Source organism: Clostridium sp. SHJSY1 (genome assembly GCF_031626875.1).
GTDB lineage: Bacteria > Bacillota > Clostridia > Clostridiales > Clostridiaceae > Clostridium.
Genome location: NZ_JANDMF010000004.1, coordinates 115,344 through 172,809 on the forward strand (window position 1 = coordinate 115,344; position 57,466 = coordinate 172,809).

Below are 57,466 nucleotides of genomic sequence, written 5' to 3' on the forward strand. Positions count from 1 at the left end.
CAAAATATCCCTTACTTATTCCTGAAATAGATAATCTACATTCTATTCTTTCAGCGAATAAATCCTTTAGTATAAGTGATTATAATTACTTAACTTATTTATGCGAAATGATGCTAATTCAAAATGATTCCATCAATGGTGCATATTTATATGACTTAAAAGGAAGAGGTGTCTTTTCAACAAGAAATAGTGCCAATGATAAACTTAAAAATCCTACAACTGAGAAATGGTTTTTAGATGCATTAACTTCTTCTGAAACAACCACACTTATTTCTAACATAAATTCAAATAATATTTTTGAAATTACATCCACTAATGATGAACATTCAATAGCTATAGCAAGAAAGATTATAGATATAAAAACACAAAAACTTAATGGTTTAGTACTAGTTACTTTGCCTTTAAAAGACCTTGAGAATTTGCTAAAGAAAGATTTACCATTTACTAATCAAGGAACAAGTATTTTTGATTCTAATGGTAATTGTATTCTAAATACAGCTGAAAACAAGTTTATTCCTTCTGCTAATGAAATAAAGTATTATTTATATTTACCAACTTTAAAGTATACTAATACCAATCCAGATTACATTATATCCTATAATAAAATTCCTACTACCAATTGGGCTTTGGTTACATCCATTCCAAAAAGTGATGCTTATCATATAGATACTTTATATATCATATTTTTTATAACTAATATAGTTTTTTACTTGATTTTATTTATTGTTTTGTTTTTTTTCTTTTTAAAAAGGATATTTAATCCTATAAAATCCTTAATTCAAAATATGGAAGGCAATATTGAATTAAACCTTGGCTTCGAATTTAACTATAATAGCAATGATGAAATTGGAATATTAGTAAAATCTTATAATGAAATGAAAAACAGAATTAATCATCTAATAACAATTAACTATAAAAATAAGATAGAACAAAAAGAACTTGACCTTAGACAACTACAAAATCAGATTAATCCTCACTTTATATACAATACACTAGAATCTATTCACATGATGGCCGAGATTAATGATGATTTAGAGACTTCTACAATGGCTGAATATTTTGGTTCAATCATTAGATATAGCATGAACAGGAAAGTTAATACAGTTTTATTAAAAGATGAAATCAGAATTATTGACAACTATATATATCTTCAAAGGATACGATTTGACCAATTATTTAATATAGAAAATTTAATTGAACCAGAGGTTTTGAATTGTGAAATAATAAAAATGATAATTCAACCTTTAATTGAAAATTCTATATATCATGGATTAAGTGAATGTAATGGAGATGGAAAAATCATAATTCAAGGACAACATATTAATGATAACCTACTCTTGACTGTATCAGATAATGGTACAGGCATTGATGATATTATCCTAAAGGATTTAAATGATTATATAAATGACAAAAATAGCAAATTTAAAGGAATCGCTCTTAGAAATATCAATAAAAGACTTAAACTAAATTATGGAGATGAATATGGTCTTGAAATATTTAGCGTGCTTGGTAAAGGAACTTCTATGACTTTAACACTTCCATATATAGTTGAATTTTAGTATCACTACTAATTTAAAATCATATATTATATTACCAAATATAAATACAGTAAAATTTTGAGGTGATCTAAATGCTTTTAGCAAAGGATTATTTTCCAATTGTTTTGAATTCTAAGTATATTTATGAAGGAACAGGTGATAAGTTAGTTAATTTTACAAGATTTACTGATTATACTAATAATAAAAAACAGCAATTTCGAATAGACACTGGTAAAAATGAAATTATAAATATCTATAAATCAACTATTCTAGGTGTCAAACTAATTTTCACTGAAGATGAAATTCACTATCGTGAAAATTTTTTAGGTAAAACTCCAAATAAACAAGATTATATTTTATTAAATCCAATAACTACAGGTAGACGATGGACTTTATCTGATGGAAGTAACAGAACTATAACTAATGTGGATATTCCACTTCAAACTTCTTATAAAACATTTCCATCAGTAATTGAAGTCACCACTATAAATGGTAAAAATAAAACTATAGATTATTATGCTAAAGATACTGGTTTAGTTAAAACTAGTTTTTATTCTGATAATATTTTAATAGCTTCTTCTACTTTAAAAGAAATTAAAGAAAATGTATCATTAACTCAAAAAATAAGATTTTTTTATCCTAATGATAAGATCAATGGTATCTCATATATAGATAAAAATATAAATTTTTTCACCAATGATTCAACCAAGATAAAATTTGAAAATGAATTTCAAGAGTATACTAAAAATTTTGCTCCTTGTATAGGCTCTAAAACAGGAATTAATTATGTCTATTTTAATGATATTGACTATATGGTTTATATTGATTTCTCACACAATTTTGTAAACGATTTAGGAATTAATTCTAAATATGAGTATCTAAGTTTAATTTCAATAACTAATTCTATGGGAAAGTATTATAACGAATCTAAAGTTTATATTACTGTAGATGGTAATCCCTATAGTTCTCATTATATTCAAAAACAACCTAGAGAACCTTTCTTAACAGACTTTAATAATATAAATGAAATAATACTTCCTTAATATGAATTTAGGTATTAAAAAGAGGAGTTTACTAATTTGAACCCCTCTTTTACACTTTTACTCCTCTTCACTTTCACCTATTTTCTTTTTTCTTTTTGCTAATATTACAAATAAGATAAATAGAATTATAATTATTGATACTATGATAATATGCAACAAATACGATCCTAAAACTTTAAAATGTATAGTATCTGATTGTGTTTGATCTCCCATTTTAACAGTATAATCTACTGTGTATTCTCCAACCTTAGCATTAATTGTGTCCCACTGACTTTCTAAAGTTTTTTCTTCTCCTTCTTTTAAAGAGTCTTGTTTTTCATCTTTAAATACTTCTTCTCCATTGCTGTTCTTTATAGATATATCAAAGATAACCGGAAGATCAAGATTTCCTGTGCTCTTTACTTTTGCTAAGATTTTTGCTGGCTTACCTTGGAAAGTATCTTTTACTATAACACTTTCTAATTCACCTTTCATTTCGCCTACAGAAAAATCTTTTTCACCTTGTATAACTACCTTGCCATCAGATTTTACTGCTTTATATTTAGCTACATAATTTCCCATAGCAACATTTTTTGTATCCCAATTAAATTTCATAATTCCCATGTAATTATTACTTGGATAAGTTTGAGTTTTTAAATTTTCATTAAAATTTGCTACTTCTTTGTTATCTTCTTTTGATATGATAGATATATTTGTATTTAGTTCTTCTTCTTTTTCTGTGTAATTTGCTAAGATAATATGAAATGCTCCAACATTAAGTTTATTTATATCAGAAACCAAAAAACTAACAACATTAAAACCTTCTTTAACAAATTGTAATCTCAATGAATTTGAAGTACTAGTATAAACTACAGCTCCATTATCATTGCGATTTTCAATTTTTCTTGAAAAAGTTATAGTTACATCATATGGACTTGGTAATAATTTATCACTATTATTGATATTTATTTTAACTTGTTTACTTTCACCTTTCCCAAGATCAAAACTTTCTGGTTCAAAACTTATAAATCCACTACCATTTCCCTCTGCATTAGCTGTAAATGTACTTGCTTCACCATCATTGGTTACAGTTGCCATAGTATTTATTGAATTGTCAGTAATTCTACCTAAGTTTGCATATACTGGTCTTACTATAGTATTATTAGGTTTGTTATCAATGGCATTTACTGAAATTAGATAAAAAGAATTAAAAATTATAAAGAATGTCAAAGTGACTATTAAATATAAGCTTGCTTTTTTAATTTTGATCATTACTTCAACCTTTCATTAATTATAAATCATTAGTCATTAATATTTATGAGAAAAAAATCAATGTATTACCTATACTATATTTAAATTGCTAAAAATTTAAGGAAGTCACCAATGACTTCCTCTCTTTTTAATAATTTTATTTGCTAAATATAATTTAATATTAATTTTATGGGTTTGATAAATAATTACCAGTAATAGTTACATCCCACTTCAATTCATTTCCAGAAGCAGCACTCTCAGGCAAATCTATAAGAGTAGCTAAATTCATATTTGTAGAATTTTGTTGAAGACTCCAAACTGAATTATACCCAAATGTTAATGTTACCCCTTTATCTGATGCTGACATATCACTTGGTACTTTAGTTAAAACAAAATTATTTCCAGTACAAAACTTAGGGCTTGCTGTATCACCTATTGCTGAATATTTCACAAAATTTCCAGTAGTATCTTTCAAATCATTTCCAGTACCTATATATAATTTATTACCACTACTACCAACTGTAACTAAAGCAATAGTTATAGTTGTATCAACTGGAATATTCCACTTTGCACCAGAACCATCATAACTAAATATTTTTACTACAGGTTTACAAACGCCTATAAGGGTTTCATTATCATTTAATGTATACCCTGTTAAATTTGTATTATCTAAAGTTCCAGTTATTGTAGCTGGAACATAAGCATTAGTTTCTTCACTAGTAGAATTAGTATAATATAACCAATTTGCAATTCCTTGTGTTTTAGCATCTCCTCCAGTTGGAACTGAAGATTTTACTGTATAATATGCATTTGCATTAGTTGCACCCTCTGTAAATTTGATTTGTTTATTAGTTGTTTGTGTTATATCTTTTAAGGAATTAAACATAACAAATTTAGCATCTTTCTGTTCATTTGCTTCTCCTGGATAAATAGTTCCTGCATGTTCAGTGTTTTTATGCCCAAAAACATCTAATGGGTCATACGCAATTGTATTGGCAGTACTATCTACACTTGCATCTACAAAATGACCTGGCGTAGCTGTTTGTGTTCCTTTTGCAGGATCAGATATATCACTAGTAGCAGCAAATACCTTTACTGGAAATGCAACTACTAAAGAAACAGTTAACGCTATTGCGCTAATCAATGAAATGATTTTTTTTGATTTCATTTTTCAATCCTTTCTTATCCTAAATGACATATTATCTATATTGTAAGGATAAATTTTTATTTCCTATTTCATTATATGATTCTGCAATGCAATTGGTTATTTAGGAATTCTAACTTATGTAATATAGTTTCATTATAAACTTAGTATTTTAAAGCATATTCTTCAGAATATCACCATATATATTCCGAAGAATATAAGAATATTTATTCTGAAGAATATATCTATAAATGTTCTTTTAAAGTTTAAGTTCTACTCCACTTTTCTTCTCCCTCATCAACATATCTACAAGATTTACAATCTGTGTTCCTGCCTCAGCTGGTGACATGCCATTTTTGTGTATATTAGAAATTACTGTCCTTTGAGATTCTGGTTTATCACTACTTGCTCTATACGCCATGTAACAGCTCATACTCTCTCCTGTTGCAAGTCCCGGTCTCTCTCCTATTAAGATAATAGTAACCTTTGCATTTAATGCTTCGCTTATCTTATCCATAGTAGCCACTCTTGCATACTTTACAAAAATAGGTGTCCCTACTGTATATCCTTTTTCTTTTGCTTCATCCACTATAATTTTGTAAATTTCTTTCAAATTTGAAGGTATTGCAGGTGCACTTAGACCATCCCCAGCTATAATCTGTAAATCTATATTTTTAAAACATTTATTTTTTAAGTGGTCTAATGTTTCTTCTGAAAATACTCTACCCAAATCTGGCCTTGTAATATACTCTTCTTTATCCTTTACCTTTGTTTGAACTTTTATAAAACCTAATTCATCTACTATATTTTCATCTGCACTTGCCCAAACAGCATCTATAGCTATTGCATGGTCAGCTCTAAACCTTAAGTAATCAAGTGTTTTAAGCCTTGTTCCTGATTTTCCCCTGCAAATCCTAGCAGGTGTGGTCTTGTTTAAATTCAAACACCATTCATAGTCTATTGGATTATCTACTGTAACTCTATCACTTAAATCAACCTCAGATATATCTTCTAACCTCATAACTTACACCCCTTTTTCTAAAAAAACAGATGGATCTCCAGCCCTGTCTGTTAGCATACCATCTTTCATTATTCCAAGCTCTTCAAGTCTAATTTCAAATTCCCTTATTGGTCTTTTATTTGTTACCTCCCTTAAGGCAGCAATATCATGATAACTTGTCGATTGATACATGAGCATTACATCATCTCCACCTGGAACTCCCATGAAATAATTGCAATTAGCTTCTGCAAGTAATACTGCTAAATTTTCTAAATCATTTTGATCTGCTTTCATATGATTTGTATAGCATACATCAACTCCCATAGATAATCCTGTTAATTTTCCCATAAAATGATCTTCAAGCCCCGCCCTTATAACCTGTGCTCCATCATATAAATATTCTGGTCCAATAAATCCTACAACTGTGTTAACTAAAAATGGTTTGTACCTTTTAGCTAACCCATAGCACCTGGCTTCCATAGTAACTTGGTCTGCTCCATTATGCCCTTCAGAAGATAATTCAGAACCTTGTCCAGTTTCAAAATACATGAAATTACTTCCTTTTGAAGACTTTAATTCTTTCATAGTAGCATAGGCTTCATCTAATAATTTAAGGCTTATTCCAAAATCTTTATTTGATATTTCAGAACCTGCTATACTTTGAAACATTAAATCCATTGGAACACCATTTTTTAAAGCTTCCATTTGAGTTATTATATGAGATAAAACACAATTTTGAGTTGGTATTTTAAACTCATCCATGAAATTTTTGAAATTCTTCAATACATTAGTTGTACCTTCCATAGTATCCTTTGCTGGATTAAGCCCTATTACTGCATCTCCTACTCCATAACTTATTCCTTCCATAACAGATGATAATATCCCTTTTATATTATCTGTTGGATGATTTGGTTGAAGCCTTGAAGATAGTGTTCCCATCTCTCCTATTGTTGTATTACATGTTGCTTTGTTTATTATTTTTTTTGATGTTACTATAAGATCTAAATTACTCATAAGTTTAGTTACTCCTGCTATAACTTCTGATGTTAATCCATCTCTTATAGCTACAATTTCTCCCCCTGTAGAAGATAGTAAAAACTCCCTAAGCTCCCCTATAGTCTTAGATTTTATCTTTATATAAATTTCTTCATCTACCCCATCTTGAATTACTCTAGTCACTTCATCTTTATCATAATCAACTACTGGATTATTTCTTAAATCTTCTATAGTAAGTTCTGAAAGCACCACCTTAGCAGCTATTCTCTCCTTAGTTGATATAGCTCCAATTCCAGCAAGTCTATCTCCTGATTTTTCTTCATTTGCTTTTGCTAGAACTTCTTTTACACTTGAAAATTCATATACATTCCCAAAAAGTTTAGTTTTTAAAATCATTTTAAGTTTCTCCTTTTAGACAATTTCTCTATTAATTCCTTTAATACTTATTTCACTTATCCTTGAATAAATAAAATAATAAACTATAGCTAAAACATATGCTCCTATTACCCAAAGTATAGTAGATAGGTTTGATAAGATAAGAGCTAAAAAAAGCACTATAGCTATAGTAAGAGCTATTAATGGAATCATAGGATTTGTTACCTTAAATGTTCTATTAAGTCTAGGTTCTTTTTTTCTTAATATGAAAAAAGAAATCATACTTATAATATAAAGAGCTACAGCTCCAAAGGATGAAATTACTATAATTACAGCTGTTTGCTCTGTTGATACAAATATCATTCCAATTAAGCTCATTATAACTATTGAATGTACTGGTGCACCCTTAGAATTAACTTTAGCTAAAATTTTTGGTAAATAACCAGCCCTGGCCATAGCAAATCCTTGTCTTGAATATCCAATTATTATTCCATGTAAACTTGCCACCAATCCAAATAGCCCTATAAAACTCATTGCTTTAGATAATAACCCAGCGCCATATATTCCCTCAAGAGCAGTAGGAAGTGGTGAATCTGTTGCACTTAAAACACTTGCTTCTGAAGTTCCTGCTGTTACAAAAAAAGTCCCAAGGGATAATATAACTAATGTAAATATTCCTAATATAAATCCTTTAGGAACATTCTTTTTAGGATTTTCACATTCTTCTGCTGACATAGCACCACCCTCTACAGCTAAATAAAACCAAATTGCAAAAGGTATTGCACTAAATATCCCATTAAGTCCTCCTTTAAAAGTGTCTCCTCCCAAAATATTATTAAGCTCAATATGTGGAGTACCTGTTCCTATAAATAATAACAATCCTCCAATTGCCACAATGGTTACAATAAGTTCAACCTTAGCAGCTGTCTCTATTCCTAAACAATTTATACCCACAAATAACATATAAGTTATTAAAGCTGCAATTACAGCTGGTATTGATGGAAACAGAAAATTAATATATGCTCCTATTGAAAGTGCAATAGCTGGAGTTGCGAATAGAAATTCTACAAGACATGAAAATCCAGCTATAAAGCCACCAAATTTACCTAGTGCTCTTGAAGCATATTCTGAAGCACCACCTGCATGAGGAATAGCAGTTGCAAGTTCTGCATAGCTAAACATAAATGTTGTATAAAATGCTGTTACTATTAATATTGCTATAGTAAACCCAATAGGACTTGTAAGTTCTAAAGCATAATTCCATCCACAATACATTCCTGAAATGACCATTCCAACAATTATTGCCCAAAGTTGTATTGGTTTTAATGTCTTTTTTAATTCATTATTCATATATATTCATCTCCTCTTTTTTATTTTCAATAAAAAAAGACAATGAGGCCAAATTTAATTGACTTCATTGTCTTTTTTGCAGTTAGATTTTTAATATAAAAGGTGTTTAAAGAATACTCTTTAAACACCTTTGTTCTTGTTAAAACCAAGTATAAGTGTTTTTATATAATTTAGCAATATTTATACACCCCCATATTGCTAAATTAGTTGTTAATCATTCTATTTATTTCAACTATTCTAATTTTTTCATATACATCCAACTATTCTATTTTTTCTCTAATCTTAAATTTTATTCTTTGTAAAAAATAGGTCGTAATATACTCTTATTCTATCGCAAAGTGCATTAGAAATATATAACTTATTTGTTAAAATAAAAATATACAATCTAATTTTATACATTTATTGATAAAAATGCAGAAGGAGGTCAATAAAAACTTATTTAAAAATGTATATAAGGATATAAATAAAATTTAGGGGGATAAAATAATGATTAATAGAAATAAAGTATTAGTTTTAGCGTTAGCTTTTTCAGCGTTAACATTTTATAAAGGGACATCTGTGTCTGCATCTACTGCATATACTGGAATACGTGATGTATCAGCACAACAAATAGTTGATGATATGAAAATCGGATGGAATTTAGGTAATACGCTTGACGCTACTGGTACACCTACAGATGGACCACTTTCAACAGAAATGAGTTGGGGAAACCCAAAAACTACTCATGCTATGATAGATAGAATAAAGGCAGCAGGTTTTAATACTGTAAGGATTCCAACTACATGGTTTAATCATATGGGTTCAGCTCCAAGCTACACTATAGATCCAGCATGGCTTAATAGAGTTGACGAAATTATGAATTATGCTTTTGATAATGATATGTATGTTATTTTAAATATGCATCATGAAGATTCTTGGCTTATTCCAACTTCTGAAAAAGAAGCTCAAGTAAAAAATCAACTTACAAAAGCATGGGCTCAAATTGCAAATAGATTCAATAAATATGGTGATCATTTAATATTTGAAACTATGAATGAACCAAGACCTGTTGGTGCAGCTAATGAATGGTCTGGAGGTTCTTTTGAAAACCGTTCTGTAATAAATAATTATAACTTAGCAGCTGTAAATACTATAAGAAATACTGGTGGTAACAATGAATCAAGATGTATCATGGTACCAACCCTTGCTGCTTCCTCAACTACTGTAGCTGTAGATGATTTAGTTATTCCAAATGATGATAAAAAAATTATTGTATCTTTACATATGTATTCACCATACCTATTTGCTATGGCTCAAGATGGTACAGATACTTGGGGCAGTGATGCTGATAAGAGTTCATTAGATTGGGAACTTGACCAAGTTGCTAACAAATTTGTTAAGAAAGGTCATCCAGTTGTTATTGGTGAATTTGGTACTATCAATAAAAACAATAAGTCATCTAGAGTAACTCATGCTGAATACTATGCAAAAGCAACTAGATCAAGACATATTACACCTGTTTGGTGGGATAATGGAATCTCAACTGTTTTTGATTCAAATAGCTATGCTCTATTAGATAGAAACACTTTAGATTTAACTTGCCCTGATATAGTTTCAGCTCTTATGAGAGGTGCTAATGTAGATGGTACTACTAGCTCAGTAATTTATGATTTTGAAGGAAGCACTGGTGGTTGGACTGCTACAAACACCTTAACTTCTCCTAGTGTTGCTTGGGAATGGAAACATAATGGGAATAACTCATTAAGAACAGATATTACTTTAACTAGCGGTGGTCAATATTATTTTACTTTACCTCAAAAGCAAGATTTAACTGGAAAATCTGAATTAAAAGCTATAGTAAGAACTTCAGACTGGGGAAATCAAGGAACTGGAATGATAGCTAAACTTTATGTCAAAACTGGCGATGGATATCAATGGTTTGATGGTGGTGCTACTAAAATAGATTCAAGTTCAACTGGTACAGAAATAGGAATTGATTTATCTAAAGTTTCAAACCTTAATGATGTAAGAGAAATAGGTGTTCAATTTATAGCTGGCGATAACGCTTCTTGGAATAGTTCATTATATATGGATTATATAACAGTTAAATAATAAAAAGACAATGTTTCAAGGAAAATTTCTTTGTACATTGTCTTTTCATATTTTATTCAAAATCAGAATATAAATCTGGATTTTCACTAAAACTTTCTAATGATGAATACTTTTCTATTAATTCTATTATTTCATTTTCTTTATTTTCAAAGAATTCTACAAATTCTATGTATTCTGAATTTAATTTTAACTTTGCTAAGTCAACTAAGAAATTTGATATTTTCTTAGCAGCAATTTCACCATATACAACTCCAAGCCTTGCTACCCCTGGACCTACCTTACCATTAAATAATACTGAATAAATAGGTACCATTCCAGAGTCTGTACGTTTTTTTCTTCCACTAAGTCCAATAGCTCCTATTTGAGGTTGACCACAAGAACTTGGGCATCCTGAAATAAGTATTTGTGGTAATGAATTTTTAATCTCAAATGTTTCACTATTAAAAGTTTTAATTATATTATCTACCAGTCCTTGAGAATTACTTATTCCAAATTTGCAGATTCTAGGTCCAGCACATACTATAGAATTATATAACTCAAATATAGAAGAAAAATTTGATGTTATATCAGCTAACTTTTCAGCATCTTCTTGTTTTAAATCTCTAACATAAAATCCTTGCATAGTAGTTAATCTTATAGATATTTTATAATCTAAATTTGTTAGAAATTCTAATATACTGTCAAGATTATCAGCATCCATATTTCCATTTTGAGGATGAATTTCAACTGAATAATAATCTTTTTGCTTTTGGCTTACTATTCTATTTCCATACTTCTTATCCCATTGTTTACTGTTTTTCAATTTTGAGCTTTCTTTTTCTGTATCATCTATATTTAATATTAAATCTTTTTCTGATTTTAGTTTTTCAAGCTCCATATTGAACATTCTTCTAAATTCTTCTTCCCCCAATCTTTGAAGTACAAATCTAAGTCTAGCTTTAAATCGATTTTTTCTATCCCCTTCCCTATTAAATAATTGCTTCATAGCTTGTACATAATATAATGCATCTTTATGGTCTATAAATTCTTCAAGTTTTATACCAACCTTTGCCCCTGTACCAAGCCCTCCAGCTATATAAACTTCAAAGCCTTTTTTTCCATTAACCTTTTTTGCTATGAATCCCATATCTGTTATAGTTGCATTAACAGTATCATCCAAGCTATTAGAAAAAGATATTTTGCACTTTCTAGGTAACCTGGCACTTTTAGTATCTTTCATCATATAATTTGTAATTGCTGCAGCATATGAGGTAACATCAAAAACTTCATTGCTGGCTACTCCTGAGAGTGGTGAGCATACAATATTATTTATACTGTCTCCACCAGCATCCTTAGTTGATATTCCAACTTTTATAAGCTCATCTAATACATTATTTATATTCTTAAATTCAATTGAATGCAACTGAATATCTTGTCTTGTTGTAAAACGCATTTTTCCTTGAGAATATCTTCTTGATATATCATTTATTTCTTTAAATTGATCTAATGTTATAATTCCATTTGGAATTTTAGGTCTCATCATATATGTTTCTGTTAATTTTTCCTTATATACTCCCATAACTGAACTAAATGATTTAAAATTTTCTATTTTTCCTTCTTCAAATAACTTTAAGTTATTTTTATATTCATTTATACTCTCTAAAATTTCATCTGTAATTTCTATCACTATTCTTCCCTCCTACTGATAATTACTTCATATAAGCTTCAAATTTTTCTACTATAACTATATTTTTTCTAGAAAAACATAAACTATTTCTTTTTATAACTTATTTGTAATAATTTTACTTACATACTAGTACAACAATTAATTATAATAACAATTACCTTTTTATTCCGTGATTTTAGTCATATAAATCCATACTAAAATTAAATGATTTTTAACAAATTAAAAATTACTATTACTATATACTCTAATTATCATAAGATTAATTTCAATCTTATTTATATTTTTACTAAAACTTTTTAGTAAAAGTCAATATACTCACTGATTACGCTCCTTGTTTTTCATAAAATTTGTTTACAAATGTAAAATTCACTATTAAAATGTATATATATTGTTATATTACATTTCAAATGTTCATATTTTATTTATTAATCTAAATCACATCATTTTTCTAGATATACCTTTTACATCATTTACTTTTACATATGATGTATTAAATATAAATAACTTACTGGGGGGAATAAAATAATGATTAAAAGAAGAAAATTATTAATTCTAGCATTAACCTTTTCTGCAATCACTGCATTTAAAGGGATTGATACTTCAGCTTCAACTGCTTCAGGCATGCGTAATATTACTGCCCAACAGCTTGTTGATGACATGAAAGTTGGATGGAACTTAGGAAATACCCTAGATGCTGATGGACGTGCAAGTTCAGATTCCTTATCTTCTGAATGGAGTTGGGGAAATCCTAAAACAACACATGCCATGATTGATAAAATAAAAGCAGCAGGCTTCAACACTGTAAGGATTCCAACTACTTGGTATGATCATATGGGTTCTTCTCCAAACTACACTATTGATGCTAATTGGTTTAAGAGGGTTGAAGAAGTTATGAATTATGCTTTTGATAATGATATGTATGTTATTCTTAATCTTCATCATGAAAATTCTTGGATAGTTCCAACTTATGCAAAGCAACAACAAGCTACAGACCAACTTACAAAGGTTTGGACTCAGATAGCCAATAAATTTAATAAATATGGTGATCATTTAATTTTCGAAACAATGAATGAACCAAGACCAATTGGAGCTGCTAATGAATGGACTGGAGGTTCTTTTGAAAATCGTGATGTAGTCAATAAATACAATTTAGCTGCTGTAAATACAATAAGAAATACTGGTGGAAATAACAAAACTAGATGCATTATGGTACCAACAGTTGCTGCATCTGCATCAGCTGTCACTATAAATGATTTAGTTATTCCTAATAATGATAATAGAGTTATAGTCTCTCTGCATATGTATTCACCATATTCATTTGCTATGGATATAAATGGTACATCTTCTTGGGGAAGCACTTCTGATAAAATGTCTTTAGATGCAGAACTTGAAGCAGTATCTAATAAATTTGTAAAGAATGGACATCCTGTTGTTGTTGGAGAATTTGGGACAATTAACAAAAATAATCAACCTGCAAGAGCAGCACATGCCGAATATTTTGTTAAAGCTGCTAGGTCAAGACACATTACTCCTGTATGGTGGGATAATGGAGTTTCTACAGTTGGAAAATCTGAAACTTATGGAATATTTAATAGAAATAAACTTACTTGGGACTGCCCTGAAGTAGTTCAAGCTCTTACAAAAGGTGCTAATTCTGCAGGTAATATCTCTAGTAATGACAATAATTCAAATGTAACAAAGACACTACTTTATAATTTTGATTCTAATATAGATGGATGGGTTGGAAGCAATATATCTGGAAGCATATCCTCATCAAATGAATGGAACTTTAATGGTGGAAAATCATTAAAAGCTGATATTAATCTTTCAAGTGGAAGTCAATATTACTTAGCACGTTATGGTAGTCAAAATATAAATGGAAAATCACAATTAAAAGCTATAGTTCGTCATTCTACCTCTGGAAATCAAGGGTCTGGTATGGGAGCTAAACTTTATATTAAAACAGGAAGTACTTATCAATGGTTTGATGGTGGATTTGTTAACATAAATTCAAGTACATCTGGTACTGAACTTACTTTAAATCTATCAAAGGTTTCAAATCTTAATGATATTAAAGAAATTGGAATACAATATATAACTGGAAAAAATGCTTCTGGAAAAACTTCAATATATACAGACTATATAACAGTTCAATAATAATTTAAAATAGAAAAGACAGTGATTTTAGAATTTTTTCTTAGTCATTGTCTTTTTAGCAATTTAAATTCTATTATTTAATAGGAGCTTTATAGAACTTTACATTTGCATCATCATATTCTAGATAGCTTTTTCCATTCTTAAATCCAAGCATATCATATTTTCCCCACACATCATCTCTTAAATAACTTTTTTTATGTGCTTCCATAGGATCACTGTATCCTCCATTTTCTCTATTTAAGCCAAAGACCTGCCATGGTAATAAAACAGTTCCTGTAGCACTTAAGTATGGAACAAAATCAGCTATATCCCCCAGCCTTTGCACTGTTCCTTCTCTGCCAAATGGATTTATAAGTGGAGATCCTAGTGTTATTACATTTTTAATATTATAATTATCCTTTATTTTTGAATTTCCTGATAATTGCTGTGCTATCATTCCACCAAGACTATGGCCAGAAATTATTAAATTTGAATTTTTAGGTATATTATTTACAATAGCATTTATAACTGCTTGTAAATAAGGACTATCTAATTCAAATCCTGATTTTATATCTGTCCAAATATCAGTAGCCTGATCTTTTGCTTCAAGTTCTGTTCCTGATAAAGCTATCAGATAAACAGTTTGAAAGCTTGTCCCATCTTTAAATAGACTTCCTTGCACAATTTGAATTGGCCCTAAAGTTCCTCCATTATGGCCTTTTGCAATAAATGTTTTTAATTGAGGTATATTGCTCATTTTAACTGATGCAGCGTAAGCATTTCTAGGCAAAGCTAATATGGATATTAATAATAAGATTAATACAGCAATTGCTTTTTTTATTTTCATAATTCCATCTCCTTTTTGTTAATCATTTCATAAAAATATTAATAATAAATTCATATATTTTATATATTATCATAATTTACCATAATACGTATACTAACTTTGTTATTTTTACATAAGTATAAGTAAATGAATGGAATTTTTTTAACGGCTGTAGATTAATCTATATAACAAAAGACAATAATTAAGAATCAACTTGATTATTGTCTTTTATTTTCTTATTCACCTATACCAACTTGGTATATAATCTAAAAATCCGTTGTACCATCTAACTATAGTTTTAGTTTGGCTTATAATTGTATTAACTTCTCCTTCTCCAAAGGATTTTGCCCATGAAACAGAACCTATTTGATTACTAGAAATATACAATAACATCAATCTAAAAAATAAATCTGGAACATTGTTATTGAAGTATCCATTAATATATCCTGAAGCAAAATCTGGACTAACTTCTGCACACCATGTAATCCTATTGAATTCTTCCCAAGGGTCACCATAATCAAATCTATTGAAATCTATTATTCCTAGTTTATTAGATGGTGTTATTATCATATTTCCAACATGATAGTCTCCATGTTGAAAAGATTGAGGTCTACTTTTTAAAAGGTACCGATTATCCTCTAAATACTTTATTATTTTTTCATCATCTTCTAAAATAATTCCACATGATTTGTAGCTTGAAATTTTGTTGTCTATTTTATTATTAAATCTCTCAAACCAATCCTCTATGCCAGGGGGAACAGATATGTTATGCATCTTTTTTAAATATTCCCCAGCTGTAATTCCTAAATCATATTGCTTTTTCTTGCTAAGTGTCACAAGTTTTACGTGTGCATCTTCTCCATTTATCCAGGTAAATAAAGAATATACTAACTTGCCATTATTACATGTTCCAAAATCAATAGCTGATGACATTAATATATTTTTATCCTCAAGTGACTTAATTATCTGAAATTCTTTATATTTTCTATCATATTTTGATATATCTGTTACTCTAAGTAATAAATCTTTATTATCAATAGTTCTTATATAAAATTTTCTATCTTCTGACCATCCTTTATTAATAGGTTTTATAGCTTTATAATCCTTTATATAAGGGATATCCTGATATTCTTTCATGTAATTTTCCCTCCAACTATCCAAAGAATACAAATTAATAATATCTTTAATTATAAATCAATTGGTTAACTTTGTATAAGAAATTTCAAAAAATTCAGTTGACAAACCTTATGTATGGTGTATAATAATATCAAAATTGCTAATGCATTGAAGAGAAAGAGTAAAACCAACAGAGTTTTTCAGAGAGATCCCGGTTTTGGTGTGAGGGATAAAACAAGTTGATTTGAATACATCTCTGAGCAGCACTCCGAAAGATAACAACCAGTAGGCAGATGCCGGGTTTGCATCCGTTATAAATGCAAAGGTATAAACAATTAATTTAATTGTCGTACCTCAAGAGGTTATTATTGTGAAGTAATAGCAAAATTAGGTGGTAACACGTGAGTTATACTCTCGTCCTTTTTATAAGGATGAGAGTTTTTTTATTATTCTAAAAGCAAAATGGCGCCGTTTTTATTATAATACTCAAAAATTTATGGAGGAAATTAAAATGTTAAATATAGATGAACAAATAAAAATTATACTAAAAGGTGTAGATGAAATAATTGGATTAGAAGAACTTAAAGAAAAGTTAGGTAAAAAGAAAGAATTAGTCATAAAATTAGGTTTAGATCCTAGTGCTCCTGATATTCATTTAGGTCATACTGTTGTTCTTAGAAAACTAAAACAACTTCAAGATTTAGGTCATAGAATTGTAATTATAATTGGTGACTTTACTGGAAAAATTGGAGATCCCACTGGTAAATCTAAAGCTAGAAAAGCATTAAGTAAAGAGGAAGTTCTTGAAAATGCTAGAACTTATGAAACTCAGATTTTCAAAATATTAGATAAATCTAAAACAGAAGTTAAATTTAATAGTAAGTGGCTCTCTAAGCTAAACTTTGAAGATGTTATTATGCTAGGTTCTAAAATAACTGTAGCAAGAATGTTGGAACGTGATGATTTTAAAAAGAGATATGAAAATCAAATTCCTATATCAGTTCATGAATTCTTCTACCCATTAATGCAAGGTTTTGACTCAGTAGAAATAAAAGCTGATATTGAAATTGGAGGAACTGATCAAAGATTTAATGTTTTAATGGGTAGAATGCTTCAAAAAGAATTTAAGCAAGAACCTCAAGTTACAATATTTATGCCATTGCTTGAAGGTCTTGATGGAATAAATAAAATGAGTAAGAGCTTAGGAAATTACATTGGTATAAACGAAACATCAACCATTATGTTTGAAAAGGCTATGGCAATACCTGATTCTCTTATAATAAAATACTATGAACTAGTAACAGATATTCACCCTAATGAAATAGAGAAAATTAAACACTGCCTTTGTGATACATCATCTAACCCAAGGGATTTAAAAATAAAGTTAGCCAAGGAAATAGTAAGATTATATCATGGCGATGAGGAATCTAATATAGCAGAAAGAAGATTTATAGATGTATTTCAAAAAGGCGAAATTCCTAAAGATATTCTTGTAATAAAATCTCAATCCCAAACTTTTGATTTAATAAACTTTGTTGTAGATAATAAACTTGTAAAAAGCAAAAGTGAATTTAAGAGATTATTGTCACAAGGTGGAGTTAAAATTAATGGTAAGAAAATAATTAATGTTGAAGATTTAAAATTAGCTTCAACATTAATATTACAAATAGGTAAAAAAACATTTTTAAAAATAATACTTGATTAATATATATATAATAGAATGTAGTATTACAGGGGGAATTGAAATGAAAACTTGTTATAGATGCCAATGTGAAATGGTAGATGGATTTGATATTAAAGTAGATATGAATGGCTATGGAATTAAAATTTCTAAAGGTATAGGTGTATTCACTAATAGAATGGAAAAAACTAAAGTTGCAATATGTCCTAAATGCAGAGAGATTTCTTTATATGTTGAAAATTTAGTTAAACTTACTGAATAATAGTTACAGCTTTAAAAGAAAGATAATCACTTTCCTTTAAAGCTGTTTTTTCATCAATTAAATGTATTTATAATTTTCTTTAGATTCTATTAAATTTATTAGAAAGAATAATATATATAGCATTAACTTTATTTGAAGCATTTCCTGATGCATCAATTGCAACTGCTTTAATAACAGTACTATTTTTTATTATTATAGGACCTGTATATAAAATACTTTTAGCTGATGGGGCACTTCCATTTAAAGTATAATATATGGATACTCCTGGTGTACTACTACTTAATATTATAGTTTGAGCTGTTTTATATATTCCACTAGCTATACTTAATTTTGGAGCTGTTGGAGGCTTAATTATATTATATTGATTAATTAAAACCCCTGAAACATTTCCATTAGCATCTACAGCTATAACTTTTAATGTACAAGAAGATTTTATATTAACATATCCTATATACAATAAACTCTTAGTTGTTGGAGTACTTCCATCCAAGCTATAATAAAACTTCAAATTTCCTGGATACTTATCATAAAGCTTTATAAATAAAGAATCTTTATAAGTACCTGATGGAATACTAGCAATTGGAGTTGGTATTGCAATTGAGAGATTTATTTTGTAGCTTACACTAAGAACTTCTGATGAATTACCACTGGCATCTATAGCAATTGCTTTTAATTTAGTAGTTGAACTTATTGTAATTGGTTCTGAATACAACTTGCTTTTTGAGGAAGGTACTGTTCCATCTAGTGTATAGTATATAGACACCCCTTCTGTTTTATCGCTTAACATTACAGTTTGAGCTACACTATATGTTCCTGATGGTATACTTGCTACAGGTTTTCTAGGACTAATTAATGGATTATTTATTACATAAGTGTTTTCTAAGACTTCTGAAACATTTCCATTAGCATCTACAGCTATAGCTTTCAGTGTTGTTGTTGAATTTATAGTAATTGGTGAAGTATATATATTACTACTTGTTGTTGGTGTTGATCCATCAGTAGTGTAGTATATTGAAACCTTTTCTGTTGTATCACTTAATGCAACAACTTGATTTGTTGTGTAGCTTCCTCCTGATACACTTGCAATTGGCTTATTAAGTTTAATACTTGGAACTTCTGTATTAATTGGTGCTTTTATTAAACCGAAACCATATAAGGAATCTCTGCCAATAACCCCTAAGTCAGATATATTATTATCTAATAGTTCTCTTAATTGAGCATTAGTATAGCTTGGATACTTTTGCTTTAATAGAGCTAGATTCCCTGCTACAAATGGTGTTGCCATTGAAGTACCACTCATTTGAACATAACTACCATTTAAATAAGTACTTAAGACATTAACTCCAGGTGCACTTACTTCTAGCTTACTTCCTGTAGAAGAAAAATAAGCTCTAGTATTAGTTGAATCTACTGCTCCAACTGCAATAACAGAAGAATAATTTGCTGGATATTCAATACTAGTACCAATACCATCTGAATTTCCACTATTTCCAGCAGCTGCTACAACTAATACTCCATTATTATATGCTTTATTAACAGCACTTTCTAAAGAAATACTTGACTGACTTGAACCAAGGCTCATGGATATTATATCCATCTTATTTTCAATGGCCCAATCTATTCCTGCTATTATATCAGATGTATAACCACTCCCTGTTGAATTAAGAGCTTTTACAGAATATAATGATGCATCTGGTGCAACACCTTTAACTCCATTATCTACTCCTTTTCCTGCAATAATTCCTGAAACATGGGTTCCATGTCCATTATCATCAGCATAGGATGTTGTTGTTGCACCATTTATTACATTGACACCACCTGAAACAATTAAATCGGGATGAGGTGCTGTTCCTGTATCTATAACAGCAATTTTAACATCTTTACCTGTAAACCCAGATTGCCATGAAGCTGGAGCCCCAATATCATCCAATCCCCAATTTGTTTGAGTAGTTGCTGAAACCTTAACAACATTATCTTCTTCAACATAAGTTACATTGGGATCATTCTTTAATTCTTGAACTTTATCTTGAGTTACATCAACTACTGCTGCTTCAACATTTTTAAATTGGTGTCTAAATTTCCCATTATACTTTGAAACAACTTGACTAGCATTAACATCTTTATTTTTTAATTTCACTATATATCTCTTTGTACTGTTTTGTATTGTACTACTGCTAAGAGTTGCAGCACTTGGAGAGCTTGTCCAGCCAAATGAAGATGATAGCAATAAAGATGATATAAAAATACTACTAATTTTTTTAAATTTCATTTTCCCACCCACCTTATTTTTATTAAATTATAGTTAAACAGCAGAAATATCCCGCCCTATTTAGACAATTATCGTCATAAACTATACATACCTTTAGAAAAACTTTTACTCAAAAATAAAAAGTGTTCAAAGAATTTTTCATCCTTTAAACACTTATCTCATCTAATATTAATTAGAATAAAACTAATCTATAAATTATTTATGATACTGGCACTATAAGCTGCTCCAAATCCATTATCAATATTAACCACACTCACTCCACTAGCACAGCTATTTAACATAGATAATAAAGCTGAAATACCCCCTAAATTTGCACCATAACCAACACTTGTAGGTACTGCTATTACAGGTTTATCTACAAGCCCTCCTATAACACTAGCTAGGGCACCTTCCATTCCTGCAACAACTATAACAACCTTAGCTCCTCTGATAATATTTAATTTTGAAAAGAGTCTATGAATACCAGCAACCCCTACATCAGTAATTTTTTCAACTCTATTTCCAAGAAGCTTTGCTGTTTCCACTGCCTCCTCTACAACTGGCAAATCAGAAGTTCCAGCTGAAACTACTGCAATATAACTTTCAGTAAGTTCTTGCTCTTTTTTTCTAATAGTTATAGTCTTTCCAATCTTATTATATTTAGTTTCTTTACATATTTCTTTTACTGCATTGTACATTTCTTCAGTGGCTCTAGTCCCTAAGATATTATTTTCTTTACTTAGCATAAATTCAACTATCTCTCTAACTTGGTCAATGGTTTTTCCTTCACAATATATGACTTCTGGATAGCCTACCCTTACCTCTCTATGATTATCTATCATAGCAAAACCTAAATCTTTGAATGGTAAATCTTCCAATCTTTCAAGTGCTTCATCTATGTTTATCTTATTACCTTTAACTGACTCTAATAAAATTTTAAGTTCTGCTCTATTCATAAACTTATTGCTCCTTTGATGTCTTATCTAATATAGTTTCATTTAAACTACCAACTCTATACCCTTGTAGATCTAATGATACATATCTAAATCCAAAACTCTTAACTTTTTCAGAAATATTGTCTAAAAGATCTTCATCAAATAACTTGTGTCTATCTTTTTTCTCTACCTCTATTCTTGCTAAATCTCCATGGCATCTTACCCTAATAGCTCTAAATCCCAAGCTCATCATATAAGTTTCTGCTTTTTCAATCTTTTCAAAGTCCTCTACTTTAAGTTCATTTCCATAAGGTATTCGTGTTAAAAGGCAAGCATAAGGAGGTTTATCCCAAGTATTAAGTCCTAATTCTAGAGAATAACTTCTAATTTCTTCTTTTGTTAATTTACATTCTAATAAAGGGCTCTTTACTTCTAATTCTTTTAAAGCCTTTAATCCTGGTCTGTAATCACCTATATCATCAAAGTTTGTCCCATCAATAACATAATTATATCCTTCTTTTTTAGCTACTGACTCTATCATACCAAATACTGCTTTTTTACAAAGATAACATCTATTTTCTGGATTATTTCTAATTTCATTAATAATTGGTGCTTCTATAATTTCATGATTAACACCTAATTCTTTAACTAATTCTCTTGCCTCTGCTATCTCCCATTTTGGTATATATGGAGATAAAATTGTTACTGCTTTTACATTATCCCCCAGAGCTTCTTTAGAGACCTTAAGTAAAAACGTACTATCCACTCCACCAGAAAAAGCTAAAACCACCTTTTCTAAGCTTTTTAAATATTGTACTAAATCATGATACTTTTTGTTATTTATCATTACATCTATCCTCCACTAACCTATAAACTTCTTTGTAAACAGCTTCTAATGGCACATTTTTTTCTTTTGCTATAGTCTTACATTCTTCATATTCAGGTTTATATTTAATTAAATCTCCTTTATAATAGGAATATTTAACTGTAATATCTCCATATGAAGTTTTCACCTTTGAAAATTCCCTATCAAGCATTATTTTATCTACCTTATATTTTCTAACACCTATTGAAGTACTTTCTTTAAATACTATATCAAGTACATCTTTCACCCTTTGCTCAGTAACTAATATACTTAACTTAACAGCCGGCCTTCCTTTTTTCATTATTATAGATGTCTTATATACATCTAAAGCTCCTTTTTCAAATAAAGTTTCTTCAAGATACCCATACATCTCTGGATTCATATCATCTATGTTAGTTTCTATTATATATTGCTCTTCTTTTTCCTCACCTTCTACTATTGTTCCTAAATATACCCTCAGCACATTTGGAATTTCTAAATCACGATGTCCAATTCCATATCCTATTTTATCTATAGAAAAATCTATATTATCTGTATATTCTTCAACATTTGCAGATAATATAGCAGCTCCAGTTGGAGTTGTTGTTTCAAATTGTACTATTCCAGTATTCATTGGAATATTTTTTAATATCTCTACTGTTGCTGGGGCAGGTACTGGCATAAGTCCATGTGCACACTTTACAAATCCTCCACCTACTTGTACAGAAGAAGCCATAATCTTATCAACATTTAGATAATCTATTGCTATAGCTGCTCCTACTATATCAACAATTGAGTCAATAGCTCCAACTTCATGAAAATGTACTTCATATACTGTTTTTCCATGAACTTTTGCCTCTGCTTCAGCTACTTTCATAAAAATACTTAAACTTAACATTTTCACTCTATCATTTAAATCGCTAGAATCTATTATTTTCTCAATATCGCTAAGATTTCTATGATCATGATGATATTTTTCTTCATTTTTGTGTTTAATTCCATAATGAATATGAACATGTTTATGTTCTTTGTGTTTATTATCATGAATATCACCTTGAATATTTTCTTTATCACTCATTGCATTTTTTAAAATAACATCAACTCTTGTTCCCGTTATACCTAATTTTATAGCTGTTTCCACATTAATTTCATATTCAGAATTTAAATTAAGTTTTGAAAGTTCTTTAATAATGTATTCTTTAGGAACACCTAAATTTATTAATGCTGCTAAATTCATATCTCCGCTTATACCACAAAAACAATCATAATATAATACCTTCATCCTAACCACTCCATCAAATCAAATTTTATATAATGTTGTATCTTCTTAAAAATTCTTTGTCCTCTATAACATCTTTATATTTATCATCTCTGATAATTTTATGTTCTTCTGAAAACACAATAGCTCTATTAAATATACCTTCTACATACTCAAAATCATGAGTAGCACAAATAATAGTTTTTCCACTTTTATTTAATCCCAACAACAAATTTCTTAAAAACTTTTTTCCCTTAGGATCTATTCCGTTCATTGGTTCATCTAATATTATAACTTCTGGATTCATAGCTAAGACACTAGCTATTGCAACTCTTTTCTTTTCTCCACCACTTAAATTATAAGGGTGTTCTTCCTTTAATTTTTCTATATTTAAAAGTTTTAAACAATCTTTAATCCTATCTTCTATTTCATCTTCAGGCAATTCCATCTGCATAAGACCAAAGGCTATCTCTTCATAGACTGTTGAACAAAAAAGCTGAGTATCTGAATTTTGAAATACAAATCCTAATCTTTTATGAAATAATTTAAGATATTTATTATCTTTCAAAGATTCTTCTGTAATTTCTTTATCATCAAATCTGTATATTCCACTATTCGGAAAAATAATAGCATTGAATAATTTTAATAGAGTAGATTTTCCACTACCATTTGGACCAATAATAGCTATGGCTTCTCCTTCATCTATACTTAAATTAATATTATCAAGTGCTAATTTACTTTTATATGTAAATGATATGTTTTCTAAATTTATCATGTCTTTCTCCTTAATTTAGGTATGCAAATAAAATAATCATAGATAAATTTATTATTAAGTAAGTATAATCTGATTTTTTCAGTTTAAAATTTATCTTTTTATTATATTCTCCTGCAAAACCTCTACACTCCATTGCATAATACATTTCTTCACTCATTTTATAGGACTTAATAAATAAATTGCCCATTATATTTGTAATTGTATTATATTTATTTGTTGTTTTACCTATTGATCTTAGTTTTAGTGCATATAATAAATTAATAGAATACTCTCCTAAAAGTACAATATATTTTATAGTTATATCTATAATCCATATAAACATATCTGGTATAAACATAAACTTTAATGATTTACTTATATCACTCCACTTGGTACTATGAGATAATAAATTAATTAGTACTATACTTGTAAGTATCTTTTGAAATATCAATAGACTATTAAATACATTTCCATAAATAATAGCTGGAACTAAAATGATTAAGGTAAAGAAAGGAAATATTAAACTGCTTACAAATATTCTTTTTCTAGATTTTTTTTCCATACAGAAGAGTCCCATTAATACATATATATCTACTATTGAAAGAAAGTAAAAACTTCTTGAAAGAGATATAAATACTATAATTAATATAGTATTTATAACTTTCAAAATTGGATTTATTCTATAAATTAATTTATCTTTGTCTTTGCTTTCTCTAATCATTGAAATAGTTTTAATTATAGAAAAAATACTTTTTTCTAAATATGAATTTTTTTCTTCTTTAGGGTTATAACTATCTTTTTCTAAAAGCCAATCAGGAATCATCTATTCTCCTTTTGTATCTTCTTTAAATTTATTTTACTTATAATTTTGAAAATACTTAAAATTAGAATAACACCAATTATAGCAGAAAGAATGTATCCAATATATGCCTTCATATTACTAAAATTATAATCAGGAAGTGGTGAATTAAACTGAAAACCATTTTCCATTCCTTTAGGAACATATCCTATCAATTCTTTCATTTCATCTGCTCCCCATTCTCCCCAGGCAGTTCCTGTTGCCAAAAGTCCTAAAGGTGTAGCAAATACTAAAATTCCTATTATATAGTAAAGAGGTCTTATTCTTTTAATAGAATCTTTATAGATTATTTCTGGAAATGCTTTTTTAATATAACTATATGCTCCCACTGTAATTATTCCTTCTAAGAAACCTATAACAAGCAAATGAGGTATAGTCATAGCTGGTATTGCCACTGATAAACTATACGGACTATACATAGCGAGTCCTGATGCATCTTTAAATATTAGTGGCTGCACTCCAAATTCAATAGCAGCTAATAAGGCTGCAAGATTCACAGAGATATAACTTCCAATAAAAGCTCCTATAGTCTCACCTTTTTTGTTCGGAATTACTTTTTTTGTTATTTTAAACAAATAATATGCTATAAAAGGCATTATAAAAGCCATATTAAAACAATTTACTCCTATAGCTAAAATTCCACCATCTCCAAAGAACAAAGCTTGAATTACAAGTGCTATAGTAACTGCTAATACAGCACAATATGGTCCAAGTAAAATAGCAACTAAAGATGCTCCAACAGCATGTCCTGAAGTTCCTCCTGGAAGAGGAACATTAAACATCATAATTAGAAATGAAAATGCTGCTGCAATCCCAAGCACAGGCATTTTTTGCCTTGTTATTTCTTGTTTTACTTTTGTTGTTGCTCTTTTCCATACAGGTACCATTACTGCCCCAAATGCGGCACAAGTGGATGGACTTAAATAATTGTCAGGTATATGCATGTTCTAATTCCTCATTTCATTTAAGATTAGATTTTAAACAAATAATTCTCTTACATTTTTTAATTCTTCACGAATTTTAATAGCTTGTGGACAATGGCTTTCACATTTACCACATTCTACACAATTTTCTGCTCGTTCTGTCGTAGGTATCATGTTATACCTATTCTTAAGTTCTTTTTCTGCTATTGGGCTAAAGAATATGTTGTATTCATTATATGCTGTAAAATTTCTAGGAATATTTACTCCAGCTGGGCAAGGCATACAGTATTCACAAGCTGTACAATTAACCTTTATTCTTTCTTTAAATGCTTTTTTTGCTTTTTCCATTATTTCTAATTCTTTTTCTGATAGTGAATTTGGTGAAGCTTCACTTGCAACTTTGATATTTTCAGTAACATTATCCATTATATTCATTCCACTTAAAACTACAGATACTTCTGGATGATTCCAAACCCATCTTAATGCCCATTCAGCTGGTGACCTTTTTACTTCTGCTTCTTTAAAAGCTTCTTCAACTGTCTTTGGTAAATTTCTTACTATCTTGCCACCTCTAAGTGGTTCCATAATAACTACTCCTAATCCCTTACTAGCTGCATATTCTAATCCTTCTGTTCCTGCTTGGAAGTCTTCATCTAAATAATTATATTGAATTTGACAAAAAGACCAATCATAATACTCTATAATTTCTTTAAATGTATCTAATTTATCATGAAACGAAAATCCAGCATATCTTATTCTTCCATCTTTTATAGCTGAATCTAAAAATTCATCTATCCCTAAGTTTTTAAGATTTTCCCATAATTCTTTATTTAAAGCATGTACTAAATAGAAATCTATTTTATTTGTTTGTAATCTTTCTAATTGTTCATTTAAATATTTGTCCATATCTTCTCTGGTTTTAATCAACCAACTAGGAAGCTTTGTTGCTAAATTAACCTTTTCTCTATATCCATTTTTTAATGCTCTTCCTACAAATGGTTCACTTTCTCCACCATATCCCATTCCTGTTCCATGATAAGGATATGCTGTATCTATATAATTTACTCCTTCATCTATAGCATGATGAATCATTTTAATAGCCTTTTCTTCATCAATTTTTGTTGTATCACTATCTATTATTGGTAATCTCATACACCCAAAGCCTAACTCTGAGACCTTTTCATTTGTTTTTCCAAGTGTTCTGTATAACATGATAATTCCCCCTTAATTTTTAGCAAAATTTTACAATTAATTCATTATACTATACTCTTTTATTATTGTACACCTTAGAGTCCACTCTAAGTAAATACTTTTTTATAATTTTCCCAATATTTTGTTTATATTTTATGCCATTAACCATAATTCAAAAAAATTTATAATAAAAAAATCAGTATAAGATTTAAATCTTATACCGATTTTTAATTAAACATCTTTCAAACATATTATATTTTGAATTTATTAATAAATTTCTCTAAATCATCTACTAATTCTTTGAGATTTTTTGCATTTCCATTAAAATCCTCCATAGTAGCTGATACTTCTTCAGTTGCTGCAGATACTTCCTGAGTACTTGCTGCCGTTTGCTCAGAGATAGCTGAAAGATTTTGCATTTTTTCCATTATTAAATCTTTATCCTTATTTATATCAATAATAGCTGATTTTACACTATTAATAATATTAGTTAAGTTATCTATAGAACTAGCTATATCACTAAATGTTAATTTAGTTTTTGAAACAGCTTCTCCTTGCTCTTTTATTGTTGATTTAGCCTCACTTACAGCTTTAACAGCAACTTGAGATCTGTTATCAACTTCTTCAATAAGATTTTCTATATCCTTTGTTGCTAAAGTTGATTGTTCAGCTAATTTTCTTATCTCATCTGCAACTATAGAGAATCCTTTTCCAGCTTCTCCTGCCCTAGCTGCTTCAATTGCTGCATTTAATGCCAAAAGATTAGTCTGTTCTGCAATTTCATTTATACTTCCTATTATGACTTTAATATTATTTGAAGCATAACTCATATCTTTTACAGCTAATTCTATTTTGTCTGATGCATTTTCAGTATCAACAGATTTACTAGATAAGCTCTCCATAACAACTAATCCTTCTTTAGTCATTCCATCTGTACCTTCAGAAACTTTATACATACTATTAGTTTGTTCATTTATTTTTTGTAATTTTGCTGATAAAGATTCTAGTTCAGATGCTGCTAGCTCAATTTCTCTTGCTTGTTCTGTACTACCTGTAGCCACTTGATCAATATTTTTTGCTATATCTTCTACTGCCCCAGCCGCTTGTCCACTCATATTACTAATAGATAAAGCTGTATCATTTATTGTATCTGAAGAATTCTTTACACTCCCTATTAAATCACGTATTCCATTACTCATACTATTATAGCTGTATGAAAGTTCTTCAAATTCATCTTTTGATTTGATATTGACTTCCTTTGTAAGGTCTCCTTTAGCTGCATTACCAAATACTTCCCTTAATTTTAATAAGTTTCTATTTAAACCTCTGCTAAATAGTGATGCAACAAGTACATTTATAGGTAAAACTACAATAAAGAAAATTATTAATATATTTCTTATTTTATTAGTATCTTCTGTTAGTTCATCCTCCTCCATGGCAGCCATTATTTTCCATCTAGTGAATTTTTCTGTAGTGAAACTTGCAAATTTATTTTTTTCTTGATAGATATATTCTGTAAATCCACTATCAGCTCCCTTTAAAGCTTCCCAATAGGTTTGCTTTGAAGCCATGTCCGTAGCTATAAATGTACTATCTGGATGAGCAACCCCTAATCCATTCTTATCTGTAACTATTATATATCCTCTATCGCCAACCTTATAAGCTGAAATAGTTTTTGATAGTTCACTTAAACTAACACTTATTGAAATAACTCCTATTACCTTATCTTTATAACTTACTGTTTTAGCAACTCCAACAACTAATGTTCCTTTTGCTGATTTATAAGGTTCTGTAACGATTACATTTTCTTTGTTAGTCATAGCATCTATAAACCAAGGTCTTGTTGTAGGGTCATAAGTTGCATCTGTAACAACTTGAGGATATCTTATAATCTTTTTATCTGTAGTAGAAAATACTATGTTATCAATATCACTATTATTTCCTACCATTTCTTTTAATAATGAGATTGCATCTGCTTCATTTTGAGGATTTATCTTTATATCTGTAAAGTTTTTATCACTAGATAACATATTTGTTATTTTAACTATTCCTTTAAAATAGTTTTCAATAGCAGAACTTACTAGATCAACTTGTTGTCCTGTTGTAGACTTTAGTTTATCATGTAGTATGTTTACAGTTACATTGTTAGCAATAATTCCAAAAGATATCAAAGGAATTTGACAAATTAAAATTAATAAGATTAATAATTTCATTCTTATACTTCTAATATTCATTTTTTTAGCAACATCCATACTCATCTCTCTCCTCTTAATATATTCTTTTATATTTTCGATACATAATATAGCTACTTAATTGTAATATTAAAGTAAAAAATACAATATGTTTCCTCATTTATTTTCACTCCACTTTTTATGACAATAGAAAAAACGCACCTTTTGGTACGTTTTTTCTATTCTGCACTTTTAAGTGACTCTATCATATCTATCTTATCAAATCTATTATACATAGCTAAATTAACTATTAAAGAAAAAACAATAGTTAAAATTATTGAGAATATGAAATATTGATATCCAATACTTCTCATAAACATCATAATATTTGTTTCTGCTGTTGACACTACAAAATTATCAATGAAAATACCTATGAATATACCTACTATACTTCCTATAACTGTAAGAATCATATTTTCTCTATAAATATAAGATGCTAGTTCTTTATTGTAAAATCCTAATAATTTTATTGTAGCAAGTTCTCTTCTTCTTTCATTAATATTAATATTGGTAAGATTGTATATTACAACAAACGCTAAAACTCCAGCTGATATGATTAGTATTAAAACTACTGAATTAATACTATCCATAGTCTTCCCAAAATCTCCATGCACTGAACTTTTAAAACTTATAGAATTTACTTTGTCTACTTCTTTTAATGTCTTTGATGTAGCTTCTTCATTATCTTCAGCTGTATCATTTAAAACACCATAAAAATTATTAACCACTGGTTCTTCTCCTATTATATTTCTATAATAAGCTGGACTCATATAAATAAAATGCTGAATATAATGTTCTGTAATTGCAGAAATTTTAACTTCATAAATTTTATTATCTATAGTTAAGTTGAATGTATCCCCAACTTTTTTATCTATAAGTTTTGCAAATTTTTGAGTTAATATTACTCCATCATCACTTAATGTTAAAGTTTTATCCTTATAAGCTAAATCAATATAATCATTTAGCTTATTTTTATCTTCTGGCACCACAAGATATACATCTTCACTGGAGGAATTTGGCTTTTCTGCTGAACTGTTTTTTGAATAATAAAATAGTACAGAATTTATATTTACATCCTTAATTACTTTTTCTTTTATACTTTCTTTCTCATCATATGACACTGAATCTTTAAGTGATATTGTCATATTATATTTGTATATTTGATTAAATTGCTTTTCAGTAGCTCCAGTTATACCATCCTTTAATCCAAATCCTGTTACCATTAATCCTGTACAAGCGCCTATACCTATAACAGTCATGAAAAATCTTTGCTTATATCTAAAGATATTTCTAGCAGTAACCTTCCTTGTAAATTTCAAGTTTTTCCAGATGAAAGGTATATATTCAAGGAATATCTTCTTTCCTGCTTTAGGTGGTTTTGGTCTAAGTAATGATGCTGGTACTTCTCTAAGCTCCCCAAAACTAGCTCCTACTGCTGCAATTGTAGTAAAGAATATAGCTACCAAAGATGCTTGTAATGCTATACTTGTATTGAAGAAAGCTATTTTATTTGGAATTGTATATAGTGTGCTATATGCATTCATTATAAGTGGAGGAAACAATTTAAATCCAAATGATATTCCAATTAAACTTCCAATTAAACTAGCTGTTAAGGAATATATTAAATAATGTGATACTATTGCAGCTCTTGAATATCCTAAAGCTTTAAATGTACCAATTTCTATTCTATTCTCTTGAACCATTCTTGTCATAGTAGTAAGGCTTACTAAAGCTGCTACTAAAAAGAATACTAATGGAAATGCTTTACCTATATTATCTATTCTATCACTATCTTGTCTATATGTTTCATATCCAACATTTGCACTTCTCCCTAGCAAGTAAATTTCTGCATTTTTAATATCCTTTAATTTTTCCTTATTGCTATTTAACTCAGCTTCACCATCAGCTAATTGTTTATTGACCTTTTCCTCTTCTTCCTTTAGCTTGTTAGTATTATCTTCAAGTTCCTTTTTACCATTTTCAAGGGTAGTTTTTCCTTCTGCTAACTTATTGGCACCTTCTACTCTACCTTTTTCAAAATTTATTTCTCCTTGAACTAACTTAGCTCTATTTTTTGCAACTTCTTCTCTTCCTGCATTTATAGAAGATTCACCACTATTAAGTGTCTTTTCAGTTGCTGCCAACTTTATTTTTCCAGCATTTAATTCTTGTTCTGATCCTTTCATTTTAACCATTTTTTCTTCTGGATCAAATACAGCTAGTAAACCTTTTTCCTTTAAAGCATCATATATGCTATCAAAATCTTTACCTTTAATTTTATTTTCATAAAACTCTTTTAATTGTTCATTTTCAGAAAGAGCTTTATTAATTTCACTTACAGCTAATTGTTTTCCAGCATTTAATTTAGTTTCATTATCTACAAGTGCTTTTTTTCCTTGAGCCAATTGAACTTTTCCATCTTGAATTTTTTTAGCTTGCTCATTTAGTTGAGCTTCACCAGATTGTAATTGTTTTTTCCCATCTTGAAGCTGTTTTTTTCCATCAGCTATTTTATTTTTATAAAGGATTTCATTCTTTGTAAGCTCTTCCTCACCTTTAGTTATCTTATCTCTTCCTTCATCTAAAGCTTTATGTGCTTCAGCAAATTTATCTTGAGCTTCCTTTTTACCTAAATTTAATTTATCTTCAGCTTCTTTTATCTTTTGATTAGCTGTATTTAGTATATCATCATGACGAACCATTCCTCTTTCTTGTCCAAGCTCTTTGATTTTATCTTCAAGCTCTTTTATTGAACTCTTATATTCATCATTATTCAAAAGACTATCTTTTGAATATTCATTATTTGTTTTTAAATATATTTCTGTATATACCTCACTTTTAAAGACCTCTGAAAGTATGTACACAAATCCTCTAACATTTCCATTTCCAATAGCACTAAGTTGTCTTTGCTCAGATATATACAATGGAGAGTTTGCTGTCCCAACTATAGTGAATTTATTATTATTTAAGTTATCTCCAATATTTTTATCTGTACCTGATTGTAATTCTATAGTATCCCCAATATTTAATTTATATTCTTTTAAAAATTTTGCTTCTACTATTGCTTCATTAGAATTTTTAGGCATTCTACCATCAACTAAACTTAACTTATTTATTCCATCTTCATCAGGAAGTGAGTTAATATTTAAAACTACTGATTTTTCATTTTCTTGAACTACAGCATCTAGAGAATATGATCCTTTAGCTTCTTCTACTCCATCTAAATTACTTATTTCTTTTACATCCTCTTCAGTTAAGCCTAATGTAGAAATTAATTTATACTCCATAAGGTTATAATCATTAAAATATACATCTCCTGATTTTTTCATATCAGGACTTGTTGCTCTAACTCCTGCATAGAAAGATACCCCTACTGCGATTATTATAACTATTGATAGAAATCTTGAAAGTGTCTTTTTTATATCTCTAAATAAATTTTTAAAAAATGTCTTTTTCATCTTCTTACCACTCTATACTTTCTATAGGAACTGGATCTTCATTTAATATAATTCTTTCAATATTTCCACTTTTAACTGTTATTACTTTATCTGCTATAGGTGCTATGGCTGAGTTATGGGTTATTATTACTACAGTCATATTATAAGTTTTAACTGTATCTGAAAGGAGTTTTAGTATAGACTTCCCAGTATTATAATCTAATGCTCCAGTTGGTTCATCACATAGAAGTAACTTAGGATTTTTTGCAAGAGCTCTAGCTATTGAAACCCTTTGTTGCTCTCCTCCTGAAAGTTGAGAAGGAAAATTATAAAGTCTATGCCCTAGTCCAACATTTTTTAATACTTCAATTGGATCTAATGGATTTTTACATATTTCTACTGCAAGTTCTACATTTTCTACTGCATTTAGATTTTGAACTAAATTGTAAAATTGAAATACAAAACCTATATCATCCCTTCTATATTTAGTTAGCATTTTTTTATTATATTTACTTATATCATTTCCATCTACAAAAATACTTCCTTCTGTTACATTATCCATCCCACCTATAAGGTTAAGTATTGTAGACTTTCCTGCACCACTAGCACCTAAAATTATAACAAGTTCTCCTTTATCTATGGAAAAAGAAACATCATCAACTGCATTGATAGTTACTTCTCCCATGGTGTAGCTTTTTTTTACGTTTTTTAATTCAATAAAACTCCCCATAAACAACCTCCTGTGAATTTTGTTGTGAACCATGGTTCTCTTTTGTATTTTAAAATTACTGCTACCTAATCTAAAGTAGCAGGATTATTTACTAACTTATTTTCTAAATCTTTAAAATAAATATCTATAATTGAATTAATTAAATTTCTTACCTCTTCACCATCTTCCTTTTCATTAACTATAATAGAAATACTCTCCACAAGGCTGTGAGCAAGTACATATATAATAAAATTATCTTTAAGAGTTTTTCCTTTTTTAGATAATTCATATATACTAATGTCCGTAACTATTTTTGTTACAAATTCCACAAAATAATTTTTGCAATTTTCATACTTAGACCCTTGACTTTTGTTAAACAACACTGCAATCTCTACACTGCTAGCTTTAAATATTTCCTTTATCTTTTCTGCTAGCCCATAAAATATATCACAAGCATTTTCATTTAACTCAACTTCCTCAAATTTATTTAAATAACCCATAAGCTTGTCATATACAGAACCAATAATATTTTCATATAATGCTTCTTTACTCTCAAAATATTTATAAAGATTTCCTACAGAAGTATTGGAATTTGCAGCAATTCGCCTTATCGATGCACCTTTGTAGCCTACCTTTTTAAACTCTTTTAAAGCTTCTTCCTTTATTTTGTCCCTTACTTCATCTTTTAAATATTGCATTAGAAAACCCCCGTTCTCTTTTATGAGTTTACCCTTACTTTTAATGCTTGTCAATAATATTTCTCATAAAGAAAAAAAGGATATTTAGTTAATTAATCCTTCTTTTCTTCATATTTTCTATATATTGCTATCAGCAGAAAAAACAATTCCTGCATCCATTCTAGCCTCAACTGCTGACTCCACTACCTTTAGAGAATGCTCAAGTAACCTATAACTTTTTTCAAAATCCTTATTATTATAGAGTTCTAAAAATTCTTTGATTTCATAAATCATTCTATTTGAAAATTTTTGTTCATTATACTCTTCATGTTTCCCATCTATTTCCATCTCAAAAGAAAGGCATTGATTAGTTGCTCCATTTAACTTAATATATCCATTTTCTCCTTGAATAATTGCAAAACATGAACTATTTGAATCTTTAGCCCCTACACATGTGCACAAAAAATCATCATATTCTAATGTAGCTATGCCAGATGTATCTATTCCATTTTCTCCTTTATTAGCTAAATAATTAACCCTATTTGCCTTTCCAAACAAACCTATAACAAAATGTAAATTATATATATTTATATCTTGCAAAGCCCCACCTGAAAAGAATGGATTAAATGCATTTGTTATTTCTCCTTTTAACAATTTGTCATATCTACTTGAATACTGAGAAAAATTACACTGTACCAATTTTATATTTCTTAATGTTTTAGCCACTTCTTTCAGTTTTTTATAATTTGGTAAATGGAGTGTTGTGATTGCTTCAAATATAAACAAATTTTTTTCCTTTGCTAAATCAATTAATTTTTTTGCTTCTCTTGCAGTTGATGTAAAAGGCTTTTCACAAATAACATTTTTATCATTATTTAAAGCCTCAAGAGCATATTCATAATGCATACTATTAGGTGATGCTATATAAACAAAATTAACCTCTTCATCATTTAATAATTTATTATAATCTGTATATACCTGCTTTACTCTAAATTTCTTTGCTAAAGTCATACCTGTTTCCATTCTTCTAGAATAAATAGCAGTACATTCTACATTATCCACCTCGTTTAAAGCATCTAAAAATTCTTCTACAATTTTTCCTGTTCCTATAATCCCAATTCTCATAAAAATTCTCCTTCCTTTGTGAAACTAAATTCTCATTTATATAGAATAATATAACATTATTTATTCTCTTGTAAAGGCAAGTATAAAAAGAATCTAAAATTATTTAGATTCTTTTTATACTAATATACATTATTTTTATTTTGGACCAGCGTTTGTTTGAACATCCTTTGGTACCAATGAAGCATTCTCCGCTAAATATGAATAGCCAAAATTTGTGTTCCCTGGGAAAGATGCTCCTTTTTCAGATTTACCAGTTGTTCCATTATAAATGTTATTACGTTCATAAAATTTATGAGAATCACTTGTTTTATCAAGTCCAACTTGATTACTTTGATTAGTTTTATAGAAATAATTAGCTTCTGAATAAATAACACTACCACTACCAATCTGATTTGCATTATATTGGTCTGTTTTTCCTGTACTATTATCAAAATAATTATTATATTCATGTACAAATCCACGAACTAAAGGACGTCCCTTCATATTTGGGCCAAACCAATTGTGATGGAGCGTCACATGAAGTTTTTTTCCACCATATTCATATGAATCATTTCTATTTGCGCCAATAACCATAGCAAGACGTTCTGATGCTAAATCTTGATTTTTACCAACCCAATTCCACATAGGATTAGGATTCATTTTTGCCCATGAATCTGAAAAATAGAAATGGCAATATTGAAATGTTATTTTATCAGACCCAAGTGTAACACATGTTAAATCATCACTTGTATCAAAGATTGTGCAATGATCAATTAAAGCGTTTGTTGTACGTCTAAAAGACACACCCATATAGTTTGTTCCTATTCCCCCTGGCTGAGTGTCTGCTCCCTTAAGTTTTTGAAGTGTTGAAATATTTCCACGAAAAGTTATATTTTTTACTACTATATTACTAATATTAGTATCACCTGAAAGCATTTCTCCATCAAACTTTAATTGTATATTTTCTAAAACAGCTTTACCACCTGCTTCACCTTCTATAGTGAAGTTATTCCAACTTGTATCTGCAAAAGTAAATGTTTTTATTGTATTTCCTGCACTTATGTATCCTGAAACAACAATATGATGTTTATGTTCTTTAAATGCTTTTTCTAATTCAGCTAAAGATCTAACTACAGTTTTACTTTCATTAGAAACTTTTGCATAAGAATATCCTCCTACAACCGCTGCATCCGCCTTTATTATAGTTCCTCCAAAGAAATTTGGCATCACAACAATACTTGTTATTAAAGCTGCTGAAACAATCAATTTGATTCTTTTTGTATTCATTATAAAATCCCCCATCTCTAACTACTATCCAATATTTCTTATAAATAATATGTAATTTTTTCAAATATTAGATGTTTTTCATTATACTTTACCATATTATTCTTGTAAACAAACTTAAGTCCTTTGTAACATTTATGTAAAAAACTGGTTTTTTATTGTAACTTTTTTTAATTATATATTATTATAAATTTTTTTTACAAATCTCGCCTAAAATTCCAGTAGAATAATTGCATTTATCCTTTACATATGGACAAAATAATATCATAAAGAACTTAATAGCTAGAGCAGAAGTATATTTGTAAAAAAATATACTTTCCAAAGCTAAATTGTAAGTGAAATACTTGCTTTTTAGTCAATGCACAATTCTATAAGGTTAGGAAAAGTCTTCTTATGGTCGATTTTATAATTTATCATAATTAGATTCCAACTTATCTTGTAGGGTTTAGCTAAGATTAATTTAGGTGATGTAATGATCATATATAGCCGTGAGGTTATATATGGTTGTGTAAGTATCTATTTTGGTTGAACAAAGTATCTTTATAGGTAGTGAACTGTTTAATTATAGTCGAAAGATTATAATTAGATACTAAGGTATCTATATTGGTGTGAGTTGCGCTATTATTTTCTTTATTAATGGCTATAGATAAGTTTATTTTAAATTTTATCTATAGTCTGTTTTTTTATCTTATTCTAAAAGGCAATATAATCAAATTTGTCCTTAAATTTCACAGTATTAAGTTGATATATTTAGGATAAGCTATTATCATAAAGAACTTAACAGTTAAAGCAAGATATATTTCTCCAAAATATATCATTCAAAACTAATTTATATTAGTGGAGATACGATTCTATAAAGTTAGAAAAAGTTTTTTTATAGTCGATTAATTTATTTAATTTATTATAATTAGATTCCAACTTATTTTATAGGGTTTAGCTAAGATTAATTTAGGTGATATAATGATTATATATAGCTGAAAGGTTATTTATAGTTGTGTAATTATCTACTTTAGTTGAACGAAGTATCTTTATAGGTAATGAACTGTTTAATTATAGTCGAAAGATTATAATTAGATATTAAATTATTTATATGGGTGTTAGTTGCACTGTTATTTTCTTTATTTAAGACTATAGATAAGTTGTTTAAACCTATCTATAGTCTGTTTTTTTCTTATCTTAGAAGGTAATATAATCAAATTTATCCTTAAGTTTCACAGTATTAAGTTGATATATTAGGATAAACTATTATCATAAAGAACTTAACAGTTAAAGCACGATATATTTCTCCAAAATATATCATTCAAGACTAATTTATATTAGTGGAGATACGATTCTATAAAGTTAGGAAAAGTTTTTTTATAGTCGATTAATTTATTTAATTTATTATAATTAGATTCCAACTTATTTTATAGGGTTTAGCTAAGATTAATTTAGGTGATGTAATGATTATATATAGCCGAAAGGTTATTTATAGTTGTGTAATTATCTACTTTAGTTGAACGAAGTATCTTTATATGTAATGAACTGTTTAATTATAGTCGAAAGATTATAATTTGATATTAAATTATTTATATGGGTGTTAGTTATACTGTTATCTTCTTTATTGAAGGCTATAGATAAGTTTAAAAGCTTATCTATAGCTGATTTTTTATTTCTAGCACTTTAACATATCTAATTAAATTAAATATATTCTATTTAAAGTTTCTTTATATTTTTTTATTGTAATATAATTTTAAAGATATCAAAATTATAGCTGAGAAAACTAAAACTAAAACCAAAGTAAAAAATACAGTGGGATTAAAAAATCCTGAAATAATTGCTGCAATCCCCAATAATATCAATAAAAAATTATAACCTTTATTACATATTTTATCATTAATAAATTTATCTCTCTCATCATTTTCTTTAATATATAATTTTTTTAATTCTTCTTCGTTTTTTAATGCTCTAATAAATTTAACTATATGAAAAATAGCTACAAGTTCAATACCAACAAATAGGCCCACTTGAAAGCCATGAATACCATCATCAATATCATTAATATTCATTTGTATAGCAGAGTAATATCCTGTTATACAAATAAGTACTATTACTATTACATTAAAAGCTACTCCTCTCGATACTCTTCTCCTTAAAATATTTTTAAACTCACTCATTTTATATCTCCTCCACTTCTGAAAAATCAAATACTTCTTCAATTGATAAATTGAAATACTTTGCTATTTTATAAGCTAAAATTAAAGATGCTGTGTACTTTTCACATTCTAATGATGTAATTGTTTGTCTTGTAACTCCAACTGCTAATGCTAACTCTTCTTGTGATAATTTATTTTTCTTTCGTAATTCTTGAATTTTTGTTTTCAATCATATCACTCCTTGCAATGTTTACTTTGCATTTTTAGTATAGTTAACTTTGCATAAAGTGTCAAGTTCATTTTGCAAAATATATATTAATATTTAAAAAAGAAGATACAGTTTTGCTTTTTAGGCAATAACTGCATCTTCTTTTGATAAATTCAATTTTAAAAAATCTCTTTCAACATCATAGATATTTTCATATCTCTTCTCAATTCCTAATAATTTCTTCAAAAAAATCATTTCTTCCTCAGATAAAACAAGTTCTTCATGCCAAGGTTTTGATTTTATACTTGTCTTTTCAAAAGAAGAGTAATATAGATGAAGAAAAAATTGTCCCAAATAAGAAAAATCTACTGATGGTATATATCTTTTATTGTTTACAAATCTAGCTAGTCCAAAATCTATAAGATATACTTCTTCATTATCCATAATTACATTTGGTATTCTTATATCTCTATGAACTATATTTTTTTCATGAAGATACTTAACTATACTAATCATCTTCAACCCTATTTTATGTATTTCACATGGAGTAAATCTATAACCATCTCCAAAAATCATTTCTTCAATGGTTTTCCCACTTTTGTATTCCAAAACATATGCATAAATATCATCTTCTTTTATTGTATCAATTATTCTAGGAATAGATAAATGATCAAGTGAAGAAAGTATTTCTTCTTCAAAAATAATTTTATGCCCACTTTTCTTCATAGATTTAGGTTTTAAAGTTTTTAAAATAAACTCATCATCATCTAAAGCAACAAGGTAAGATACCCCATATCTACCTTCTCCTACCTTTTCTAAAATCTTATAGTTTCTAATTAATGCTCCTGGTTTATATGTTTTCTTTTTAAAAAAAGATATCATGACCATGAACTACTAAAAATGCTAATACTATGATGTCTTCTTCTATGGTGTCCTCTTATTGAAGATGAAGAATAATATCTACGTCTTCTTCCTGAGTGAGAATGTGAAGTGAAAATTCTTTTTATACCACTTAAAATTCCCTCTCTCTTATAATAACTGCTGCCTCTATGTTTGTGTCCATAGTGCCTACCTGATGAACTTGATGAACTTGAGAAAAAACTCATTAAATGCACCTCTCTTATATTTAAATAATAAAAAAATATAATTTTATTATATAATATGTTAAATTATCATATCAGTCAACACTATAAGAACATATTTTTAATAAAAATATATTCCAATTAAAAATAATGATATTTTTATCAATTTAATAGTTCTATCTATTTTTATAATATTCTATAACAAAATCTTTAAAACTTTCAGCAGTCTTTGTTAAATATCTATTTTTAGACCAAGATAAACCAATTGTAAAATTACATACAGGTTCATCTATTGGAATAAGTTTCAATGGACTATTAGAATATATTTCACAAATTGACTTTGGAATTAATGCAACGCCTCTACCTAAATGAAGCATATCATAAATCAATACATCATCAACTTCAAATATTATATTTGGAATAAATCCAGCTGCATTACATAAATTATCTGTAAAACTTCTATATGTATAAGTTCCTACTACAGATATAAAATTCTCATTCTTTGCTTCTGAGAGCGAGATTTTTTCTCTTGTTGCAAATCTATGATTTGGTGGAACAACTAAGACTATTTCATCTTCTCTTAATATAATAGTTTGAATTTCTTCTCTCTCAATTGGTGGTGATGTCATAGCAAAATCTATTTCTCCAGACATTAAACTTTCTTCCATCCCATCTTTATTTCCTAAAAATTGATGAAGCTTCACCTCAGGATATTTTGTCAGAAATTCAGTTAATATTCCAAATAGAAACCTTGTATTACCAATTGCTAATGAAATGTTATTATTATTTATTTCTATTTTTTCTTTTATTTCTAATTTTGCACTTTCAATTTCACTAAATATTGAATTAACCCTTTTTAAAAACATCTTGCCTGATTCATTAAGTTCAATACTTCTTGCTTTTCTATTAAATAAAAGAGTCCCTAGTTCTGTTTCTAATCTTGAGATCATAATGCTAAGGGATGGTTGAGAAATATTTAGTTCCTTAGCTGCCTTTGTCATATGTTGCATTTTTGCTACGACCTGAAAATATTTTAATTGAAGTAATTCCATAACTTAAGCTCCTAAATTGTTTTATATTTTATACTTTTTATATAAAAAGTAGTTAGCATATTACAAATTAATATATTAACTACATTTCAATTAAAATGCAAGTTCACTTACATTTTCTTATTAACTTTTCTCTATAACTAAAAAAGCTTTAGCTATGAAATAATAAATTTCACTACTAAAGCTTTTTCTATTATGCAGTTTCTAATACAGTCTTTGCATCTTTTACCTTGGTTTTCTTTAATGAGTTTATTAAGCCTCTTATTATATATCCTCCAATTAAGAATATTCCCATGAATGTTAATAATATTGTAACATCACTTTGATATAATGATGAATTAACTCCACCAATTATCATTCTTAACATTCCAACTGAATATGTAAATGGAAGATACTCTCCAATAATTCTAAAGAAGGCTGGAGCAGTTTCTATTGGGAATGTTCCCCCTGAAGAAGCAAGTTGTAATAAGAATACTATAAACATTATAGGTGTTCCTATAATTCCTATAGCATATGATACACCATACATTATGCTAAAGAATACCAGTGATATAAAGATATTATTTAGATAGAAGTATCCTGTTCCAACAGTATCAATTTTCAATCCATTTACCAAAACAAAACTAACTAGTAAAGCTTGTATAATAGCTATTGCTGCACCTATTAAGAATTTACCTGTAAAACTCTTAGCAAATTTGTTATCAGTTACTTTCACTCCTTTAGCAATTGATAACACAAGGTTTATAAACATTCCTCCAAGCCATAGAGATAATGATACAAAATATGGAGCTAATCCTTCACCATAATATGCCACATCATTTAAAGTTTCTTCTTTTAACGTTACTGGTTCTGAAACAAAGTTTGACATATCGTTTGATGTAAATTTTAATTTATCATTCATTTTGCTATAACCAGTATTTAGACCATCTTTTAATTTTGTAGTTCCATCATTAGCTGTTATTAGTCCATCATTTAATGCTATAGACCCATCATTAAGTTTTGATAAACCACTTGATAAATCGCCTGTTTTATTAGTAGCATTATCTAATCCTGTGTATAACTTTTGGCTTCCATTTTTAAGAGCTTTAGCTCCTGCTATGAGTTTATCTGTTCCTGCTGCTGCATTATTTAAACTTTCATTTATGCCTGTTGCAAGTTGGTTTGTTCCTTCAGCTACTTTTGATGTCCCACCTTTTACTTTTTCTGCTCCAGCTTTTAAAAGATTAAGCTTCTCAATTAATGGATTTAACTCATCAGCAGATTTTTTAAGAGGTTCAACAATATTATTATTTATATCACCCTTTTTAATATCTGCAGTAATCTTCTTTGCTCTATTTAATTTATCCAAAGACTCATTACTTAGCTTTCCATTATTATTATAATCCTCTATTACTTTGGCTAGTAAATCATCTACATTATCAATCCCTTTTGAAGCTGCTGAAATTTTTTCTGCTGCAGCTTTTGATTTATTTGCAAGCTCTTTTTTTGATTCTGTAGTTTTTTCATAAGCTAAAGATGCTCCATTAGCTACATCATTTGCTCCTTTAGCAGTTTCCCCTGCACCACTTATAAGTTCTCCTATTTTATCATTCTTTTGAGAAAGTCCACTCTTTAACTGATTCAATCCAGCTATTAAGGAATCTGTACCATTTGAAAGATCCTTCTGCCCTGTTGTTGCTTGCTTTAATCCAGCTTCAAGCAATTTAGTACCATCAAAAGCAGTTAACATTCCATCTTTTAAAGTAGCACTACCATCTACTAGTTGTTTTGTTCCATCTTGAAGTTTATTAGCACCATCACTTGCTTCATTTAATGAAGATTTAATCTCATATAAATTATCAACCAAGGATTTTGAAGTTTCTTCTTGAATACTAGAAGCTATATCTGATTTCACTGTTTGTGCAACTTTTTCAGATATTTGATAAAACACATAATTTCTTCCTTTATTTCCTTCATAGATAACTTCAGGCTTATCAAATTTTCCATCACTTGATTCTGAAAGCTTTTTTGAAAAATCTTCTGGAATTACTATCATAGCATAATAGTCTTTCCCCTCAACACCTTTCTTAGCTTCATCTAAGTTTACAAAATTCCATTTTACCTTATCGTTATCTTTAAGCTTATCCTCTACATCTTTACCTATATTATAAGTTTTATCACCTTTTGTTACTGGCTTGTCCAGATTTACAAAAGCAACTGGAACATTATTCACATTTCCATAAGTATCCCAAAATGCACTTAAGTATATAGATGAATATAACATTGGTATTAATATTACTGCTATTATACTGATACATAAGATAATTAATATAGACTTCTTTTTGTTTTTTGTGTTTTTCACCATTCTAATACCTCCTATTTCCCTATGAAATTTAATTTTGCTACATAAACTTCATAAAATATATTTTATTCTACATTTTTAATAGTGTCTAATATATAATTTCGTATAAATATATATATTGTATTCTATCATTTATAGTTAAACGTTTTATATAATTCGTGGTTTCAAGTCTTTTTCTAGCATTTTTATAGTTTTGTCCCACAAATTATATTTTATCTATTAATTTTAGTCGAAATATATCGATTATAAAAATATACGAAATTTTTAACAAAACTGAAAGGAGTATATAAATGAGCATTAGAAAAAAACTAACATTATCACTTTTATTAGCAAGTTCTCTACCTTTAATAATTTTTATAGCTATAAGCTATTATTTTTCTCAAAATACTGCTACTAAAAATGCTATGAATAGTAATTTGAAACAAGTTGAATTTGTTCAATCTAAGATTAATAGTTTAATTAGTGAAAATATGACTGGAATTAAGACACTGGCCCAAAATCCAATAACAAGATCTATGGATAGTGAAAAAATCAAACCTGTTTTCGTTGAAGCATCAAAGCTATATCCAAACATAACAAGTTTTGTTGCTTCAAAAATAGATGGTAATCAATTTGTAAGATCAGACGCAGGTTCTTTATCTAATATTTCAGATCGTAACTTTTTCAAACTTGCAAGTGGTGGCCAAGATGAAGTTGTATCAGAGATTCTTATATCAAAAGCAAATAATCATCCTATAACAGTTCTTGCAACCCCATTAAAAGATGTAGCAGATGGGAAAATAGTAGGTGTTGTTCAAGGGACTATTGATCTTTCAAATTTAAATGATTTTGTAAAAGATCTTTCATCTGATACTGTTACTGTTTCTATATTAGATAATGAAGGTAAATTGTTAGCCCATCCAACAGAAACCTTTCAAACTCTTGAAGAACGAAAAGATTTAAGCAGCTATGAATTCGTAAAAAAGGGGCTATCTGGAGAAAGTGGCTCTGAAGAAATATCTATAGATGGCAATACTAAATTAATTAGTTATATTCAAGATGAAAAAACAGGCTGGGTAATTTGTGCAGAAATCTCAAAAAAAGTTGCCCTTGAAAAAAGTATACAGTCATCTATTTTTACATCACTAATTGGTTTAATTATATTGGTTATAGTTTCTATAATTCTATTTATTTTAGCAGGACGCTCAATAAAACCAATCCATTTACTTTTATCAGCTGCTAATACTATTGCTGATGGTAATTTAAATATCAATAAATTAGATACTTATTCAAAAGATGAATTTAGCCAATTAGGTGCAGCTTTTGAAAAAATGGTGCATAACTTAAAAGATACAGTAAACAATATAAAACAATACTCATTAAACGTTGCTGATTCATCTGCAGAGATGATAGAAGTTTGTGAGCAACAAGCCATGACCTCTACTAGCACAGCTGAAAATTCTAATGAGATTGCATTAAGAACTGAGGAAGTTAATGCTAGTATACACAATATTTCTTCTAATGTTATAAACTTAGACAACGCTATGGCTAATATAAACCAAAAGTCTACCATTGTTTCAAATGCTGTAAATGACGCTTCAAATTATTCTGAAATGGGTAGTAAAGCATTAGTTAAAGTTAATTCTAGTATTAATGGTATTCAAGAATCAGTTAACGAAACTGCTTCTGTTATAAATAAGTTAAATGTTCACTCAAAATCAATAGGTCAAATTACTGAAGTGATTAAAGGAATATCAGAACAGACAAATTTACTAGCATTAAATGCAGCTATTGAAGCAGCTCGTGCAGGGGAACAAGGTAAAGGATTTGCTGTCGTTGCTGAAGAAGTACGTAAACTAGCAGAACAATCTGGTGAAGCAGCTGGACAAGTAGCTAGCTTAATCGATGGAATCCAAAAAGAAACTGAAAATGTAACAATTCTTATGAATAAAGGGATTGAAGATGTTGCTGGAGGATCAGAAGTTATAAAAGAGACTAATGAATATTTTGATCAAATTTTTAAAGCTATAAAAGATATTTCAGCTAGCATGGAAGATGTAACAATCGCAATTCGTTCTGTTGCTAAAGAAGAAGAGGAAATATCTAACAACCTTGAGAATATAATTGAACTTTCTGGAAAGGTAAATGGAGAAATCCAAGGAATATCAGCAGCTACAGAAGAACAAGTAGCTTCAATTGAAGAAATGACAGCATCAGCTCAAGGACTTGGCGAAATGGCTATAAACCTTAAAGATTTGATTAATAAATTTAAAACTGAATAATATTTTATTGGAGTATAGAATGAAGTTTCTATACTCCTATTTTTTACCTTTCTAAATTGGAATTGTAAAAAACATAGTAGTTCCTTTTGCTGAGGATTCTTGACAATTTATAGCCCCTCCATGTGCCTCAACTATATATTTTGAAATAGAAAGACCGAGTCCAGATCCAGGAATATTTTGATTTCTGCTCTTTTCTCCTCTATAAAATTTATCAAATATATATTCTACATCCTTTAAAGAAATTCCCATACCATTATCTTTTACATAAACATACAAATAGTTTTCCAAAATATGAAAGTAAATAGCAATTGTCCCCTTTTCTTTTGAATACTTTATACCATTAGATACTAAATTGTACATTACTTGTGATAGCCTTTTTCTATCACCATTTATAATTACATTAGGTATATTGTTAGGGTATATAAATTCTATATCTTTACTTTTTATTTCTATGGATAGATCTTCAATGATGTTATAAAAAAAATCTCCACTATAAAACTCTTCTAATTGTATATTCATCTTATTTAATTCAGCCTTTGAGTGTTCTAATATGTCATCTAAAAGTTTAGTTAACATCCTTACCCTATTTAACGTAATATTACAATAATTATTTATTCCATCTCTATCTTTAACTATTCCATCTTTTATTCCAGAAACATATCCTGAAATAGCTGTTAGTGGTGTTTTAATATCATGTGATAAATATGCTAAAAGTTCTTTTTCATTATTCTTAATCTCTACTTCTTTTTCTTTTGTAAATTTAAGTTCATCCCTCATAGCTTCAAAATCATGGCAAAATCCACCTATTTCACCATAATAATCATATTTAATTACATAAGAGAAATCTCCATTTAGAATTCTGCATGCACTTTCATGAAGGCTGTTTATTGGTATTAAAATATCCTTTTTTAGGTATAAAAATAAGTATATTGACAATATAATTACTAATAATCCTCCTATAATTATTGGAATTAAATTAATAAAGCTCTGCATTTCTGGTATATTTTCTAAGAATTTTTCCATTGGAATTAAGAAAATTATAGTTCCAGTTTGCTTACCTTTCACAATTAATGGTGCTGAATATTTAACAACTTCAGTTTCCTGCATAGAGGCATGAGTATCATATTCTAAAGATTCTTTTAAATCAATAGAATCCCCTTTAGCATATTTATTGATAGAAGATTTTAATACTTTGCCTTCTAAATCTATAACAGCATATTTATAAGATGACTCTACTTCATTGCTAAAATCATCTTTTTCTAAAACTTCTTCTATATCTGTTTTTACAGAATTCGTTAAGACTCGTCCTTTATTAACAGTAGGATAATTTATATTCTTATGATAAATTAAAAAAGCTGAATAAATGATTATAGAAGTAGTTATGCTAACTATTAATAATGTAATCATCTTTAATTTAAATTCTATACTTTTCTTATTCATCCAAATCCTCTTCCCACTTATATCCTACTCCCCAAACTGTTTTTATATAATTTGCATTATATTCAATTAATTTTTCACGAATCCTTTTAATATATACTGCTATTGTATTTAAATCACTAAAATCATTTATTCCCCAAACATTATCATATAACTGCTCTTTTGAAAAAACCTGACTTGGATATTCTGATAGAAAATCTATAATTTCAAATTCCCTTGAAGTTAAATGAATTTCTTTATCTCCAAAAGTAATTCTATAGCTTTTACTATCTATAATTAATTTCCCAAATTTCTTTTTCTCTTGAATATTAATAATTGGATTAGAGAAGGTCTTATATCTTCTAATATGAGCTTTAATTCTAGCTATTATTTCCATAGGAGAAAAAGGCTTAGTTATATAATCATCTGCCCCTACACCTAAAGATAATATTTTATCTATATCTCCACTTTTGGCTGATAACATTATTATAGGTACTAGAGAATATGTCCTTATAGTTCTACATATTTCAATTCCATCAACTTCTGGAAGCATTATATCTAAAATCACTATATCTGGTTTAATAGAATTAAATATACTTAATGCATCACTTCCATTATTACAGCAATTTACAACAAATTCTTCATTCTCTAAATAATCTTTTAGTATATTGCTTATATCTCTATCATCTTCCACAATAAATATATTCTCATTTGCCATGTTATCACTCCAAATTTTTTTATTTTCTCAAGAAATATTTTATCATAAAAAAACTATTAAGTATAATTCTACCAGCCTTTTCCCTTTAAAAATTCAAATATTGCAACTTCTCTATTTTTAGGGTGAGCTTCCGAAAATCTTTCTAATATTAACTCTCCATCTATTCTTCCATCCTTTAAATATACTAATCTTGAAGCACGAGCTGCTGCTTTTAAATCATGGGTAACCATTACAACTGTTTGTCCTTTACTATTTAAATCAGTTAATATATCCAAAACTTCTCCACCAGTAGTAGAATTTAAAGCTCCTGTTGGTTCATCACAAAACAATATCTTAGGTAATGTGATTATAGATCTTGCTATAGCTACTCTTTGCTGCATTCCTCCTGAAATTTCTGATGGATATTTCTCCTTAAATTCTTCTAATCCTAATTTTTTAAGGAGTTTAATTACTTTTTCATTAACTTCTTTCTTATTTTTATTTACACCATATCCACAGTAAGCTATATTTTCAAATACAGTTATATCTGATAATAAATTAATACTTTGAAACACAAATGAAATATCTTTTTTTCTTAATTTCGAAAGCTCATCTTCCTTCATTTTAGTAATATCTATACCGAGTAGATTTACATTACCACTTGTAACTGAATCCATTCCACTTATGTTATACAATAATGTTGTTTTTCCTGAACCTGAACTTCCCATTATTACTATAAATTCACCTTCATATACTTCTAAATTCAAATTTCTTATTATATTATGTGAGGCCTTTCCTGTAATAAAAGATTTACATAAATTATTTACTTTTAAAACTAAATTCTCCATATATATTTATTCCTCCATTAATTCTGTAGGTTTAACACTTTTTATGCTACAACAACTTATCATTATGATTATTAATACTAAACATATCATTAAAAATACTAGAGCTGCCATTGTTCCTGGTGAAACTATTAATACATCCAAGCTTGCTAGTGAAGCTCTGATAATGGGTTTTGAAACAGTTAAATTTAAAGTGATAGCTATTATTACACTAATTAATGTTAATATTAACATTCTATATAAATATCTATTTCTAATTTCCCTAGATGTAAATCCTAGAGCTTTCATAATTCCAAAATTCCTCCTATTATCTCTTACATTCATAATAATAATATTTAATACTGTTATTAAGCTAAAAATAATAAACACAATCATTAATAAGGTAGTTATAGGCAACATAATTTCTGGAATAGATTGCATACTATACTTAAATATAGGATGAATATCACTAGCATTTAATTTTGGAAATCTACTATTAATATCTGCTTTGAAATTATCTATATCATTCTTATCTTTAAGCTTCAGAAACACTTCACTTCCTTTAAATTCAGGTAATTCCTTTTGTATTGCTGAATTTAAAATTCTAAAACTATATCCAGCAGACATTAAAGAATTATAATAACCTGTAATTAAATAAGATTTTTTTTTATTATTTATAGACAATTCTATATAATCCCCTATAGATAATCCTGATTCCTTTAATATATTTAATGACAAGGATACCTCATTATCTTTTTCTGGATTTCGTCCATCACTTATAGTAAACCCCATTTTTTTATCAAAAGAATTCATCACCATAGTATTATATACAGTAGTTTTTATATTATATTTTTCTCTATTAATTCCTACACCCATGTAAGCAATAGCTCCATAAACATAATTCTCTACTCTATCATCATTTTTAATCTCATTTAACATATCATTAAATCTGTTACTTGAATCATTTAAAGATGAATCTAAATTTATTGGAGAGCTTATAGTTACATCATTTTTAGGTGAGCCAAACCATGTATTTGTATTTTCCATCATCCTTGATATCATAAAATTACAATTACCAAATAGTACAACTAAAAATATAGATGATGTCAATGTTATTGTAATTAGTATTGATATCTTTTTATATTTAAATATATCATTTATACCTAACGCTAAAGATGAAGTACTATTCTCTATTAAAGATTTAGTAAGTTTTTTCTTAGAAGAAGTAATACCTACTCTAAGAGCTTCTACAGGCGAAATTCTATTAGTTTTTCTAACTACTAAATATAAATTTGAAATAACAATTAAAGAAAATAATAGAATAATTGCCATAATAACTCCAAAATCAATATTTACCCCATTAAATTTTCCTATATATTTTAAAGTTTTAGATGCAGTATAATTTAAGATAGGAATGCTACATACTGACCCTAAAGTACTTCCTATTAAAACAGTTAATGAATACCCTATAATATAAAATTTAAGAATTTCTTTTTTTGAAAAACCTAACGCTTTATAAATCCCTATAGATTTATACTCTTTTAATATGTTATTCCAAAGAATAAATCGTATAAGCATTATAGACACAATAAAAACAAGTACTGAAGCTAATGTACAAATTTCTCCTACTATAGAAGAAGCCATGGTTGCTGTCATAGCTAATAAATCTTTATTAAAACTTATTCCTTTTGGACTTATATCTGAATTTAAATCTTTTTCTACTTGAGATACATCCTTGCTTTCTTTTACATTAATATATATTAATGGTGATTTTGTAAATGAAGAAAATTCCTTAAAGGTATTTTTATTTACATAAAAAATAACTTGATTTGATGTACTAGCTGGTTGATTTGAATCATTTATTAATGAAGTTACTTTTAATGTTACATCTTTAGATTTCGTTTTAATTGTTAATTTCTCTCCAAGTTTTATATTGAAATTATCAGCTATAAGTTGTGTGATCCAAATTTCACCTTCTTTGAGGGAATTTTTGTAATCTAATGATTTGATTTCATCTAATCTAAATGGAAGATTTTCTGTATCCTCTATAGGAACAATATCATACATAGATATCTTCAAATTCTCTTCCTTTTTATAAATATCATTACCAGAGCATACAGATTCTATATCCTGAACATCTTTAACTTTAGAGTTTTTTTTGCACCATTCAATAACATCATCCTTCTTCTCTTTACCTGTATTATATAGAAATAAATCATAAATCTTGTCATCAGAATAATACTTACTCGTAAAACTTTTAATAGATGTTATCATACATAAACTACTTGTAAATATCAAAGCAGATAGAAATATTAATGATGCTATTAATAAACACTGCAATTTCTTCTTCTTAATTTTTTTAATCCACATAATTTCACATCCTTTCTTTGAATATCTTACTTATATACTATCCTTGAAATATTAAGAAAAAATATTTGAAATCTTAATAAAATCTTACAAAACAGTTGATTCTAAACTTTTTCTACTTTTATTTTTATTATTTTGACAGCATACTCCTAAGAATAATGAATAATTTTTTTCTTAATTACAAAAATAATGAGCTAGCCTTTTTGTAGACTAGCTCTATAAATTCCAATCTTATTAAGTTTTATTATTACTATATATTACTTGTTTCTTCAATTAATGATGATATATTTTCAACTATAATCCAGTCATCCATATTCCTCTGATGATTATGTTTTAAAGAAACTTCAATTTCTTCTGCATTTTCTATTTCAACAAGACAAAGAAAACGTTTCCCTAAAATACGTGTTACTTGATCTTCTGTTAAATTTAATTTCTCCATATTTTTATTAACTACCTCTTTTAATTCAGCATCTTCTAATCTCTCAGAATTAAATACACTTTTCACTATAGCTCTCCCTTTAATAAGACCATCACCTCTATTTTCTATCAAGTAGAGCGTTTCTCCTTTAAACACTCTACCATAGGGTAATTTTCTACTAACATTTCCTCTAATAATCATTGTTTTGGTTCCATTTAAAATCTTTTCTAGAACTTTTGCTTTTCCATCACAATATACTAAATGATCCATATTAATAACCTCCACACTCTCAACTATTTATATCATAATCTAATTATACCATAAAATTTGATTTTAATTACTTATTTGGAAAATTCAACACTATCTATAGCTCCTGAATTATTATTTTCAAATTCTAATGTGAATTTATTTACATTTTCAAAAGTTGTTAATCCATCAAATAAAATATGATAATTATATCCATCATTATTAGTTTCTAGATTCGCTCCAGACATATAATATTCTTTTCCCTCTTCCGTCTTTAATTTTATTTTGTAACCACCACTCAATAATTCTTTATCTTTTATATAGTAAAAAAATTCTACTATTGTTCCTGTTGGTAATGTTTCTTCATTATTCACTTTTATTTTCTCACTATCTTTCCACTTATAATTAATCTTTGTTGAATTAGAAAACTTTTCATCTAAAATAATATTAGTTTCCCAATTTAAATCCTCATCTATATTTAATTGCTCCATTAGTGTATTAATCTTCTTATATGCTACAAGTATTGTTTCTTGTATTAAATCTCCTATATCTTCATCATTTAAAGACATAGCCTTACCTATTTTGTATAGCTCAGAAGTACATAAAGTAATAGCTTCAATGAAAGATTCACTATCACCTCTTTTAGCCTTTTCTATTAACTTATTCATTAGATTCCCCCTTATCTTCTATACCTATTAGACACTCCTTACCCACTAAAGGTTGAAGAAGTTTTATTTTTTACCTATGTTCTAAAAATAGCCATTAATGAATAAATATTATAATTACTAAAAATAATTCTTTTAATCTTAATTATCAATTTAAATTATAAGGAATGTGTTTATGAAAAATAAAGAGATTAAAATAAGAATGTCTAATAATTTCACATTACAAAGACGAGTAATCTCCCACATGACTCTATTATCTTGGCAAACAATCCCTCACGTTTCCTATGTGTATGAAGCTGATATAACTGACTTTTACAAAGAGTTTGTATATTTCAGCAAAAAGAATTTAAAAGTTTCTTTTAACACTATCATGATTAAAGTTATTGTTGAAGGTTTATTAAAATCTCCTAAACTAAACTCTCATGTTGAATATAATCCTAAAAAAACTGCAGGTACAATTCATATTTTAGATGAGATAAACATTTCACTTCCTTGGCTTTTATCTAATGGTACCATGATAACACCATGCTTGATTAATGCTGAGAAAATGTCATTAAAAGAGCTTTCTATCTATATGAGTACCCTTTCTAATCGAATTGAAAAAACTAATGTGGATGAAATGTTATATAAAGCTGTATATAATGATACAATCCATGAACTAAAGAAACTAAATTGGGGTATCTTTAGACGTGTCCTAGCTTCAAAGATTGGTAAAAATAAAGTTGCAGGCCTTAAAAATGAAGAAAAACAAAAATATTATAGTATTCCTGAAAATGAACGTCTAACTGAAGATAATATTATGAAAGGTACTGTTACCATCTCCAATATAGGTTCTTTATATAAAGAACAAAAAGGCTTTTTTACTTTACTTGAAATCATACCACCTCAAGTATTTGCTATAGGTATTGGAGCAATACAAGAAAAACCTGGAGTATTTCTAGATATAAATGGACAAAAAGAAATAGGAATACGGAAAATACTTCCTATGTGCTTGGCCTTTGATCATAGAGCAATTGATTTTAATGATATAATTCCATTTATAAAAACACTAGATAAAACATTTGAAACTCCTAATATAATAAAAAATTGGTAAGTTCATATTCATTTTAATGAATGTTATAATTAACAAATTGTAAGATAAAGATGTAACTAATTTGGTTATAAATATAGCTACAACAGATTTTAATATTGATACCAAAAGACTTTATGAGAAATTGTATATACTAAAGTAGATACAATACCTAATTTATATAGAAATAACATTGGTGAATATTTAATGATAAAGGTAAGAACTTAATTAATAAAGGAAGCTACCAAACTCTATTTAAAATTATATACATTATATTCAAACTAGTGGTATAATCTGCATATATATTATTACTAAATAATAACTAGTAGTTAAGGGGGCTTTATATGGAAAACAATATACAAAAAAAATTATTAACTATTGAAAAAAACTTAAATAACTCACTAATTGGACAAGAGAATTATCTAAATAGTTTATGCAATTATTTTCTAGCAAAACTAAAAGAAGATGAAAAGGGATCTTTACTTATCCTTGGAGAAAAGAACACTGCAAAGAAAACCAGCATTAGATTGCTCTTTGAATATTTAAAAGAGGAAAACCTAATTAATAATGGGATTATAGAAGAAATAGACTTAGCTTCATATGATTTTAACTTAGGCTACAATGCCTTTATAACTGATTTGTATGAAAAACTAAATGACCCTTCAGAATGTTTAATGTTTAGAAACCTAGATAAAGCAACTGAAGATATATTTGAAGTTTTATATAGTATACATCCTAATACTTGCATTCCTCTAAAAGAAGAATATGTACTTAAAAATAGATTTTTAGTGGAAGCTGCTCTAAATGATGAAGATACTATAGATAATTTTATATGCCATAATAAATTTTTTGTATTTATATCTAACGATAAAGATAATGAAATCACAACAAAATTTTCAGAAAATGTAGATAAAATTCTGTTTACTAAAGACTTAACTTCAGAAGAAAACTACAAAGTACTGAAAATGGATTTATTAAAAATAATTAACCAATTAGAAAATAACTTTAAGATTAAGATATCATTAGATTTATCCAATGATGAAAATAACATATTAAAGTTTTTACAAAATGACTATAGAAATGATAGTAGCTTTGGCATAGATAAGTATATTAGATATAAGATTTATCATCCTATTAACAATTTATTTTTACAAAATGAAATAGCAGATGGATCTTCTATTAATCTCTATGTAGAATATGATGATATTTTTTGTAAAACAGATAAAGAAATTTATAATTTGAATAATTATTACAAACCAACATTTGATGAAGTATGCTACAAACTTAATTCTATGATTGGAATGAAAGAATTAAAAAATTTCTTATATAATATACATAATACCTTAAAAGTTCAAACCATTAGAGAAAAACTAGGCATGAAAACTACTAATATTTCTATGAATATGATTTTTACAGGTAATGCAGGTACAGGAAAAACTAATGCAGCTAGGATAACCTTTGAGTATTTAAATGCACTTAAAGTACTATCAAAAGGAATCTTTAAAGAAGTAAGTAAAGCTGACTTTGTTTCAGAGAATCTTGCTGATACAGCTAAAAAAACAAATGATATCATAAATTCAGCTTTAGGCGGAGTTCTCTTTATAGATGAAGCTTATTCACTATGCAAAGGTGAAGATGACAAAATTGGTATAGAAATTGTAGATGCCTTATTAAAAGGAATTGAAGATAATAGAGATAATATAGTTGTTATACTAGCTGGCTATGAAAATGATATGAATGAATTTTTAAGTTACAATCAAGGTTTAAAATCAAGATTTCCTAACAAAATTCATTTTAGTGACTATACTCCAACAGAAATGTATGAATTATCATTAAATATTGCTAAATCAAAAGGATACAGAATATCATCAAATGTAAAAAATGGTTTGATAGACTTATTTACAAAAAATCAAGTAAAAGGCAAAAATGATTTAGGTAATGCTAGATTTGTTAGAAATATAATAGAAAATGCTATAGTTGATGCTTCTAAAAAATATTTAACTAATTCAAATAAAGAAATTGATTTATTAGAAAAAGATAATTTTAATTTTAAAATTAATGCAAAATTTGATTTGGATGAAAAATTAAATAACATTATAGGTTTAGATGAAGTTAAAAAACTTATTAGAAGCCAATATAAACTAATAGTTGCTGAAGAAAAAAGAAAATCAGTTGGTGTTGTTACTAGAGTTAATCAAAACTTAAATATGGTCTTTGCTGGAAATCCTGGTACAGGTAAAACAAGTATTGCAAGACTTGTTGCTGAAATGTTAAATAGCATTGGTTTATTAAAAGTTGGCCAATTAATTGAAACTGATAGATCAAGTTTTGTATCAGAAGTGCCAGGTGAAACTGCTAAAAAAACAGAATCAAAGTTTAAAGAAGCTATAGGTGGTATTCTATTTATAGATGAAGCTTATACTTTAGCCAATGACTCCTTAGGCAGAGAAGCTATAGAAACATTATTAAAGTTAATTGAAGATTACTCTAAGGATGTAATAGTTATACTAGCAGGTTATGAAAAAGAAATGGAAGATTTCTTTGATGTTAATATAGGCTTAAGATCAAGATTTCCACTATGGACAAATTTTGAAGATTATAATGCAAACGAACTTTTTGAAATGTCCATTAGGTTAATTGAAGCCCAAGGATTCAAACTTTCAAAAAATGCTGATATTACTTTGAAAAAGACCTTTGAAGAAATATATGAAAATTCTGATTCTCAATCTGGTAATGGACGAATGGTTCGAAATTATGTAGAAAAGATTATCAGAAATCAAAGTATACGAATTGCTGAAGAAGATATTAGTGTTTATGAAATGAATTTAATAACTGCAAAGGATATAGAATCTATAACCAGTAACTCCATGAACAATGGCTTTGACTTAGAAACTGTCCTAAAAAACGTTACTATAAATGAAAAATCAAAAGAAGTTTTAAGAAATCAATATTCTTTATTAAAAGTTACTGCTAGAAGAAAGAAACTTGGCATTCGTACAAATATTAATAGACATTTAAACATGATAATTACTGGAGATGTTGGTACTGGTAAAAAAGAGTTCCTAAATTTACTTTCAGAAATGTATTATTCTTATGGAATAGTTAAGGCCAAGAGCATATCTGAACTTAATGGATATGAAATAATTTCAGCTATTTCTGAAGGAATTGATATTGAAGATATTTTAAATAAACATTTAGGTAAAATATTATTTATTTATAGGATAAATGTTATTTTAGAAAATCCACGCTATAATGAAATACTAATTTCGTTAACAAGATTTCTTGAAAATAATAAAAATAAAATAATAATAGCCTTGGGGGGACGTACTAAAGATTGCAAAAAGCTTGTAACAAATAACCCTTATGTTAATATTAACTTCCCTATTTGGCTAAATTTTGAAGATTATAATGAAATAGAATTATTAACTTCTACTATCCATGCATTATATGAAAAAATGTTTACATTAGAGGAAGAAGCTCATAAAGAACTAAATAATTTGATATCTGAAATCTATAAATTTAATGATTTAGTATTAAAAAATGGTTTATTAGTTGAAAGCTTAGTAGAAAGTATAATTAGAAACCAAAGTATAAGAATTTGCAATAATTCCGTAATTCAAACAGAGATTAATATTATCAATTCTAAAGATATATTAATGTGTAAAGATGACTTCTTTACTAAAAATTCTATAAAATGATTAATGGAGCTGTCGCATTAGCGGATGAATATCCGTTAGCGATAGCTCCCTTTTTGAACTAAATATCATTTTCTTATATGCA

General features: G+C 28.0%; 43 protein-coding genes and 1 other annotated feature (1 of these 44 running past the window's edge). Of the genes, 9 read left to right on the forward strand and 34 right to left on the reverse strand.

The genetic code is table 11. The annotated features are described in order from the left end of the window. Together NNC19_RS04005 and NNC19_RS04010 are read left to right on the forward strand one after the other, a co-directional pair. Positions 1 to 1,559, forward strand: the 3' portion of a protein-coding gene (locus NNC19_RS04005) for a histidine kinase (protein ID WP_310937328.1). 205 nt of this gene lie to the left of the window's left edge; only the last 1,559 of its 1,764 coding nucleotides appear in the window; its start codon lies off the left edge, out of view; the stop codon is at positions 1,557 to 1,559. 71 nt (positions 1,560 to 1,630) lie between these two features. After that, positions 1,631 to 2,581 (forward strand): GerMN domain-containing protein, encoded by a 951-nt coding sequence (locus NNC19_RS04010; RefSeq protein WP_310937329.1) that lies wholly within the window; start codon positions 1,631 to 1,633, stop codon positions 2,579 to 2,581. Positions 2,582 to 2,638: 57 nt separating this feature from the next. Here the strand turns inward: NNC19_RS04010 and NNC19_RS04015 are convergent, their stop codons facing one another. The 5 genes from NNC19_RS04015 to eat form a co-directional block, all read right to left on the reverse strand. Continuing rightward, positions 2,639 to 3,832 (reverse strand): hypothetical protein, encoded by a 1,194-nt coding sequence (locus tag NNC19_RS04015; protein ID WP_310937330.1) that lies wholly within the window; start codon positions 3,830 to 3,832, stop codon positions 2,639 to 2,641. A gap of 166 nt (positions 3,833 to 3,998) precedes the next feature. Further along, positions 3,999 to 4,979 (reverse strand): hypothetical protein, encoded by a 981-nt coding sequence (locus NNC19_RS04020; RefSeq protein WP_310937331.1) that lies wholly within the window; start codon positions 4,977 to 4,979, stop codon positions 3,999 to 4,001. 235 nt (positions 4,980 to 5,214) lie between these two features. Then, positions 5,215 to 5,976: an ethanolamine ammonia-lyase subunit EutC gene (eutC, locus tag NNC19_RS04025; protein WP_310937332.1), complete on the reverse strand. Its 762-nt coding sequence runs from the start codon at positions 5,974 to 5,976 to the stop codon at positions 5,215 to 5,217. Between the two features lie 3 nt (positions 5,977 to 5,979). Continuing rightward, the gene (locus NNC19_RS04030) at positions 5,980 to 7,347 is read right to left on the reverse strand and encodes an ethanolamine ammonia-lyase subunit EutB (protein ID WP_310937333.1); all 1,368 of its coding nucleotides are present in this window, start codon (positions 7,345 to 7,347) and stop codon (positions 5,980 to 5,982) included. Positions 7,348 to 7,362: 15 nt separating this feature from the next. Next, on the reverse strand, positions 7,363 to 8,676 hold the full coding sequence (gene eat, locus NNC19_RS04035; RefSeq protein WP_310937334.1) for an ethanolamine permease: 1,314 nt from the start codon (positions 8,674 to 8,676) through the stop codon (positions 7,363 to 7,365). A 486-nt stretch (positions 8,677 to 9,162) separates the two neighbouring features. Here eat and NNC19_RS04040 point away from each other — a divergent pair, with 486 nt between their 5' ends. Then, positions 9,163 to 10,767, forward strand: a complete 1,605-nt coding sequence (locus NNC19_RS04040; protein WP_310937335.1) for a glycoside hydrolase family 5 protein — start codon at positions 9,163 to 9,165, stop codon at positions 10,765 to 10,767. 52 nt (positions 10,768 to 10,819) lie between these two features. Here the strand turns inward: NNC19_RS04040 and NNC19_RS04045 are convergent, their stop codons facing one another. Next, the gene (locus NNC19_RS04045; protein ID WP_310937336.1) at positions 10,820 to 12,433 is read right to left on the reverse strand and encodes a nitrite/sulfite reductase; all 1,614 of its coding nucleotides are present in this window, start codon (positions 12,431 to 12,433) and stop codon (positions 10,820 to 10,822) included. A gap of 525 nt (positions 12,434 to 12,958) precedes the next feature. On the opposite strand from NNC19_RS04045, the gene NNC19_RS04050 reads away from it, so the two are divergent. Next, on the forward strand, positions 12,959 to 14,590 hold the full coding sequence (locus tag NNC19_RS04050; RefSeq protein ID WP_310937337.1) for a glycoside hydrolase family 5 protein: 1,632 nt from the start codon (positions 12,959 to 12,961) through the stop codon (positions 14,588 to 14,590). Positions 14,591 to 14,663: 73 nt separating this feature from the next. Here NNC19_RS04050 and NNC19_RS04055 read toward each other — a convergent pair whose 3' ends face one another. Together NNC19_RS04055 and NNC19_RS04060 are read right to left on the reverse strand one after the other, a co-directional pair. Next, entirely contained in the window at positions 14,664 to 15,416 is a 753-nt protein-coding gene (locus tag NNC19_RS04055) for a hypothetical protein (RefSeq protein WP_310937338.1), read from the reverse strand. A gap of 219 nt (positions 15,417 to 15,635) precedes the next feature. After that, entirely contained in the window at positions 15,636 to 16,532 is an 897-nt protein-coding gene (locus tag NNC19_RS04060; RefSeq protein WP_310937339.1) for a phosphotransferase, read from the reverse strand. Between the two features lie 138 nt (positions 16,533 to 16,670). Continuing rightward, positions 16,671 to 16,936 (forward strand) — a binding site (T-box leader). Between the two features lie 86 nt (positions 16,937 to 17,022). On the opposite strand from NNC19_RS04060, the gene tyrS reads away from it, so the two are divergent. Then, positions 17,023 to 18,216, forward strand: coding sequence for a tyrosine--tRNA ligase (tyrS, locus tag NNC19_RS04065; RefSeq protein ID WP_310937340.1), 1,194 nt, complete (start codon positions 17,023 to 17,025; stop codon positions 18,214 to 18,216). A gap of 40 nt (positions 18,217 to 18,256) precedes the next feature. After that, positions 18,257 to 18,454, forward strand: coding sequence for a nucleic acid-binding protein (locus tag NNC19_RS04070; protein WP_310937341.1), 198 nt, complete (start codon positions 18,257 to 18,259; stop codon positions 18,452 to 18,454). A 79-nt stretch (positions 18,455 to 18,533) separates the two neighbouring features. Here NNC19_RS04070 and NNC19_RS04075 read toward each other — a convergent pair whose 3' ends face one another. From NNC19_RS04075 to NNC19_RS04170, 20 genes are all read right to left on the reverse strand, one after another. Further along, positions 18,534 to 20,723 (reverse strand): chitobiase/beta-hexosaminidase C-terminal domain-containing protein, encoded by a 2,190-nt coding sequence (locus NNC19_RS04075; RefSeq protein WP_310937342.1) that lies wholly within the window; start codon positions 20,721 to 20,723, stop codon positions 18,534 to 18,536. Between the two features lie 188 nt (positions 20,724 to 20,911). After that, the gene (gene larB, locus NNC19_RS04080; RefSeq protein WP_310937343.1) at positions 20,912 to 21,658 is read right to left on the reverse strand and encodes a nickel pincer cofactor biosynthesis protein LarB; all 747 of its coding nucleotides are present in this window, start codon (positions 21,656 to 21,658) and stop codon (positions 20,912 to 20,914) included. A 4-nt stretch (positions 21,659 to 21,662) separates the two neighbouring features. After that, on the reverse strand, positions 21,663 to 22,484 hold the full coding sequence (gene larE, locus NNC19_RS04085; protein ID WP_310937344.1) for an ATP-dependent sacrificial sulfur transferase LarE: 822 nt from the start codon (positions 22,482 to 22,484) through the stop codon (positions 21,663 to 21,665). Further along, positions 22,474 to 23,763: a nickel pincer cofactor biosynthesis protein LarC gene (gene larC, locus NNC19_RS04090; RefSeq protein ID WP_310937345.1), complete on the reverse strand. Its 1,290-nt coding sequence runs from the start codon at positions 23,761 to 23,763 to the stop codon at positions 22,474 to 22,476. The genes larE and larC overlap by 11 nt, the downstream gene beginning before the upstream one ends. Before the next feature lie 25 nt (positions 23,764 to 23,788). Beyond that, a complete protein-coding gene (locus tag NNC19_RS04095; protein ID WP_310937346.1) occupies positions 23,789 to 24,514 on the reverse strand; it encodes an ABC transporter ATP-binding protein in 726 nt (241 codons plus the stop codon). A 10-nt stretch (positions 24,515 to 24,524) separates the two neighbouring features. Further along, positions 24,525 to 25,316 (reverse strand): energy-coupling factor transporter transmembrane component T, encoded by a 792-nt coding sequence (locus NNC19_RS04100; RefSeq protein ID WP_310937347.1) that lies wholly within the window; start codon positions 25,314 to 25,316, stop codon positions 24,525 to 24,527. Continuing rightward, positions 25,313 to 26,296, reverse strand: a complete 984-nt coding sequence (gene cbiM / locus NNC19_RS04105) for a cobalt transporter CbiM (RefSeq protein ID WP_310937348.1) — start codon at positions 26,294 to 26,296, stop codon at positions 25,313 to 25,315. The genes NNC19_RS04100 and cbiM overlap by 4 nt, the downstream gene beginning before the upstream one ends. A 33-nt stretch (positions 26,297 to 26,329) precedes the next feature. Next, complete coding sequence (locus NNC19_RS04110; protein WP_310937349.1) at positions 26,330 to 27,487, reverse strand: aldo/keto reductase; 1,158 nt, start codon at positions 27,485 to 27,487, stop codon at positions 26,330 to 26,332. A gap of 230 nt (positions 27,488 to 27,717) precedes the next feature. Then, positions 27,718 to 29,718 (reverse strand): methyl-accepting chemotaxis protein, encoded by a 2,001-nt coding sequence (locus tag NNC19_RS04115; protein ID WP_310937350.1) that lies wholly within the window; start codon positions 29,716 to 29,718, stop codon positions 27,718 to 27,720. A gap of 158 nt (positions 29,719 to 29,876) precedes the next feature. Next, on the reverse strand, positions 29,877 to 33,155 hold the full coding sequence (locus NNC19_RS04120) for an FtsX-like permease family protein (RefSeq protein WP_310937351.1): 3,279 nt from the start codon (positions 33,153 to 33,155) through the stop codon (positions 29,877 to 29,879). 4 nt (positions 33,156 to 33,159) lie between these two features. After that, complete coding sequence (locus tag NNC19_RS04125; RefSeq protein WP_310937352.1) at positions 33,160 to 33,864, reverse strand: ABC transporter ATP-binding protein; 705 nt, start codon at positions 33,862 to 33,864, stop codon at positions 33,160 to 33,162. A 65-nt stretch (positions 33,865 to 33,929) separates the two neighbouring features. Next, on the reverse strand, positions 33,930 to 34,541 hold the full coding sequence (locus NNC19_RS04130; RefSeq protein ID WP_310937353.1) for a TetR/AcrR family transcriptional regulator: 612 nt from the start codon (positions 34,539 to 34,541) through the stop codon (positions 33,930 to 33,932). A 117-nt stretch (positions 34,542 to 34,658) separates the two neighbouring features. Beyond that, on the reverse strand, positions 34,659 to 35,645 hold the full coding sequence (locus tag NNC19_RS04135) for a Gfo/Idh/MocA family oxidoreductase (protein WP_310937354.1): 987 nt from the start codon (positions 35,643 to 35,645) through the stop codon (positions 34,659 to 34,661). Positions 35,646 to 35,780: 135 nt separating this feature from the next. Next, positions 35,781 to 36,911, reverse strand: coding sequence for a hypothetical protein (locus NNC19_RS04140; RefSeq protein ID WP_310937355.1), 1,131 nt, complete (start codon positions 36,909 to 36,911; stop codon positions 35,781 to 35,783). Between the two features lie 1,703 nt (positions 36,912 to 38,614). Next, positions 38,615 to 39,064 (reverse strand): hypothetical protein, encoded by a 450-nt coding sequence (locus NNC19_RS04145; protein WP_310937356.1) that lies wholly within the window; start codon positions 39,062 to 39,064, stop codon positions 38,615 to 38,617. Position 39,065: 1 nt separating this feature from the next. Further along, positions 39,066 to 39,272: a helix-turn-helix transcriptional regulator gene (locus NNC19_RS04150; RefSeq protein WP_310937357.1), complete on the reverse strand. Its 207-nt coding sequence runs from the start codon at positions 39,270 to 39,272 to the stop codon at positions 39,066 to 39,068. Between the two features lie 120 nt (positions 39,273 to 39,392). Next, a complete protein-coding gene (locus tag NNC19_RS04155; RefSeq protein WP_310937358.1) occupies positions 39,393 to 40,139 on the reverse strand; it encodes a protein kinase domain-containing protein in 747 nt (248 codons plus the stop codon). After that, positions 40,130 to 40,357: a hypothetical protein gene (locus NNC19_RS04160; RefSeq protein WP_310937359.1), complete on the reverse strand. Its 228-nt coding sequence runs from the start codon at positions 40,355 to 40,357 to the stop codon at positions 40,130 to 40,132. Before NNC19_RS04160 ends, NNC19_RS04155 begins: the two co-directional genes overlap by 10 nt. Positions 40,358 to 40,509: 152 nt before the next feature. Next, complete coding sequence (locus NNC19_RS04165; RefSeq protein WP_310937360.1) at positions 40,510 to 41,385, reverse strand: LysR family transcriptional regulator; 876 nt, start codon at positions 41,383 to 41,385, stop codon at positions 40,510 to 40,512. A gap of 190 nt (positions 41,386 to 41,575) precedes the next feature. Further along, a complete protein-coding gene (locus NNC19_RS04170) occupies positions 41,576 to 43,726 on the reverse strand; it encodes a YhgE/Pip domain-containing protein (RefSeq protein WP_310937361.1) in 2,151 nt (716 codons plus the stop codon). Between the two features lie 287 nt (positions 43,727 to 44,013). Here NNC19_RS04170 and NNC19_RS04175 point away from each other — a divergent pair, with 287 nt between their 5' ends. Then, entirely contained in the window at positions 44,014 to 45,984 is a 1,971-nt protein-coding gene (locus tag NNC19_RS04175; RefSeq protein WP_310937362.1) for a methyl-accepting chemotaxis protein, read from the forward strand. Between the two features lie 51 nt (positions 45,985 to 46,035). Here the strand turns inward: NNC19_RS04175 and NNC19_RS04180 are convergent, their stop codons facing one another. The 6 genes from NNC19_RS04180 to NNC19_RS04205 form a co-directional block, all read right to left on the reverse strand. Next, the gene (locus tag NNC19_RS04180) at positions 46,036 to 47,424 is read right to left on the reverse strand and encodes a HAMP domain-containing sensor histidine kinase (protein WP_310937363.1); all 1,389 of its coding nucleotides are present in this window, start codon (positions 47,422 to 47,424) and stop codon (positions 46,036 to 46,038) included. Beyond that, positions 47,417 to 48,118: a response regulator transcription factor gene (locus NNC19_RS04185; RefSeq protein WP_310937364.1), complete on the reverse strand. Its 702-nt coding sequence runs from the start codon at positions 48,116 to 48,118 to the stop codon at positions 47,417 to 47,419. Before NNC19_RS04185 ends, NNC19_RS04180 begins: the two co-directional genes overlap by 8 nt. Positions 48,119 to 48,186: 68 nt before the next feature. Further along, entirely contained in the window at positions 48,187 to 48,945 is a 759-nt protein-coding gene (locus NNC19_RS04190) for an ABC transporter ATP-binding protein (RefSeq protein WP_310937365.1), read from the reverse strand. Between the two features lie 6 nt (positions 48,946 to 48,951). Next, positions 48,952 to 51,291 carry an FtsX-like permease family protein gene (locus tag NNC19_RS04195; protein ID WP_310937366.1) on the reverse strand — a complete coding sequence of 780 codons (2,340 nt, stop codon included), beginning with the start codon at positions 51,289 to 51,291 and terminating at the stop codon, positions 48,952 to 48,954. A 247-nt stretch (positions 51,292 to 51,538) separates the two neighbouring features. Beyond that, entirely contained in the window at positions 51,539 to 51,976 is a 438-nt protein-coding gene (locus NNC19_RS04200; protein WP_310937367.1) for a hypothetical protein, read from the reverse strand. 71 nt (positions 51,977 to 52,047) lie between these two features. Continuing rightward, positions 52,048 to 52,620, reverse strand: coding sequence for a hypothetical protein (locus NNC19_RS04205; RefSeq protein WP_310937368.1), 573 nt, complete (start codon positions 52,618 to 52,620; stop codon positions 52,048 to 52,050). Positions 52,621 to 52,792: 172 nt separating this feature from the next. On the opposite strand from NNC19_RS04205, the gene NNC19_RS04210 reads away from it, so the two are divergent. Together NNC19_RS04210 and NNC19_RS04215 are read left to right on the forward strand one after the other, a co-directional pair. Beyond that, positions 52,793 to 53,710 (forward strand): 2-oxo acid dehydrogenase subunit E2, encoded by a 918-nt coding sequence (locus NNC19_RS04210; RefSeq protein WP_310937369.1) that lies wholly within the window; start codon positions 52,793 to 52,795, stop codon positions 53,708 to 53,710. Positions 53,711 to 54,030: 320 nt separating this feature from the next. Beyond that, positions 54,031 to 57,384, forward strand: coding sequence for an AAA family ATPase (locus tag NNC19_RS04215; protein ID WP_310937370.1), 3,354 nt, complete (start codon positions 54,031 to 54,033; stop codon positions 57,382 to 57,384). The last annotated feature ends 82 nt before the right edge of the window (positions 57,385 to 57,466 follow it).

Coding starts and splice junctions, on each gene's coding strand:
- tyrS (WP_310937340.1), top strand. CDS start 17,023: ATGTTAAATATAGATGAACAAATAAAAATTATACTAAAAGGTGTAGAT.
- NNC19_RS04125 (WP_310937352.1), bottom strand. CDS start 33,864: ATGGGGAGTTTTATTGAATTAAAAAACGTAAAAAAAAGCTACACCATG.
- NNC19_RS04170 (WP_310937361.1), bottom strand. CDS start 43,726: ATGGTGAAAAACACAAAAAACAAAAAGAAGTCTATATTAATTATCTTA.
- NNC19_RS04140 (WP_310937355.1), bottom strand. CDS start 36,911: ATGAATACAAAAAGAATCAAATTGATTGTTTCAGCAGCTTTAATAACA.
- NNC19_RS04195 (WP_310937366.1), bottom strand. CDS start 51,291: ATGTGGATTAAAAAAATTAAGAAGAAGAAATTGCAGTGTTTATTAATA.
- NNC19_RS04215 (WP_310937370.1), top strand. CDS start 54,031: ATGGAAAACAATATACAAAAAAAATTATTAACTATTGAAAAAAACTTA.
- NNC19_RS04160 (WP_310937359.1), bottom strand. CDS start 40,357: ATGAGTTTTTTCTCAAGTTCATCAAGTTCATCAGGTAGGCACTATGGA.
- NNC19_RS04175 (WP_310937362.1), top strand. CDS start 44,014: ATGAGCATTAGAAAAAAACTAACATTATCACTTTTATTAGCAAGTTCT.
- NNC19_RS04200 (WP_310937367.1), bottom strand. CDS start 51,976: ATGGATCATTTAGTATATTGTGATGGAAAAGCAAAAGTTCTAGAAAAG.
- NNC19_RS04145 (WP_310937356.1), bottom strand. CDS start 39,064: ATGAGTGAGTTTAAAAATATTTTAAGGAGAAGAGTATCGAGAGGAGTA.
- NNC19_RS04050 (WP_310937337.1), top strand. CDS start 12,959: ATGATTAAAAGAAGAAAATTATTAATTCTAGCATTAACCTTTTCTGCA.
- NNC19_RS04030 (WP_310937333.1), bottom strand. CDS start 7,347: ATGATTTTAAAAACTAAACTTTTTGGGAATGTATATGAATTTTCAAGT.
- NNC19_RS04095 (WP_310937346.1), bottom strand. CDS start 24,514: ATGATAAATTTAGAAAACATATCATTTACATATAAAAGTAAATTAGCA.
- larE (WP_310937344.1), bottom strand. CDS start 22,484: ATGATAAATAACAAAAAGTATCATGATTTAGTACAATATTTAAAAAGC.
- eat (WP_310937334.1), bottom strand. CDS start 8,676: ATGAATAATGAATTAAAAAAGACATTAAAACCAATACAACTTTGGGCA.
- NNC19_RS04120 (WP_310937351.1), bottom strand. CDS start 33,155: ATGAAAAAGACATTTTTTAAAAATTTATTTAGAGATATAAAAAAGACA.
- larB (WP_310937343.1), bottom strand. CDS start 21,658: ATGAATAGAGCAGAACTTAAAATTTTATTAGAGTCAGTTAAAGGTAAT.
- NNC19_RS04155 (WP_310937358.1), bottom strand. CDS start 40,139: ATGGTCATGATATCTTTTTTTAAAAAGAAAACATATAAACCAGGAGCA.
- NNC19_RS04040 (WP_310937335.1), top strand. CDS start 9,163: ATGATTAATAGAAATAAAGTATTAGTTTTAGCGTTAGCTTTTTCAGCG.
- NNC19_RS04165 (WP_310937360.1), bottom strand. CDS start 41,385: ATGGAATTACTTCAATTAAAATATTTTCAGGTCGTAGCAAAAATGCAA.
- larC (WP_310937345.1), bottom strand. CDS start 23,763: ATGAAGGTATTATATTATGATTGTTTTTGTGGTATAAGCGGAGATATG.
- eutC (WP_310937332.1), bottom strand. CDS start 5,976: ATGAGGTTAGAAGATATATCTGAGGTTGATTTAAGTGATAGAGTTACA.
- cbiM (WP_310937348.1), bottom strand. CDS start 26,296: ATGCATATACCTGACAATTATTTAAGTCCATCCACTTGTGCCGCATTT.
- NNC19_RS04070 (WP_310937341.1), top strand. CDS start 18,257: ATGAAAACTTGTTATAGATGCCAATGTGAAATGGTAGATGGATTTGAT.
- NNC19_RS04100 (WP_310937347.1), bottom strand. CDS start 25,316: ATGATTCCTGATTGGCTTTTAGAAAAAGATAGTTATAACCCTAAAGAA.
- NNC19_RS04185 (WP_310937364.1), bottom strand. CDS start 48,118: ATGGCAAATGAGAATATATTTATTGTGGAAGATGATAGAGATATAAGC.
- NNC19_RS04010 (WP_310937329.1), top strand. CDS start 1,631: ATGCTTTTAGCAAAGGATTATTTTCCAATTGTTTTGAATTCTAAGTAT.
- NNC19_RS04130 (WP_310937353.1), bottom strand. CDS start 34,541: ATGCAATATTTAAAAGATGAAGTAAGGGACAAAATAAAGGAAGAAGCT.
- NNC19_RS04210 (WP_310937369.1), top strand. CDS start 52,793: ATGAAAAATAAAGAGATTAAAATAAGAATGTCTAATAATTTCACATTA.
- NNC19_RS04020 (WP_310937331.1), bottom strand. CDS start 4,979: ATGAAATCAAAAAAAATCATTTCATTGATTAGCGCAATAGCGTTAACT.
- NNC19_RS04135 (WP_310937354.1), bottom strand. CDS start 35,645: ATGAGAATTGGGATTATAGGAACAGGAAAAATTGTAGAAGAATTTTTA.
- NNC19_RS04115 (WP_310937350.1), bottom strand. CDS start 29,718: ATGGATGTTGCTAAAAAAATGAATATTAGAAGTATAAGAATGAAATTA.
- NNC19_RS04110 (WP_310937349.1), bottom strand. CDS start 27,487: ATGTTATACAGAACACTTGGAAAAACAAATGAAAAGGTCTCAGAGTTA.
- NNC19_RS04015 (WP_310937330.1), bottom strand. CDS start 3,832: ATGATCAAAATTAAAAAAGCAAGCTTATATTTAATAGTCACTTTGACA.
- NNC19_RS04075 (WP_310937342.1), bottom strand. CDS start 20,723: ATGAAATTTAAAAAAATTAGTAGTATTTTTATATCATCTTTATTGCTA.
- NNC19_RS04055 (WP_310937338.1), bottom strand. CDS start 15,416: ATGAAAATAAAAAAAGCAATTGCTGTATTAATCTTATTATTAATATCC.
- NNC19_RS04180 (WP_310937363.1), bottom strand. CDS start 47,424: ATGAATAAGAAAAGTATAGAATTTAAATTAAAGATGATTACATTATTA.
- NNC19_RS04190 (WP_310937365.1), bottom strand. CDS start 48,945: ATGGAGAATTTAGTTTTAAAAGTAAATAATTTATGTAAATCTTTTATT.
- NNC19_RS04205 (WP_310937368.1), bottom strand. CDS start 52,620: ATGAATAAGTTAATAGAAAAGGCTAAAAGAGGTGATAGTGAATCTTTC.
- NNC19_RS04060 (WP_310937339.1), bottom strand. CDS start 16,532: ATGAAAGAATATCAGGATATCCCTTATATAAAGGATTATAAAGCTATA.